At 73.5% G+C, this 56252-nt stretch carries 53 protein-coding genes and 2 riboswitches (2 of these 55 only partly in view); of the genes, 19 read left to right on the forward strand and 34 right to left on the reverse strand.

What is annotated here, in order from left to right; translation table 11 throughout:
• Positions 1-1159: the 3' portion of a DUF58 domain-containing protein gene (locus tag AC07BS_RS18265; RefSeq protein WP_478933159.1), read on the forward strand. 185 nt of this gene lie to the left of the window's left edge; only the last 1159 of its 1344 coding nucleotides appear in the window; its start codon lies off the left edge, out of view; it ends in the stop codon at positions 1157-1159.
• Positions 1156-3498 carry a transglutaminase TgpA family protein gene (locus tag AC07BS_RS18270; protein WP_478933161.1) on the forward strand — a complete coding sequence of 781 codons (2343 nt, stop codon included), beginning with the start codon at positions 1156-1158 and terminating at the stop codon, positions 3496-3498. The genes AC07BS_RS18265 and AC07BS_RS18270 overlap by 4 nt, the downstream gene beginning before the upstream one ends.
• 102 nt (positions 3499-3600) lie before the next feature.
• On the opposite strand, the gene AC07BS_RS18275 is transcribed toward AC07BS_RS18270, so the two are convergent.
• The gene (locus tag AC07BS_RS18275; protein ID WP_478648162.1) at positions 3601-3999 is read right to left on the reverse strand and encodes a DUF3040 domain-containing protein; all 399 of its coding nucleotides are present in this window, start codon (positions 3997-3999) and stop codon (positions 3601-3603) included.
• A gap of 238 nt (positions 4000-4237) precedes the next feature.
• A complete protein-coding gene (locus AC07BS_RS18280) occupies positions 4238-4993 on the reverse strand; it encodes a methyltransferase (protein WP_478648160.1) in 756 nt (251 codons plus the stop codon).
• A 193-nt stretch (positions 4994-5186) separates the two neighbouring features.
• On the opposite strand from AC07BS_RS18280, the gene AC07BS_RS18285 reads away from it, so the two are divergent.
• Entirely contained in the window at positions 5187-5798 is a 612-nt protein-coding gene (locus tag AC07BS_RS18285; RefSeq protein ID WP_478648157.1) for a TetR/AcrR family transcriptional regulator, read from the forward strand.
• 325 nt (positions 5799-6123) lie between these two features.
• Positions 6124-7632, forward strand: coding sequence for a phytoene desaturase family protein (locus tag AC07BS_RS18290; protein WP_478933164.1), 1509 nt, complete (start codon positions 6124-6126; stop codon positions 7630-7632).
• Between the two features lie 9 nt (positions 7633-7641).
• On the opposite strand, the gene AC07BS_RS18295 is transcribed toward AC07BS_RS18290, so the two are convergent.
• The 5 genes from AC07BS_RS18295 to AC07BS_RS18315 all read right to left on the reverse strand — a co-directional run bounded on the left by AC07BS_RS18295 (position 7642) and on the right by AC07BS_RS18315 (position 12242).
• On the reverse strand, positions 7642-8676 hold the full coding sequence (locus AC07BS_RS18295; protein ID WP_478933166.1) for a hypothetical protein: 1035 nt from the start codon (positions 8674-8676) through the stop codon (positions 7642-7644).
• A gap of 42 nt (positions 8677-8718) precedes the next feature.
• Positions 8719-9636, reverse strand: a complete 918-nt coding sequence (gene metF / locus AC07BS_RS18300) for a methylenetetrahydrofolate reductase [NAD(P)H] (RefSeq protein ID WP_478648149.1) — start codon at positions 9634-9636, stop codon at positions 8719-8721.
• Between the two features lie 179 nt (positions 9637-9815).
• A complete protein-coding gene (thiE, locus tag AC07BS_RS18305; protein ID WP_478933168.1) occupies positions 9816-10469 on the reverse strand; it encodes a thiamine phosphate synthase in 654 nt (217 codons plus the stop codon).
• An 88-nt stretch (positions 10470-10557) separates the two neighbouring features.
• The gene (locus AC07BS_RS18310) at positions 10558-10923 is read right to left on the reverse strand and encodes an Rv2175c family DNA-binding protein (protein ID WP_478648144.1); all 366 of its coding nucleotides are present in this window, start codon (positions 10921-10923) and stop codon (positions 10558-10560) included.
• Positions 10924-11015: 92 nt separating this feature from the next.
• Positions 11016-12242 carry an NAD(P)/FAD-dependent oxidoreductase gene (locus tag AC07BS_RS18315; protein WP_478933171.1) on the reverse strand — a complete coding sequence of 409 codons (1227 nt, stop codon included), beginning with the start codon at positions 12240-12242 and terminating at the stop codon, positions 11016-11018.
• 152 nt (positions 12243-12394) lie between these two features.
• Positions 12395-12507: riboswitch (TPP riboswitch) on the forward strand.
• Between AC07BS_RS18315 and thiO the strand changes: the two genes are divergently transcribed.
• From thiO to AC07BS_RS18340, 5 genes are all read left to right on the forward strand, one after another.
• Entirely contained in the window at positions 12505-13701 is a 1197-nt protein-coding gene (gene thiO / locus AC07BS_RS18320; RefSeq protein WP_478933173.1) for a glycine oxidase ThiO, read from the forward strand. (Overlaps the previous riboswitch by 3 nt.)
• The gene (thiS, locus tag AC07BS_RS18325) at positions 13698-13922 is read left to right on the forward strand and encodes a sulfur carrier protein ThiS (protein ID WP_478648136.1); all 225 of its coding nucleotides are present in this window, start codon (positions 13698-13700) and stop codon (positions 13920-13922) included. Before thiO ends, thiS begins: the two co-directional genes overlap by 4 nt.
• A gap of 5 nt (positions 13923-13927) precedes the next feature.
• Positions 13928-14731, forward strand: a complete 804-nt coding sequence (locus AC07BS_RS18330) for a thiazole synthase (protein ID WP_478648133.1) — start codon at positions 13928-13930, stop codon at positions 14729-14731.
• A gap of 127 nt (positions 14732-14858) precedes the next feature.
• The gene (gene pknB / locus AC07BS_RS18335; RefSeq protein ID WP_478648131.1) at positions 14859-16892 is read left to right on the forward strand and encodes a Stk1 family PASTA domain-containing Ser/Thr kinase; all 2034 of its coding nucleotides are present in this window, start codon (positions 14859-14861) and stop codon (positions 16890-16892) included.
• Positions 16893-16898: 6 nt separating this feature from the next.
• Entirely contained in the window at positions 16899-17801 is a 903-nt protein-coding gene (locus tag AC07BS_RS18340; protein ID WP_478648128.1) for a deoxyribonuclease IV, read from the forward strand.
• A 30-nt stretch (positions 17802-17831) separates the two neighbouring features.
• On the opposite strand, the gene AC07BS_RS18345 is transcribed toward AC07BS_RS18340, so the two are convergent.
• On the reverse strand, positions 17832-18455 hold the full coding sequence (locus AC07BS_RS18345; RefSeq protein ID WP_478648126.1) for a sulfite oxidase-like oxidoreductase: 624 nt from the start codon (positions 18453-18455) through the stop codon (positions 17832-17834).
• Between the two features lie 183 nt (positions 18456-18638).
• Here AC07BS_RS18345 and bfr point away from each other — a divergent pair, with 183 nt between their 5' ends.
• Entirely contained in the window at positions 18639-19127 is a 489-nt protein-coding gene (gene bfr / locus AC07BS_RS18350) for a bacterioferritin (protein WP_478648123.1), read from the forward strand.
• Between the two features lie 15 nt (positions 19128-19142).
• Here bfr and AC07BS_RS18355 read toward each other — a convergent pair whose 3' ends face one another.
• Together AC07BS_RS18355 and AC07BS_RS18360 are read right to left on the reverse strand one after the other, a co-directional pair.
• Positions 19143-19397 (reverse strand): (2Fe-2S)-binding protein, encoded by a 255-nt coding sequence (locus AC07BS_RS18355; RefSeq protein ID WP_478648121.1) that lies wholly within the window; start codon positions 19395-19397, stop codon positions 19143-19145.
• 156 nt (positions 19398-19553) lie between these two features.
• A complete protein-coding gene (locus AC07BS_RS18360) occupies positions 19554-20903 on the reverse strand; it encodes a class II 3-deoxy-7-phosphoheptulonate synthase (protein ID WP_478648119.1) in 1350 nt (449 codons plus the stop codon).
• Positions 20904-21203: 300 nt separating this feature from the next.
• Here AC07BS_RS18360 and AC07BS_RS18365 point away from each other — a divergent pair, with 300 nt between their 5' ends.
• Positions 21204-23153 carry an anthranilate synthase family protein gene (locus AC07BS_RS18365; RefSeq protein ID WP_478933177.1) on the forward strand — a complete coding sequence of 650 codons (1950 nt, stop codon included), beginning with the start codon at positions 21204-21206 and terminating at the stop codon, positions 23151-23153.
• A gap of 6 nt (positions 23154-23159) precedes the next feature.
• On the opposite strand, the gene AC07BS_RS18370 is transcribed toward AC07BS_RS18365, so the two are convergent.
• From AC07BS_RS18370 to AC07BS_RS18385, 4 genes are read right to left on the reverse strand one after another with little or no spacing between them, the layout of a single operon-like run.
• On the reverse strand, positions 23160-24191 hold the full coding sequence (locus AC07BS_RS18370; RefSeq protein WP_478648114.1) for a 6-phosphofructokinase: 1032 nt from the start codon (positions 24189-24191) through the stop codon (positions 23160-23162).
• A 47-nt stretch (positions 24192-24238) separates the two neighbouring features.
• Positions 24239-24913: a response regulator gene (locus AC07BS_RS18375; protein WP_478648111.1), complete on the reverse strand. Its 675-nt coding sequence runs from the start codon at positions 24911-24913 to the stop codon at positions 24239-24241.
• Positions 24910-26154: a MacS family sensor histidine kinase gene (macS, locus tag AC07BS_RS18380; protein ID WP_478648108.1), complete on the reverse strand. Its 1245-nt coding sequence runs from the start codon at positions 26152-26154 to the stop codon at positions 24910-24912. The genes AC07BS_RS18375 and macS overlap by 4 nt, the downstream gene beginning before the upstream one ends.
• 22 nt (positions 26155-26176) lie before the next feature.
• Positions 26177-26953: a lysophospholipid acyltransferase family protein gene (locus AC07BS_RS18385; RefSeq protein WP_478648105.1), complete on the reverse strand. Its 777-nt coding sequence runs from the start codon at positions 26951-26953 to the stop codon at positions 26177-26179.
• Positions 26954-27077: 124 nt separating this feature from the next.
• Here AC07BS_RS18385 and AC07BS_RS18390 point away from each other — a divergent pair, with 124 nt between their 5' ends.
• Both AC07BS_RS18390 and AC07BS_RS18395 read left to right on the forward strand, forming a co-directional pair.
• Positions 27078-27851 (forward strand): alpha/beta hydrolase, encoded by a 774-nt coding sequence (locus AC07BS_RS18390; protein ID WP_478648102.1) that lies wholly within the window; start codon positions 27078-27080, stop codon positions 27849-27851.
• Positions 27844-28419, forward strand: coding sequence for a hypothetical protein (locus tag AC07BS_RS18395; RefSeq protein ID WP_478648099.1), 576 nt, complete (start codon positions 27844-27846; stop codon positions 28417-28419). The genes AC07BS_RS18390 and AC07BS_RS18395 overlap by 8 nt, the downstream gene beginning before the upstream one ends.
• 135 nt (positions 28420-28554) lie before the next feature.
• On the opposite strand, the gene AC07BS_RS18400 is transcribed toward AC07BS_RS18395, so the two are convergent.
• The 6 genes from AC07BS_RS18400 to AC07BS_RS18425 all read right to left on the reverse strand — a co-directional run bounded on the left by AC07BS_RS18400 (position 28555) and on the right by AC07BS_RS18425 (position 33515).
• Complete coding sequence (locus tag AC07BS_RS18400) at positions 28555-29304, reverse strand: endonuclease/exonuclease/phosphatase family protein (RefSeq protein WP_478933181.1); 750 nt, start codon at positions 29302-29304, stop codon at positions 28555-28557.
• A 67-nt stretch (positions 29305-29371) separates the two neighbouring features.
• On the reverse strand, positions 29372-30313 hold the full coding sequence (locus AC07BS_RS18405; RefSeq protein WP_478648095.1) for an ROK family glucokinase: 942 nt from the start codon (positions 30311-30313) through the stop codon (positions 29372-29374).
• 56 nt (positions 30314-30369) lie between these two features.
• Positions 30370-30840 carry a DUF5304 domain-containing protein gene (locus tag AC07BS_RS18410; RefSeq protein WP_478648094.1) on the reverse strand — a complete coding sequence of 157 codons (471 nt, stop codon included), beginning with the start codon at positions 30838-30840 and terminating at the stop codon, positions 30370-30372.
• A gap of 56 nt (positions 30841-30896) precedes the next feature.
• Positions 30897-32120: an ArsA family ATPase gene (locus tag AC07BS_RS18415; protein ID WP_478933184.1), complete on the reverse strand. Its 1224-nt coding sequence runs from the start codon at positions 32118-32120 to the stop codon at positions 30897-30899.
• 113 nt (positions 32121-32233) lie between these two features.
• Positions 32234-32683 carry an SRPBCC family protein gene (locus tag AC07BS_RS18420; protein ID WP_478933186.1) on the reverse strand — a complete coding sequence of 150 codons (450 nt, stop codon included), beginning with the start codon at positions 32681-32683 and terminating at the stop codon, positions 32234-32236.
• Positions 32684-32753: 70 nt separating this feature from the next.
• Entirely contained in the window at positions 32754-33515 is a 762-nt protein-coding gene (locus AC07BS_RS18425) for a metallophosphoesterase family protein (protein ID WP_478648089.1), read from the reverse strand.
• A gap of 267 nt (positions 33516-33782) precedes the next feature.
• Between AC07BS_RS18425 and AC07BS_RS18430 the strand changes: the two genes are divergently transcribed.
• The gene (locus AC07BS_RS18430; RefSeq protein ID WP_478933189.1) at positions 33783-35579 is read left to right on the forward strand and encodes an AMP-dependent synthetase/ligase; all 1797 of its coding nucleotides are present in this window, start codon (positions 33783-33785) and stop codon (positions 35577-35579) included.
• A gap of 26 nt (positions 35580-35605) precedes the next feature.
• Here the strand turns inward: AC07BS_RS18430 and AC07BS_RS18435 are convergent, their stop codons facing one another.
• Positions 35606-36748 carry a glycosyltransferase family 4 protein gene (locus tag AC07BS_RS18435; protein WP_478648086.1) on the reverse strand — a complete coding sequence of 381 codons (1143 nt, stop codon included), beginning with the start codon at positions 36746-36748 and terminating at the stop codon, positions 35606-35608.
• Between the two features lie 154 nt (positions 36749-36902).
• On the opposite strand from AC07BS_RS18435, the gene AC07BS_RS18440 reads away from it, so the two are divergent.
• Positions 36903-38144 (forward strand): glycosyltransferase 87 family protein, encoded by a 1242-nt coding sequence (locus AC07BS_RS18440; protein WP_478648084.1) that lies wholly within the window; start codon positions 36903-36905, stop codon positions 38142-38144.
• Between the two features lie 12 nt (positions 38145-38156).
• Here AC07BS_RS18440 and AC07BS_RS18445 read toward each other — a convergent pair whose 3' ends face one another.
• From AC07BS_RS18445 to AC07BS_RS18455, 3 genes are all read right to left on the reverse strand, one after another.
• Entirely contained in the window at positions 38157-39386 is a 1230-nt protein-coding gene (locus tag AC07BS_RS18445; RefSeq protein WP_478648082.1) for a hypothetical protein, read from the reverse strand.
• A 37-nt stretch (positions 39387-39423) separates the two neighbouring features.
• Entirely contained in the window at positions 39424-40494 is a 1071-nt protein-coding gene (locus tag AC07BS_RS18450) for a C40 family peptidase (RefSeq protein ID WP_478933192.1), read from the reverse strand.
• 231 nt (positions 40495-40725) lie between these two features.
• Complete coding sequence (locus tag AC07BS_RS18455; RefSeq protein ID WP_478933225.1) at positions 40726-42078, reverse strand: NYN domain-containing protein; 1353 nt, start codon at positions 42076-42078, stop codon at positions 40726-40728.
• Positions 42079-42242: 164 nt separating this feature from the next.
• On the opposite strand from AC07BS_RS18455, the gene AC07BS_RS18460 reads away from it, so the two are divergent.
• Entirely contained in the window at positions 42243-42977 is a 735-nt protein-coding gene (locus tag AC07BS_RS18460) for a rhomboid family intramembrane serine protease (RefSeq protein ID WP_478648078.1), read from the forward strand.
• Positions 42974-43255 (forward strand): Lrp/AsnC family transcriptional regulator, encoded by a 282-nt coding sequence (locus AC07BS_RS18465; RefSeq protein ID WP_478648076.1) that lies wholly within the window; start codon positions 42974-42976, stop codon positions 43253-43255. The genes AC07BS_RS18460 and AC07BS_RS18465 overlap by 4 nt, the downstream gene beginning before the upstream one ends.
• Positions 43256-43262: 7 nt before the next feature.
• On the opposite strand, the gene AC07BS_RS18470 is transcribed toward AC07BS_RS18465, so the two are convergent.
• The 6 genes from AC07BS_RS18470 to ctaE form a co-directional block, all read right to left on the reverse strand.
• Positions 43263-44642: an aminotransferase class V-fold PLP-dependent enzyme gene (locus AC07BS_RS18470; protein WP_478933195.1), complete on the reverse strand. Its 1380-nt coding sequence runs from the start codon at positions 44640-44642 to the stop codon at positions 43263-43265.
• A gap of 158 nt (positions 44643-44800) precedes the next feature.
• Positions 44801-44917: riboswitch (SAM riboswitch) on the reverse strand.
• An 87-nt stretch (positions 44918-45004) separates the two neighbouring features.
• A complete protein-coding gene (gene trpD, locus AC07BS_RS18475; RefSeq protein WP_478648072.1) occupies positions 45005-46069 on the reverse strand; it encodes an anthranilate phosphoribosyltransferase in 1065 nt (354 codons plus the stop codon).
• A gap of 155 nt (positions 46070-46224) precedes the next feature.
• A complete protein-coding gene (gene qcrB / locus AC07BS_RS18480; RefSeq protein ID WP_478648071.1) occupies positions 46225-47847 on the reverse strand; it encodes a cytochrome bc1 complex cytochrome b subunit in 1623 nt (540 codons plus the stop codon).
• The gene (gene qcrA / locus AC07BS_RS18485) at positions 47844-48899 is read right to left on the reverse strand and encodes a cytochrome bc1 complex Rieske iron-sulfur subunit (RefSeq protein ID WP_478648069.1); all 1056 of its coding nucleotides are present in this window, start codon (positions 48897-48899) and stop codon (positions 47844-47846) included. Before qcrA ends, qcrB begins: the two co-directional genes overlap by 4 nt.
• The gene (gene qcrC / locus AC07BS_RS18490; protein ID WP_478648068.1) at positions 48896-49705 is read right to left on the reverse strand and encodes a cytochrome bc1 complex diheme cytochrome c subunit; all 810 of its coding nucleotides are present in this window, start codon (positions 49703-49705) and stop codon (positions 48896-48898) included. The genes qcrA and qcrC overlap by 4 nt, the downstream gene beginning before the upstream one ends.
• A gap of 68 nt (positions 49706-49773) precedes the next feature.
• The gene (gene ctaE / locus AC07BS_RS18495; protein WP_478648066.1) at positions 49774-50394 is read right to left on the reverse strand and encodes an aa3-type cytochrome oxidase subunit III; all 621 of its coding nucleotides are present in this window, start codon (positions 50392-50394) and stop codon (positions 49774-49776) included.
• 215 nt (positions 50395-50609) lie between these two features.
• Here ctaE and AC07BS_RS18500 point away from each other — a divergent pair, with 215 nt between their 5' ends.
• Complete coding sequence (locus AC07BS_RS18500; protein ID WP_478648065.1) at positions 50610-51011, forward strand: hypothetical protein; 402 nt, start codon at positions 50610-50612, stop codon at positions 51009-51011.
• A gap of 35 nt (positions 51012-51046) precedes the next feature.
• Here the strand turns inward: AC07BS_RS18500 and AC07BS_RS18505 are convergent, their stop codons facing one another.
• The 4 genes from AC07BS_RS18505 to ctaC form a co-directional block, all read right to left on the reverse strand.
• Positions 51047-52291: a L,D-transpeptidase gene (locus AC07BS_RS18505; protein WP_478933198.1), complete on the reverse strand. Its 1245-nt coding sequence runs from the start codon at positions 52289-52291 to the stop codon at positions 51047-51049.
• Between the two features lie 129 nt (positions 52292-52420).
• Positions 52421-52819 (reverse strand): cytochrome c oxidase subunit 4, encoded by a 399-nt coding sequence (locus tag AC07BS_RS18510; RefSeq protein ID WP_086573983.1) that lies wholly within the window; start codon positions 52817-52819, stop codon positions 52421-52423.
• Complete coding sequence (ctaD, locus tag AC07BS_RS18515) at positions 52816-54543, reverse strand: aa3-type cytochrome oxidase subunit I (RefSeq protein WP_478933200.1); 1728 nt, start codon at positions 54541-54543, stop codon at positions 52816-52818. The genes AC07BS_RS18510 and ctaD overlap by 4 nt, the downstream gene beginning before the upstream one ends.
• Positions 54540-55511 (reverse strand): aa3-type cytochrome oxidase subunit II, encoded by a 972-nt coding sequence (gene ctaC, locus AC07BS_RS18520; protein WP_478641122.1) that lies wholly within the window; start codon positions 55509-55511, stop codon positions 54540-54542. Before ctaC ends, ctaD begins: the two co-directional genes overlap by 4 nt.
• A gap of 304 nt (positions 55512-55815) precedes the next feature.
• Between ctaC and AC07BS_RS18525 the strand changes: the two genes are divergently transcribed.
• On the forward strand, positions 55816-56252 hold the start of the coding sequence (locus AC07BS_RS18525; protein ID WP_478641123.1) for an aminotransferase class V-fold PLP-dependent enzyme. Its footprint extends 961 nt past the window's final position; 437 of the gene's 1398 nt are visible here — the first part of the coding sequence; its start codon is at positions 55816-55818; its stop codon lies off the right edge, out of view.

A 56252-nucleotide genomic window follows, 5' to 3' on the forward strand; every position in this document is an offset into this window, starting at 1 on the left:
CGTGCTCGTCCTCCACGGCACCCGCCACCGCGTCACCGGCAGCCGGCGGCTGGCGCCCGTCCGGGTGGCGGCGCTGGGCGAGGCCCGGGTGAGCCTGCGCCTGGAGAACGTCTCCCGGCTGCCCACCGGCCTGCTGATGCTCCAGGACCAGGTGCCCTACTCCCTCGGCCCGCGCCCCCGCTTCGTGCTGGACCGGGTGGAGCCCGGCGGCCGCCGCGAGATGTCCTACCGGGTCCGCTCCCCGCTGCGCGGCCGCTATCCGCTGGGCCCGCTCCAGCTGCGGCTGACGGACCCCTTCGGGATGTGCGAGCTGACCCGGGGCTTCCACGCCCAGGACACGCTGACGGTCGTGCCTCGCGTCGACGCCCTGCCGCCGCTGCGGCTGGGCGGCGAGGCCCCCGGCCACGGCGACGGCGGCCTCCGCTCCCTCGCCCTGGCCGGCGAGGACGACGTCATCCCGCGCGAGTACCGCCACGGCGACGACCTCCGCCGGGTGCACTGGCGCTCTACGGCCCGCCACGGCGAGCTCATGGTGCGCCGCGAGGAGCAGCCGCGGCGCGCCCACGGCACGGTCCTGCTGGACACCCGGGCCACGGCCTACGAGGGCGCGGGCCCGGACGCGCCCTTCGAATGGGCCGTCTCGGGGGCCGCCTCCGCCGCGCTGCACCTGCGGGAGCGCGGGTTCGCGGTGCGGCTGCTGACCGACACCGGCGCCTTCCTGCCGGGCCTCGACGCCCCGGGCGGGCCCGCCGGCGCGGCCCACGGGCCGGACGAAGCCCTGGCCGGGCCGCTGCTCGACGCCCTGGCCGTGCTGGAGCACTCCGGGGGCACCGGGCTCTCGGCCGCCTACGACGCGCTGCGCGACGGCGCGGGCCTGCTCATCGCCTTCCTCGGCCGGCTGGACGAGCGGCAGGCGGAGGTGGCCGCCCGGATGCGGCCGCGCGGCGGCACCGCCGTCGCCTTCGTGCTGGACGCCGACGCCTGGGCGGGCCGCCGCCCGGCGCCCGGGGCCGGGCGGTGGCAGCGGCCCCTGCGCGAGGCGGGATGGACGGTGCTGCCGGTCGGCCCCGGGGTGCCGCTGGCCGATCTGTGGCGTCCGGCGAGCGTGCCGGAGGCCCCGCGGGCGACGGCGTCCGGGGCGACGGGAGGCCGGGCGTGAACGGCCGGACGTGGCTCGCCGTCTGCGGCGCGCTGGCGACGCTCGGCGCGGCCTGCGCCACGCTGCCGCTGGTCGACCGGGCCGACTGGCTCCTTCAGGCCGCCCTGCTGCTGGCGGTGCAGACGGCCGTCGGCGTGGTGGCCCGCCGGGCGGCGCCCGCCGGGCCGCTCACCGTCGCGCTCCAGGCGGTGACCGCGATCCTGCTGCTCACCGTGGTCTTCGCGCGGGAGCGGGCCCTCGGCGGGGTGCTCCCGGGGCCCGCGGCCTGCGAGGAGTTCGCCCGGCTGCTGCGCGCGGGCATGGACGACATCGGGCGGTACGCCATCCCGGCCCCCGCCACCCTCGCCATCAGGTTCCTGCTGGTCGGCGGAGTGCTGCTGATCGGCCTGGTGGTGGACGCGCTGGCCGTGACGTACCGCGCCGCGGCCCCGGCCGGCCTGCCGCTGCTCGCCCTGTATTCGATCGGCGCCGGCCTCGCCCGGGGCGGCGGGCAGCACCTGTGGTTCCTGCCGGCCGCGGCCGGCTTCCTGCTGCTGCTCCTGGCCGAGGGCCGCGACCGCCTCACCCGCTGGGGCCGCGTCCACGGCGGGGGACACCCCGCGGGCCCGGACGGCCCGGCCGCCCTCGGCGGCGGCCGCGCCCCCGCCCCACTGCGAACCGGCCACCGCATCGGCGTGCTCGTGCTGGGCGTCGCGCTGCTGGCGCCGGCGGTGCTGCCGTCGATCGACGGCGGGCTGCTGCAACCGCGCGGCAGGGGTGCCGGGGCCGGCGGCTCCGGCGGCACCATCTCGGCCGTCAATCCCCTCGTGTCGCTCCAGAACAGCCTCAACCAGCCGGAGAACCGCGAGGTCCTGCGCTACCGAGCGGCCCCCACCGGCGGCCCGGACCTGTATCTGCGGATCGTCTCCCTCGACCGGTTCGACGGGGCGTCATGGCGCGCCTCCGAGCGGCGCATCACGGGCGTGCCGTCGCCGCTGCTGCCCGCGCCCCAGGGCCTGGCGCCCGAGGTGCGCACGGAGGAGATCGGCCTCTCCGTCGCCGCGGCGCCCGGCTACGCCCAGAACTACCTGCCGATGCCCTACCCCGCCCGGCAGGTCACCCGGCTCACCGGCGCCTGGCGGTACGAGCCGGAGGGCCGCACCCTGGTCGGCGACCACGGCCAGACCACCCGGGGCCTGCGCTACGAGCTCACCGCCCTGCGCGTACAGCCGACGGCCGCCCAGCTCGGCGCGGCGCCCGCGCCCCCGCGGGCGCTGCTGCGCGAGTACACCACGGTCCCGGACAGCGTGCCGCCCGTGGTGGCGCGGACCGCCCGCGAGGTGACGGCCGGGGCCGCGAACGCCTACGAACAGGCGGTGCGGCTCCAGGAGTTCTTCGCCGTGAACGGCGGCTTCCGCTACGACACCGAGGTGCGCTCGGGCAGCGGCGAGGACGCCATGGCCCGCTTCCTGGAGGAGAAGCGCGGCTTCTGTGTGCACTTCTCCTTCTCCATGGCGGCCATGGCACGGACCCTGGGCATCCCCGCCCGGGTCGCGGTCGGCTTCGCCCCGGGCACCCCGCAGCCGGACGGTTCGGTGTCGGTGGGGTCCAAGGACGCCCACGCCTGGCCCGAGCTGTACTTCGAGGGCGCCGGGTGGACCCGGTTCGAGCCCACCCCCAGCCGGGGCTCCCAGCCCGAGTACACCGTGGCCCAGGCGCCCACCGCGCCCGACCCGGCAGCCCCGGCGCCGGTGCCCAGCCGCGGGACCGTCCCCTCGGCGGCGCCCTCGGTGGACGCGGCCTGCCCGCCGGAGCTGCGCAAGCTCCAGGGCTGCCCCGGCACGCCGCCGAGCGCGGCCGCGGCCGCCCCGGGCGAGGACACCTCACCGCTCACCGTCGTGGGCCTGGTGCTGGCCGCCCTCGCCGCGCTGGCGCTGCCCCTGCTGCCGATGCTGCTGCGGAACCGCGCCCGGGCCCGGCGGCTCGGCGGGGCCGGCGGCACCGCCGCGGAGCCGGGGGCGCGCACACTGGCCGCCTGGCGCGAGCTGACCGACTCGGCCTGGGACTACGGCATCCCTCCCGACGACACGCGCACCCCCAGGATGGCCGCCGACCGCATCGTGACGACGGCCGGGCTGACCGCCCCGGCCGCCGAGGCCGCCGGGCGGGTGGCCACGGCGGTCGAGCGGACGCTCTACGCGCCCCGGCCGCGCCCGGCCGACGGCCTGGCCGCCGACGTCGAGCTGGTCCGGGCCGGCCTCCACGCCACGGCCACCCGTGCCACCCGCCTCAGGGCCCGCTTCGCCCCCCGCAGCACGGCCCGCCTGCTCCAGGGACTCCTCAGGCGCCGGACGGGCTGAACAGCCCGTCCGGCGGCTGAGGACACGAAGGACACAAAGGAGAAGGACACAAAAGAGGGGGCCGCGACTACGTCCCGGCCCCCTCTTGGGAAGACTGAAGGCTCAGTGGCCCTGCTCGTCGCGGCGGCGCTGCCAGCGCTGCTCGATGCGGTCCATCATGCCGCGCCGCCGGCCCGCCGGCCGCCGCGGCATGCCGCCCATCGGGCCGGCGTTCCGCTGCACACCGGGCCTGGGCGCCTTGCGCCACCCCGTCACCGCGAGCACGGCACAGCTCAGCATGACGAGGAAGCCCGCCACGCTGATCCAGATGCGCTGGGCGACCATTCCGGCCATGAGGAGCGCGATGCCCACCAGAAAACCCGCGACCGCCTGGTAGACCCGTCGCCGGGTGTACGTGCGCAGGCCGCTGCCCTCGAGCGCTGTCGCGAACTTGGGATCTTCGGCGTACAGCGCTCGCTCCATCTGCTCGAGCATGCGCTGCTCGTGCTCCGAGAGCGGCACGGAGTCCTCCTACTCGTCGGTCGCGGGGGGCGACCGGGGTGCGACCCTTTCAGGATAGGCAGGGAATCGCCCCCGTGAAACCCGCCCCTCTGCGCCAATTCGGCCACCGGCCCCGCCTGTGGCGATCGATGCCGTCGGGACGTACATTCCCTGCCCGCCGATCCGCCATGCCGGACGGTGTCCCCCGATCATACGGGGCGGACGGGCGGATCGGGCGGGCCCTCGGGGATGCCCCCGATCAGCCCCGCTCGGCGAGGACGTGCAGCTGAGTGGCCACCGAGTGGAAGGCGGGGATCTCCGCGACGGCGGTCTCCAGCCTCAGGAGCGCGTCCGCGGCGCCGGGCTCGGCGTCGACCAGCACCCCGGGCACCAGATCGGCGAAGACGCGTACGCCGTGCACCGCGGAGACCTCCAGTCCGGCGTCGGCCACCAGGCCGGAGAGCTGGTCGGCGGTGAACCGGCGGGTGACGGGGTCGCCGGCGCCCCAGTGCCCGGAGGGGTCGGTGAGCGCCTGGTGGGCCTCGGTGAAGTGGCCGGCGAGGGCGCGGGCGAGGACCGCGCCGCCCAGCCCGGCGGCGAGCAGGCTGAGGGTGCCGGAGGGGCGCAGCGCGGCGACGGCGTTGCGCACGCTCTCGGCGGGGTCCTCGACGTACTCGAGCACGCCGTGGCAGAGGACGAGGTCGTAGCCGCCGCGCTCGGCGACGTCGAAGAGGCCGTGGGCGTCGCCCTGGACGCCGCGCACGCGCTCGGCGACGCCGGCCTCGGCGGCGCGCCGCTCCAGGGCGAAGAGCGCGTTGGGGCTGGGGTCGACGACGGTGACGCGGTGGCCGAGCCGGGCCAGCGGCACGGCGAACCTGCCGGAGCCGCCCCCGGTGTCCAGGACCTCCAGGTCCTCCCGGCCGGCGGCCTTGACCCGGCGGTCCAGGGCGTCCCGGAGGACCTCCCAGACCACGGCGGTACGGAGGGAGGCCCGGGGGCGAAGGGGGTCTGACACGGCGGGTGGCTCCTCGGCGGCGGAACGGCTCGTCTCCGGCGCGGTCCGCCGGCGGCCCCAGCCTAATGGGCGTTCCCGCCCGGGGGTTGACCGCCGGGGCGGCGCGCGCGGAGCCGGCGCGGCCGGCAAAGGTGTCGCGGCGGAGGCCGGGTCCGTGCACGCGGGCACCGTGGGTACGGGGAGAATCACCCCCATGGACAGCAGCGGTACACGCCGCCGGAACACCCGGCGGAAGCTCTTCGACGCGGCGGTCACGCTCATCGCCGAGCAGGGCTTCTCCTCCACCACGGTGGACGAGATCGCCGAGCGCGCCGGGGTGGCGAAGGGCACGGTCTACTACAACTTCGCCAGCAAGACCGTCCTCTTCGAGGAGCTGCTGCGGCACGGCATCGAGCTGCTGACGGACTCCCTGCAGGCCGCGGCCGACGAGACCGCCGAGCGCGGCGGCGGCCGGGTCGACGCGCTGGACGCGATGATCCGGGCCGGGCTCGACTTCATCACCCGCCATCCGGCGCTGATGCAGCTGTACGTGGCCGAGCTGTGGCGCACCAACCGGACGTGGCAGTCGACGCTGACGCAGGTCCGGCAGCGGGCGATCGCGGTGATCGAGGCGGTGCTGCGGGAGGCGGTCGCGGAGGGCGAGCTGAGCGAGGAGATCGACGTGCCGCTGACGGCGTCCGCGCTGTTCGGGATGGTGCTGGTGGCGGCGCTGGACTGGCGGTCGTTCCAGCCGGAGCGGTCGATCGACGAGGTCCACGCGGCGCTGTCGCGGCTGCTCCAGGGGCGGGTGGGCGGCGGCCGCTGAGCCGCGCGGAGTCCGTACGCGGACGGGTGCCGCCGTCCCGGTGCGGACCGATCCCCCTCGGCCCGCGCCGGAACGGCGTTCCCCCGTGTCTCCCCCCGAGCCCCGGTGGTGCGTGGGACTCCCGTTCCCCCCGGTCGCGGCGGGTCCGCCGAGCCGTTCCGCCGCCCCGTGTCGGCGGTGCGGCCCCGGCGTCCCCTCCGTGGGCACCACTCTCCCCCGCGGACGGGGCCCGGCCCATCCGCGCGGGTACTCATCCCGGCGCCTAGGTACGCGTACTCAGACCCGGCCGCCGGGCGGTGGGGGCGGTGCCGGATAAGGTCGGCGCATGGCACGGATTGCGGTGATAGGCGCCGGGATGGGCGCGATGGCGGCCGCCGCCCGGCTGGCCGTCGCGGGCCACCGGGTGGCGGTGTACGAGCGGGGCACGACCCATGGCGGTGGCGTCGGGCGGCTGGAGCGGGACGGGTTCGTCTTCGACACCGGGCCGGGGCTGCTGCACCTGCCCGCCGTCTACCGCGACCTGTTCGTCAAGACCGGCAAGGAGTCGCTGGAGGCGAGCCTGGAGCTGGTCCAGGTCGACCCGGCGAGCCGGCACGTCCTCCCCGACGGCACGGACGTGACGCTGCCCAACGCCTCGCGGGCCGGCGTCGTGGCCGCCCTGGACGCGGCGGTCGGCGCGGGCGCGGGCGAGCGCTGGAGCGACCTCGTCAACCGGGGGCGCGACGTCTGGGACGCCACGCGGCGCCCGCTGCTGGAGGAGCCGCTGCGCCCCGAACGGGTCACGGCCCTCGGCCGGGACCCGTACCCGGCGGTGCGCGGGCGCGGGCTCTTCCGGCGTGCCGCGCCCGCCACGCTGGCCGCCGTCGCCCGCCGCGAGTTGAAGGACGCGCGGCTCGCCGCGCTGCTGGAGGGCCACGCCCTGGCCTACGGGCTCGATCCGCGGCACGCGCCCGCGAGCGCGACCGTGCTGCCGTACATGGAGCAGACCTTCGGCAGCTGGTACGTGCGCGGTGGGCTGCGCGCCCTCGCCGACGCCCTGTACGAGCGGTGCCGGGCGCGGCGGGTGGAGTTCTTCTTCGGCGCCGAGGTCGTGGGGCTGGTGGAGGAGGACGGGCGCGCGGCCGGGGTGCGGCTGGCCTCCGGCGAGGTGGCCGGGGCCGACATGGTGGTGGCCGCGGTGCCGCCCGCCCGGCTCGCGGCCGTGGCGCCCGGTGCGGCCGGTGAGGTGTCCGGGCCCTCGGGTCCGCCGCCCGGCCGGTTCGGTGTCTTCCTGGCGGTGTCCGGCGCCCGGCCCGCCGGCACGGTACATCGCACGGTGGTCCACGCGTCCGCCCGCGAGGCCGAGTTGGACGCGGTGTTCGGCGGGCGCGGCGCGGGGACGGACTACGCGCCGACGGTGACGGTGCTGCGGCCGGACGACCCGGCGACGCGCCCGGGCGACGACCACGAGGCCGTGACGCTCACCGCGACGGTCGCCCCGCACGGGCGGGTGGACTGGTCGGCGCCGGGGACGGCCGCCGCGTTCGCCGAGCGGATGGTCCGGGCCGCCGAGGCGGCGGTGCCGGGGCTGCGGGAGCGGCTGCTGTGGCACGAGGTGCGCACGCCGGCCGACACGGAGGCGGAGACGGGCGCCGAGGGCGGCGGTGTGCCGGCGCCGGCCCTGGCCGGCGCGGAGGGCGCGTATCTGCGGCCGGGCAACGCCACGGCGCTGCCCGGTCTGTACCGGGCGGGCGGGTTCGCGCATCCCGGCGGCGGGCTGGCGCACGCCGGGATGTCGGGGGCGATGGTCGCCGGGCTGATCGTGGACGGGGCCGACTGGCGCGGCTCGCAGTAGCCCCGCGGGTCAGTAGCGGTAGTGCTGCTGACCGTCGTAGCCCTGACCGCCCTGATGGCCCTGACCGCCGTGGCCGCCCTGACCGCCCTGGCCGTGCTGCTGCGGCGGGTACGGCCGGCCGCCGCCGGGCGGGATGTCGGTGTCGCGCTGCTGCGGCACCCAGATGCCGCCGGGCGGGGTGTCGAAGTCGTACTGCGGCGTGTACACCCCGGCGCTCTGGCCGCCGTCGCCGTACTGCTGTTGCTGTCCGTACGGCTGCTGCTGCCCGTAGGCGTCGTACTGCTCGTAGGACGGGGGGCGGTTGCCGATGTACGGGTCGGAGTACGAGGCGTACTGGCCGCCCTGGCCGTAGTCGTACTGCCCGGCGTAACCGCCCTGGGCGGGGGCGGTGCCGGGGTTCCGGCCGTCGTAGCCGTCGTACGCGCCGAAGACGTTGTCGTCCGAGCCGCCGTCGGGGTCGTAGCCGGTGTGGTGCGGCTGTTCGGCCGTGGGCTGCTGGGGCACGGCGGGCATGAGCTCGGTGGCGGCGGCGTCCAGGCCCGGGGCGGGCGGGGGCGTGCCGGGGCCGGTGGCCGTCGTGGTGGGCTCCGGGCCGGTGGCGGGGGCCGGCGCCGCGGGGCCGCCCTTGCGGCGGCGTCCGGCGGCGCGACCGCCGCGGCCCTCGGCCGCGGCCTTGTCGGCGCCCGGGGCGTTCGCGGCCTTCGCGGGGGCACCGCCCTTGCGGCTCTTGCGGCCGTTACGGCCCGCCCGGCCCTGCGGGGCGCCGCTCTCCCCGCCCGCGTCGCCGTCCTTGCGGCGCAGGGCCCAGCCCATGGAGAAGCCGCGCCGGAACGAGAGCGTCACAAAGGTCTGGCCGACACCGAAGGCGACGGCGCCGACCACGATGACGGCGACGGACGGCACGAGCACGCCCGCCACCACGCCGAGGAAGCCGGTGAAGGCCAGGAGCCGCCAGCGCAGCCGCGCCTTGTACTGGAGCAGCACCTCGCCGAGCAGCCAGAGCGCGACGACGCCGAACGCGATGTAGAGGACCGTCCAGCCCATTAACGCCCCTCTCGTTCGGCCGCCCGTTCCCGGCCGGCCGTGTCAGGGCCGCTGGTGCAGCCCCAGGTTCTCGTAGATCTCCAACGTGGCCGTCGAGTGGTTCAGGGTGATGAAGTGCAACCCGGGGATCTCCTCGGCCATCAACCGGGCACACAGGTCCGTCGCGTACTCGATTCCGATCGAGCGTACAGCGGCCGCGTCGTCCTTCACCGCGAGGATCCGCTCCGCGAGGTCCGGAGGGAACGCCGCGTTGCTCAGCTGCGCGAATCGTTCGATCTGGCGCACGTTGGTGACCGGCATGATTTCCGGAATGATCGGTGTTTGGCAACCCGCCGCCGCGACCCTGTCGCGCAGCCGCAGATAATCCTCCGGATAGAAGAACATCTGAGTGATCGCGAAATCCGCGCCCGCCCGGCATTTGTCGACGAAGTGCCGGACGTCGGTCTCCCAGTCGGTGGAGCGCGGGTGCATCTCCGGGAACGCCGCGACGCCCACGCAGAAGTCGCCGGACTCCTTGATGAGCCGCACCAGGTCGACCGCGTGGTCGAGGCCCTCCGGGTGACGGGTCCAGGCGCCCATGGGGTCGCCGGGCGGGTCGCCGCGCAGGGCCAGCATGTTGCGGATGCCCACATCGGCGTACTGGCCGATGACGTTGCGCAGCTCGGCCACGGAGTGGTTGACCGCGGTGAGGTGGGCGACCGGGGTCAGCGTGGTGTCGGTGGCGATGCGCTCGGTCGCGCGGACGGTGCCCTCGCGGGAGGAGCCGCCGGCGCCGTAGGTGACGGAGACGAAGGTGGGTCCGACGGCTTCGATGCGCCGGATCGCGTTCCACAGGGTCCGCTCGCCCTTTTCGGTCCTCGGGGCAGCGAATTCGAACGAATACGAACGCTCGCCGGAGGCGAGCAGCTCACGCACCGTGCGCGCGTGGTCCGTCCTGGTGGAGGCAGTACCAAGGGCCATACCGGCAAGTTAACCAGCGGGTCCGTGCACCCCCAAGCGGATCAACGAATTGTCCGGTTCGCCGGTCAACTGTCCGCCGATCGTCCCACTCCTCGGACAGCGGGCGTCTCATCCGCCGCCGGGAACTCCGTCCGGAACACCGTCCGGAACGCCGTCCGGAACACCGTCCGGCCGGGCGCTCAGAGGGCGTGGGCGCGGATCCGCTTCGCCAGCCGGGCCGCGGCCGCGCCCGGGTCGTCGGCCTCGGTGATGGCGCGCACCACCACGATCCGCCGGGCGCCGGCGGCCAGCACCTCGTCGAGGTTGTCCTCGTCGATGCCGCCGATGGCGAACCAGGGGCGCTCGGTGCCGAGCGAGGCGGCGTACCGCACCAGGGACAGGCCGGGGGCGTGCCGGCCCGGCTTGGTGGGGGTCGGCCAGCAGGGGCCGGTGCAGAAGTAATCCGTGCCGGGCTCGGCGGCGGCCGCGTCGACCTCGGCCTCGGCGTGGGTGGAGCGGCCGACGAGGACGTCCTGCCCGAGGATCGCCCGCGCGGCGGGCACCGGGAGGTCGCGCTGGCCCAGATGGAGCACGTCGGAGCCGGCGGCGTGCGCGACGTCCGCGCGGTCGTTGACCGCGAACGACTTGCCGTGGCGGCGGGCGGCGTCGGCGAACACCGCGAGGTGCTCCAGCTCCTCCCCCGCCTCCATGCCCTTGTCCCGCAGCTGGACGATGTCCACGCCGGAGGAGAGCACGGCGTCGAGGAACTCCGGGAGGTCGCCCTGGCGCCTGCGCGCGTCGGTGCACAGATACAGCCGGGCGTCGGCGAGACGCTCGCGCGCGGTGACGGACATCGGGTGTTTCTCCCCCCGGTCGGCGGTGCACGGGCCCTCCTCGGACCCGTGCACCGGACTCTCTATCGCTGGACGGCGCTCGGGGCCGTCAGACGGCGAGCGCCTGGGCGCGGCGCTTCACCTCCGTGCCGCGATTCTCGCGCAGCGCCTGCGCGGGGGTCCCCGGCAGGGTCTCGTCGGGGGTGAACAGCCACTCCAGCATCTCCTCGTCGCTGAAGCCGTCGTCCCTCAGCAGCGTCAAGGTACCGGCCAGGCCCTTGACCACCTTGCCCTCGCCGATGAAGTCGGCAGGCACCATGAGCACTCGGTTCTCGCCACGACGCACGGCGATCAGCTGGCCCTCCTTCACCAGCTGTCGTACGCGCGTCACCTCCACATCGAGCTCCTCCGCGATGTCGGGGAGGTTGAGCCAGGCGGGGACGAGTGCATCGATCTTCGTGTCAATCTCGGTCACAGGGACAAGCCTGCCATCCTGGACTGACAGCCGGTAGCCGGGTTGACCCGAGCCGGTCCCCCGACCGGCCCGGAGGTCACCCCACCGGCCCCTCAGAGCACGGCGGATTTCAGCGGCACCGACGCGTCGGCGGCCTTCGCCCGGTCCAGCAACGCCCCCTGCTCGATGAGCCTGCGGCCCTGCGCGAGGTCGCGCGGGCGCCCCACGGCCAGCAGCGCCACCAGCACGCCCGCGCGCAGCCAGCACACCGACCAGGCGGCGCTCTCCGGGTCGCCGCGCCACACCAGCTCGTCGGCGCCCGCGTGGTGCCCGGCGTACTGCACGAAGCGGCCGAACTGCTCGGACCAGAAGTACGGCACCGGGTCGTAGACCGGTCCCTCGGCCGGGCCGTGGACGATGTTCTCGGCGACGGTCCGCGGCCCCTGGAGGGCGTTGTCCCAGTGGTGCACCAGCAGCCGCTCGCCGTAGCGGGCCGAGGGGAACGACGCACAGTCGCCGACCGCGTAGACGTCCGGCAGGGAGGTGCGCAGCCGGTCGTCGGTGACGACGGAACGGTCCTCCGCCAGCTCGATGCCCGAGCCGGCCAGCCAGGTCGTCGCCGGGCGGGCCCCGATGCCGACGACCACCGCGCCGGCGGGCAGCCGGGTGCCGTCGTCCAGGACGACCGCGCCCTCCTCCACGGCCGCCACCTTCGCGCCGGTCACCAGACGGGCGCCGCTGTGCGCGTACCAGCCGGCCATGTGCGCCGCGACCTCGGCCGGCATGGCGCCCGCGAGCGGCCGGTCCGCGGCCTCGACCACGGTCACCCGGCAGCCCGCCTCGCGCGCGGCGGTGGCGAACTCGGCGCCGATCCAGCCGGCCCCGACGGCGACCACGTCGCGCTGCTCGGCCAGCACCGGTCGCAGCCCCTCGGCGTCGTCCACCGTGCGCAGGACGTGCACGCCGGGCACGCCCTCGCTGCCGGGCAGGGTGACGGGCTCGGCACCGGTGGCGACGACCAGGACGTCGTACGGCACCGGGCCCCGGTCGGTGTCCAGCAGGTGCTCGGCGGCGCGCAGCCCGGTGACCTCGCGCCCGAGCTCCAGGTCGATGCCGAGCGAGTCGAAGTCCACCTCGAAGGCGGACCCCTCGGCCTTGCCGAGGAGCACGGCCTTGGACAGCGGGGGGCGGTCGTAGGGCCGGTGGGGCTCGGCGCCCAGCAGGGAGATCGCGCCGTCCCAGCCCTGCTCACGCAGGGCGACGGCGGTCTGCACCCCGGCCATGCCCGCGCCGACGATGACGACGCGCCGGTCACTGGAGGTGTTCGTCTGCTCGCTCACCCGGTCAACTGTAGGACGGCGACCCGGCTCCACCGGGGCAACCGGTGACGAGACCTCTGACACAGCGTCACGATGTTTGCCGCGCGGATCACCGTGAACGACGCGCGGGCCGCCCTTCCGGCCCCTCGGCGGGGCGTACTACTGTGGCCGCTGCAAGCACTCGCGGGAGCCCGGACGCACCGGGCTGAGAGGGAGGCTGGACGGCCTCCGACCGTACGAACCTGATCCGGGTCATGCCGGCGAAGGGAGGGGCTGGAAGCCCATGCACGCGCGGCACACCCATGACGTCCTGGTCATCGGCGGCGGCGTCATCGGCCTGGTCACGGCCTGGCGCGCCGCCCAGCGCGGGCTGCGCGCGGCGGTCGCCGACCCGGCGCCCGGCGGCGGCGCGGCCCAGGTCGCGGCCGGCATGCTGGCCGCCGTCACCGAACTGCACTACGGCGAGGAGACGCTGCTCGCCCTCAACCTCGCCTCCGCGCGCCGCTATCCGGCGTTCACGGCCGAGCTGGAGGAGGCCAGCGGTCTCGACACCGGCTACCGCGCCTGCGGCACGCTCGCCGTCGCCCTCGACGCCGACGACCGGGCCCACCTGCGCGAGCTCCACGAGCTCCAGCTGCGCTGCGGCCTCGACGCGCGGTGGCTGTCCGGGCGCGAGTGCCGCCGGCTGGAGCCGATGCTGGCGCCCGGCGTACGCGGCGGGCTGCGGGTGGACGGCGACCACCAGACCGACCCCCGGCGCCTGGCGCGGGCCCTGCTGACGGCCTGTGAGCGGGCGGGCGTGGTGTTCCACCGCCAGGAGGCGGTCCGGGCGCTGCTCGCCGGCGACCGCGCGACCGGGGCCGAGCTGGCCGACGGCACCCGGGTGGCGGCCGACCGGACGGTGCTGGCCGCGGGCAGTCTCAGCGGCCGGCTGCCGGGCCTGCCCCCGGAGGTGCTGCCACCCGTCCGCCCGGTCAAGGGCCAGGTGCTGCGGCTGCGCGTACCGGACGCCTACCGGCCCTTCCTCTCCCGCACGGTCCGGGCGGTCGTGCGCGGCGGCCCGGTGTACCTGGTGCCGCGCGAGAACGGCGAGCTGGTCGTCGGCGCGACCAGCGAGGAGCTCGGCTGGGACACCACGGTCACCGCCGGCGGCGTCTACGAGCTGCTGCGCGACGCCCACGAGCTGGTGCCGGGCATCACCGAGCTGCCGCTGGTGGAGACCCGTGCCGGGCTGCGCCCCGGCACGCCCGACAACGCCCCGCTGCTCGGCCCCACGGCCCTGCCGGGCCTGCTCGCGGCCACCGGCCACTACCGCAACGGCGTGCTGCTCACCCCGGTCACCGGCGATGTGATGGCCGAGGTGCTCACCACCGGGCACCTGCCCGAGGAGGCCCGCCCGTTCTCCCCCCGACGTTTCACCCCCTCCCCCGTCGCCCCGGCGGCGCGGGAGGCCTCCCCATCCCAGGAGCAGCCCGCATGACCGGCAGCGACGTGACCACCCACACCATCAGCGTCAACGGCGAGCACCGTGCCGTCCCGGCCGGGACGACCCTCGACGGGCTCGTGGCGACCCTCACCCCCGCGCGCGGCGGCGTGGCCGCGGCGGTCAACGAGGCCGTCGTCCCCCGCGGCCAGTGGCCGCTCACCCCGCTCGCCGCCGGCGACCGGGTCGAGGTCCTCACCGCGGTGCAGGGAGGCTGATCACCATGGCGGACGACCTGCTCACCATCGCGGACACCCCGTTCACCTCCCGGCTGATCATGGGCACGGGCGGGGCCCCCAGCCTCGACGTGCTGGAGCGGGCCCTGCTGGCCTCCGGCACGGAGCTGACCACGGTCGCGATGCGCCGCCTCGACGCGACCGTGCGCGGCTCGGTGCTCTCGGTCCTGGAGAAGCACGGCATCCGGGTGCTGCCGAACACGGCGGGCTGTTTCACCGCCGGGGAGGCGGTCCTCACCGCCCGGCTGGCCCGCGAGGCGCTCGGCACCGACTGGGTCAAGCTGGAGGTGATCGCCGACGAGCGCACCCTGCTGCCGGACCCGATCGAGCTGCTGGACGCCGCCGAGATCCTGGTCGACGACGGCTTCACGGTGCTGCCGTACACCAACGACGACCCGGTGCTGGCCCGCAAGCTGGAGGACGTCGGCTGCGCGGCGATCATGCCGCTGGGGGCGCCCATCGGCTCCGGCCTGGGCATCCGCAACCCCCACAACTTCCAGCTCATCACCGAGCGCGCCGGGGTCCCGGTGATCCTGGACGCGGGCGCGGGCACGGCCTCCGACGCGGCGCTCGCCATGGAGCTGGGCTGCGCGGCGGTGATGCTCGCCTCGGCGGTGACGCGCGCCCAGGAGCCGGTGCTGATGGCCGAGGCCATGCGGCACGCGGTGGAGGCCGGGCGGCTGGCCCACCGGGCCGGGCGGATCCCGCGCCGCCACTTCGCCGAGGCCTCCTCGCCCGTGGCGGGCATGGCGGAGCTGGACCCGGAGCGACCGGCCTTCCGGGCGGTCTGAGGCGGCCCTCGGGCCCGCCCCGGCGGGGAACGGCCCGGCGGCGGCCCTGTCACCGTTCGGCAATAGAACGGATGCGCGGGGCGCACGCCGTCCGGGCGGCCCATCGTGGCTCGTAGACTCCTGTGCCGTGGATACGACCCTGCCGGACCCCCTCGTCGATCACCTGCTCGACGGCCGTTACCGCGTCGAGGCGCGGATCGCCGTGGGCGGCATGGCCACGGTCTACCGTGCCCTGGACACCCGGCTCGACCGGGTGCTCGCGCTCAAGGTGATGCACCCCTCGCTGGCCGCCGACGGCGCCTTCGTGGACCGTTTCATCCGCGAGGCCAAGTCGGTCGCCCGGCTCGACCACGCCAATGTGGTGAGCGTCTTCGACCAGGGCACCGACGGCCCGTACGTCTATCTCGCGATGGAGTACGTGGCCGGCTGCACCCTGCGCGACGTGCTGCGCGAGCGGGGAGCCCTGACGCCGCGCGCGGCCCTCGACATCGCCGAGCCGATCCTGGCGGCGCTCGGCGCGGCCCACGTCGCGGGGCTGGTGCACCGCGACATGAAGCCGGAGAACGTGCTCATCGGCGACGACGGCAGGGTCAAGGTCGCCGACTTCGGGCTGGTGCGCGCGGTGGACACCCACACCAGCGCCTCCACGGGCTCGGTCCTGGGCACCGTCTCCTACCTCGCCCCCGAGCAGATCGAGTACGGCACGGCCGACACCCGGGCCGACGTCTACGCCTGCGGCGTGGTGCTCTACGAGATGCTCACCGGCGCCCGGCCGCACACCGGCGGCACCGCGGCCCAGGTGCTCTACCAGCACCTCCACGAGGACGTGCCGCCGCCGTCGGCCGCCGTGCCGGGGCTCGCCCCGGAGCTGGACGCGCTGGTGGCCGCCGCCACCGCCCGCGACCCGGGCCGCCGCCCGGTCGACGCGGTCGAGCTGCTGGCCCTGGCCCGGGAGGTCCGCGCCGCCCTGACCGACGCGCGGCTGGACGCGGCCCCGCCGCACCCCGCGCCCGCCACCGCCCTGGACGGGGCCGACGCCGGGTCCGAGGACCGTACGAGCGTGATCCCCCGGGTGACCGTCGCGCCGGACGCCGGGCCGGCGGGTGCCGAGGAGCGCACCAGCGTCATCCCGCGCGTGGTCGCACCGCCGCGGCCCGCCGACGACGACCTCCACCACACCGCCCGGCTGGAGCCCGTGCCGGCCTCCGTGGCGGCCTCCGCGCCGCCCGGCCGGACGCCCCCGCCGGCGCCGGCCGGACCCGCCCGCCGGCTGCCGCCGCGCCGCTGGATCATCGCCGCGCTGGGCGCCCTGCTGGCCGTCCTGGCCGGCACCGGCGTCTGGTACATCAACTCCGGGCAGTTCACGGCGGTGCCCGGGGTGCTGGACCTGACGCGGGCCGAGGCGGAGCGGAAGCTGGACTCGGCCGGGCTGGCCGTACGGATCGAGCAGACCTTCAGCGAGACCGTCGAGCGCGGCCATGTGGTGGCCACCGACCCCGGCCCGGGCAAGCGGATCCGCAAGACCGGCCGGGTCACCCTCACCGTCTCCCGCGGCCCGCAGAAGGCCGAGGTGCCCAACGTCGCCGGGCTGCCGCTGGACCAGGCGAAGAAGAAGATCGAGGACCAGGGCCTGACGGTCGGGGAGATCGGCAAGCAGTTCAGCGACGAGACGCCCAAGGGCTCGGTGCTGTCCACCGACCCCAGGCCCGGTTCGCAGCTGCGGCCCGACTCGGCGGTGGCGCTCGTCGTCAGCCAGGGCCGGCAGATCGCCGTGCCGGACGTGTCCGGGATGTCGTCCGACGCCGCCACCTCGGCGCTGCGCGACGCGGGCCTCCAGATCAAGGTCGCGGACGACCAGGTCTTCTCCGACCGGCCCAAGGGCGCCGTGGCCCAGCAGTCCCCCGCCAAGGGGGCGCAGGCCGCCGAGGGCGACACCGTGACCGTCACCCTCTCCAAGGGCAAGGAGATGGTCGCGGTCCCGGACGTCACCGGGAAGAGCGAGGCCGAGGCCCGGGCCATGCTGACCGGCGCGGGCCTCGGGGTGAAGGTGGAACGGCCGTTCCTCTTCCCCAAGGACTCCGTCGAGAGCCAGTCCGTCCGGGGCGGCGACCAGGCCGCCAAGGGCGACACCATCGTCATCCGCATGAAGAGCGGCTTCTAGAGGACCATGAGCACCACTGTCACCACCCCCGCCACCGATCTCGTCCCGGGCCGCGCCCGCAACCCCGTCGGCGGCCACATCCCCGTGGCCGGCGGCCTGGCCAGGGTGGGCCTGCCCTACGCCCGGGCGATGGGCGCCGAGGCCGTCCAGGTCTTCGTCGCCAACCCGCGCGGCTGGGCCACACCGGCCGGCGACCCGGCACAGGACGAGGCGTTCCGCGCCGCCTGCGCGGCCGAGGACCTTCCCGTCTTCGTCCACGCCCCGTACCTGATCAACTTCGGCTCGCACACCGGGGCGACGGTCGAGCGGTCCGTCGAGTCCCTGCGGCACTCGCTGCGCCGCGGCCGGGAGATCGGGGCGCGCGGCGTCGTGGTCCACACCGGTTCGGCGACCGGCGGGCGGCCCCGGGCCGAGGCCCTGGCCCAGGTCCACGAGCGGCTGCTGCCGCTGCTGGAGGAGCTCGGCCACGCCGACGACCCGCGGCTGCTGCTGGAGCCGACGGCGGGTCAGGGCGCCTCGCTGTGCTCGCTGGTGGACGACCTCGGCCCGTACTTCGAGGCGCTGGAGCACCATCCGATGCTGGGCGTCTGCCTGGACACCTGCCACGCCTTCGCCGCCGGGCACGACCTGGCCGGGCCCGGCGGGATGAAGCGGGCGCTCGACGAGCTGGTGGACGTGGCCGGCGAGGGCCGGCTGGGACTGATCCACGCCAACGACTCCAAGGACGTCGTCGGCGCGCACAAGGACCGGCACGAGAACATCGGCTCCGGCCACATCGGCGCCGAGCCGTTCGCCGAGCTGTTCGCGCACGCGGCGACGGCCGGCGTGCCACTGACGATCGAGACGCCCGGCGGCCCGGAGGGACACGCCGCGGACGTGGCGCGGCTGAAGGCCCTGCGCGACGGCTGAGGACGGCGGGCCCGGGGGCCCGGGAGCGTCCTACAGCTCCGGGCCCTCGCCCGGCTTCTCCTGGTACGAGTAGCGCTGCTCGCTCCAGGGGTCGCCGATGTTGTGGTAGCCGCGCTCCTCCCAGAAGCCGCGCCGGTCGGTGGTCATGTACTCCACGCCGCGCACCCACTTGGGGCCCTTCCAGGCGTAGAGGTGGGGGACGACCAGGCGTACCGGGAATCCGTGCTCGGCGGTGAGGAGCTCACCGTCCTTGTGCGTGGCGAAGACGGTGTCCGGGGCGGTGAAGTCGGCGAGCCGCAGGTTCGAGCTGTAGCCGTACTCGGCCCACACCATCACATGCGTGACCTCGGGCGCGGGCGGGGCCAGTTCGAGGATCGCCCGGGCCGAGACGCCGCCCCACTCCGCGTCGAGCATGCTGTACTTCGTGACGCAGTGGAGGTCCGCCACCACCGTGGAGTACGGCAGCGCGGAGAACTCGTCGTGCGTCCAGCAGCGCTTGTCGCCGTCCGCGGTGGCCCCGAAGACACGGAATTCCCAGCGGTCCGGCCGGAACCTGGGCACCGGGCCGTAGTGCGTCACCGGCCAGCCGCGCTGGAGCCGCTGCCCCGGGGGCAGCTCCCCTTTGCGGCTTTCGGTGTTTTTCGAGGGCCCCATGGCTCAATGGTGTCAGACCCCCGGGGGTGCTGATGACCAGGGGTGGCACTATCCGGACAAGCCCCACTAAGTGTGAACTTACTGGACGGCCGCATGGGGCGGTGCGAGGATGCGCGCAATCCGCCGTCCTCCCCCACCGGCCCGAACGGCCATGGGTGGTGCCCCCAGGAAGGAGCCGCCGCGATGCAGGGCGACCCCGAGGTCATCGAGTTCCTGAACGAGCAGCTGACCGCCGAGCTGACCGCGATCAATCAGTACTTCCTCCACGCCAAGCTGCAGGAGCACCACGGCTGGACGAAGATCGCGTCACATACGCGCGCCGAGTCCTTCGACGAGATGCGGCACGCGGAGACCCTCACCGACAGGATCATCTTCCTGGAGGGCCTGCCCAACTATCAGCGGCTCTTCCACGTACGGATCGGTCAGACGATCACCGAGATGTTCCAGGCCGACCGCCAGGTCGAGGTCGAGGCCATCGACCGCCTGCGGCGGGGGGTGGAGGTCATGCGTGCCAAGGGCGACATCACCTCGGCCAACATCTTCGAGTCGATCCTCGCGGACGAGGAGGACCACATCGACTACCTCGACACCCAGCTGGAGCTGATCGAGAAGCTGGGCGAACCGCTCTACATCGCGCAGTTCATCGAGCAGGAGAACGGCGGCGGCGACTGATCCGCCGGACAGGCCCTACGCCGCGGCGCCGGCCGCGGCGGCCGGTATGAGCGCCGTGCCGGCGCCGAGCACATCGGCGTCGCCCCGGTCGGCGAGCTCCCGGCGGGGGCACGCGCCCCGGCCGAGCAGGGCCTGGATGCGGCGCACACAGCCGCCGCAGTCGGTGCCGGCCTTGCAGGCGGAGGCGATCTGGCGGGGCGTGCACGCACCCTTGTCCGCGTGCTCACGCACCTGCTGCTCCGTGATGCCGAAGCACGAGCAGACGTACACGCGGTCACCGCCTTGCGCCGGCCGATAGGCCGAGTAGATCAATAAGGTAACCCTTACCTTACCGTTCCCGGCGGCCCGGCCACAACGCGGTGGGGCCCGGATCACAGATCGATCCGGGCCCCACGCGTTCACCGAGGGCGGTCACCGCCCGCGCGGTCACTGGTCGCGGTACATCTCCGCGACCAGGAAGGCCAGGTCCAGGGACTGGCTGCGGTTGAGGCGCGGGTCGCACGCCGTCTCGTAGCGCTGGTGGAGGTCGTCGACGAAGATCTCGTCGCCGCCGCCCACGCACTCGGTGACGTCGTCACCGGTGAGCTCGACGTGGATGCCGCCCGGGTGGGTGCCCAGGCCCTTGTGGACCTCGAAGAAGCCCTTGACCTCGTCCAGGACGTCGTCGAAGCGGCGGGTCTTGTGCCCCGAGGCGGCCTCGAAGGTGTTGCCGTGCATCGGGTCGCACACCCACACCACCTGGGCGCCGGACGCCGTGACCTTCTCCACCAGCGTGGGGAGCTTGTCGCGGATCTTGTCCGCACCCATCCGGGTGATGAAGGTGAGCCGGCCGGGCTCGCGCTCCGGGTCGAGCCGCTCGATGAGGGTCAGCGCGTCCTCGGGCGTCGTCGTCGGGCCGAGCTTCACCCCGATCGGGTTACGGATCTTGGAGGCGAACTCGATGTGCGCGCCGTCCAGCTGCCGGGTGCGCTCACCGATCCAGACCATGTGGCCGGAGACGTCGTACAGCTGCCCGGTCCGCGAGTCCACGCGGGTCAGCGCCGACTCGTAGTCCAGGACCAGCGCCTCGTGGGAGGCGTAGAACTCGACGGTCCTGAACTCCTCCGGGTCCACCCCGCAGGCGTTCATGAAGTTCATCGCCCGGTCGATCTCGCGGGCCAGCTGCTCGTAGCGCTGACCGGACGGCGAGGACCGCACGAAGTCCTGGTTCCAGGCGTGCACCTGGCGCAGGTCGGCGTAGCCACCGGTGGTGAAGGCGCGCACCAGGTTCAGCGTCGAGGCCGAGGCCTGGTACATCCGCTTCAGCCGCTGCGGGTCCGGCGTACGGGCCTCGGCGGTGAAGGCGAAGCCGTTGACGGAGTCGCCGCGGTACGTCGGCAGGGTCACGCCGTCGCGGGTCTCGGTCGGCTTGGAGCGCGGCTTGCTGTACTGGCCGGCGATACGGCCGACCTTCACGACGGGAACGGACCCGGCGTACGTGAGGACCGCGCCCATCTGGAGCAGGGTCTTGAGCTTGTTGCGGATCTGGTCGGCGCCGACGGCGTCGAACGCCTCCGCGCAGTCACCGCCCTGGAGCAGGAACGCCTCTCCCCGCGCGACGGCTCCCAGGCGCTGGCGCAGCTGGTCGCACTCGCCGGCGAAGACGAGGGGCGGATAGGACTCGAGCTCGGCGATCACATCGCGCAGAGCCTCTTGGTCCGGCCAGTCAGGCTGCTGCGCCGCGGGCAGGGAGCGCCAGGTGTTGCCACCGGCGTGGATATCAGCGTTCACGGTCACGCCCTCAACAGTACGGGGTCGGACCCGCCGTCCAGCGTTCGGACCGGACTCTGAGACGAATCCTGAGACAGACATTCGTGAAATCCGGGACGGGCCCCATGGCCGTCGGGTAGGGTGCCCGGCATGTACGTGCTCTGGAATCAAAACCAGAACCAGAACTGGTGGTGGACCGCTCCCCGGGCGGCCCACTGATCGCGCGTACCGTCGATCGTTCGCGAAGGCCGCCCCGAGGGGCGGCCTTCGGCGTTCCCCGGGACGCCACCGCGGGGCCGTTCCTCCCCCAGGAAGGAACACCTCGTCATGACCACCACCGCCGCCGACCTCCTCGCCCGGCTCACGGCCCCGGACCACCCGCCCTTCGCCCTGCTCCACCGCCGCACCCCGGGTCGGGCCGGCGACACCGTCGAGCTGCTGACCGGGCCGGTCTCCGAGGTCGCCCGGCTCGGCGACATCCCGCTGCCGGCCGGCCCCGCGTACACGGAGGGCTCGGCGCACGGCGGCCCCGTCCACGACGCGCTGGCCCTCGTCCCCTTCCGGCAGATCCGCGAGCGCGGCTTCGACGTGCGCGACGACGGCACCCCGCTGCTCGTCCTGCGCCCGGAGGAGACCCACGAGCTGCCGCTCGCCGAGGTCGCCGCGGCCCTGCCGGACCACGAGGTGCGGGTCGAGGGCGGCGCCTTCGACATCGGCGACGAGGAGTACGCGCGGATCGTCGGGCGTGTCGTCGAGGACGAGATCGGCACGGGCGAGGGCGCCAACTTCGTCATCCGCCGCACCTTCGAGGGCGAGATCCACGGCTTCGTCGCCGCCGACGCGCTCGCCCTCTTCCGCCGCCTGCTGGCCGGCGAGCGCGGGGCCTACTGGACCTACGTCGTCCACACCGGCGACCGCGTCCTGGTCGGCGCCAGCCCCGAGGTGCACGTCCGGATGGCCGGCGGCACGGTCGTCATGAACCCCATCAGCGGCACCTACCGCTACCCCGCCGGCGGCCCCACCCCCGAGGGCCTCCTCGGCTTCCTCCACGACCGCAAGGAGGTGGAGGAGCTGTCCATGGTCGTGGACGAGGAGCTGAAGATGATGTGCACCGTCGGCGACATGGGCGGCGTGGTCGTCGGCCCCCGGCTGCGCGAGATGGCCCACCTCGCCCACACCGAGTACGAGCTGCGCGGACGCTCCTCGCTCGATGTGCGCGACGTGCTGCGCGAGACCATGTTCGCGGCCACCGTCACCGGCTCGCCCGTCCAGAACGCCTGCCGCGTCATCGAGCGCCACGAGCCGCGCGGCCGCGGCTACTACGCCGGGGCCCTGGCCCTGATCGGCCGCGACGCCGGCGGCGCGCAGACGCTGGACTCCCCCATCCTCATCCGCACCGCCGACATCGACCGCCGCGGCCGGCTCCGGGTGGGCGTCGGCGCCACCCTCGTCCGCCGCTCCGACCCCCACGGCGAGGTCGCCGAGACCCACGCCAAGGCCGCGGGCGTGCTGGCCGCCCTGGGGGTACGGCCGGCCGCCGTACGCCCCGCGGCCGCCCCGGCCGTACGGCTGGGCGACGACGTACGGGTACGGGCCGCGCTGGACGCCCGGCGGGCGGATCTGGCCCCCTTCTGGCTCCGGATGCGGACCCCCGTGCCCGCCGGCCCGGCCACCGGCCACGCGCTGGTCGTCGACGCCGAGGACACCTTCACGGCGATGCTCGCCCATCTGCTGCGCGCCGCGGGCCTGACGGTGACCGTCCGCCGCCACGACGAGCCGGGCCTGCGGGAGGCGGCCCTGGCCCACACCGGCCCGGTGGTGCTGGGCCCCGGCCCCGGCAACCCCTCCGACCCGGCCGACCCCCGGATGCGCGCGCTCCGCGCCCTGACCGCCGACCTGCTGCGCCGCCATCGGCACGGCCTGCTCGGTGTATGCCTGGGCCACGAGCTGATCGCCGCCGAGCTCGGCCTGGAGATCGTCCGCAAGGCGGTGCCGTTCCAGGGGGCGCAGGAGCGGATCGACTTCTTCGGCCGGGAGGAGACGGTGGGCTTCTACAACACGTTCACCGCGCGGAGCGACGAGGCCGCGGCCGCGGAGCTGGCGATGCACGGCATCGAGGTGAGCCGGGATCCGGCCACCGGGGACGTGCACGCGCTGCGCGGCCGCGGTTTCGCCGGCGTCCAGTTCCACCCGGAGTCGGTGCTGACCCTCAACGGGTCGGCCGTCGTCGCCGAGCTGCTGACCGCCGTCCTCGTCCGGCCCACGCCCTTGTCGTAGGACGGCTCAGCCGAAGAACACCTTGACCTCCTCGTATGTGGCGGCCGGCACCGTCTTGAGCCGTGCCGTCGCCTCGGCCAGCGGGACGCGGACGATGTCCGTGCCCCGCAGCGCCACCATCCGTCCGAAGTCCCCGTCCCGCACCGCGTCGATCGCGTGGAGCCCGAACCGCGTCGCCAGCCACCGGTCGAACGCGCTCGGCGTCCCGCCGCGCTGGACGTGGCCCAGCACGGTGGTGCGGGCCTCCTTGCCGGTGCGGGACTCGATCCGCTTCGCCAGCCACTCCCCCACGCCCGACAGCCGGACGTGGCCGAAGGAGTCGAGCGCGCCGGCGTCCTTGAGCACCAGGTCGCCGTCGCGCGGCATGGCGCCCTCCGCCACGACGACGATCGGCGCGTAGCTGGCGCGGAAGCGCGAGGTGACCCAGCCGCAGACCTCGTCGAGGTCGAAGCGCTGCTCGGGGAGGAGGATGACGTTGGCGCCGCCGGCCAGGCCCGAGTGGAGGGCGATCCAGCCGGCGTGCCGGCCCATGACCTCGACGACGAGGACGCGCATATGGGACTCGGCGGTGGTGTGGAGCCGGTCGATGGCCTCGGTCGCGATGTTGACGGCGGTGTCGAAGCCGAAGGTGTAGTCGGTGGCGGAGAGGTCGTTGTCGATGGTCTTGGGCACGCCCACGCACGGCACGCCGTGCTCCTCCCAGAGCCGGCGGGCGACGCCGAGCGTGTCCTCGCCGCCGATGGCGACGAGGGCGTCGACCTCCCGCTCGGCGAGGGTGCGCCTGATCCGGCGGACGCCGTCCGCCTCCTTGAAGGGGTTGGTGCGGGAGGACCCGAGGATCGTCCCGCCGCGCGGCAGGATGCCGCGCACCGCCGTCACGTCCAGGCCGACGACGGAGCCCTGGAGGGGCCCGCGCCAGCCGTCCTTGAAGCCCGTGAAGTCGTACCCGTAGTCCTGGACGCCCTTGCGGACGATCGCGCGGATGACCGCGTTGAGCCCCGGGCAGTCACCGCCGCCGGTCAGTACTCCGACCCGCATGACACCGTCCCTTCCGCCGAGTCCGTACGCCCGGCCGCGGGAGGCGGTCAGGCGTCGTCGAGGCCTCGCTCTATCGCGTAGCGGACGAGCTCCACCCGGTTGTGCAGCTGGAGCTTGCCCAAGGTGTTCTGCACATGGTTCTGCACCGTGCGGTGGGAAATAACCAGGCGTTCGGCGATCTGCTTGTACGACAGTCCCTTGGCGACGAGGCGGAGCACCTCGGTCTCGCGGTCGGTGAGCCGGGGCGCCTTGGGCTCGTCGGGGGCGGCGGGCGCGGGGTCGGCGGCCAGTCGCCGGTACTCGCCGAGGACGAGGCCGGCCAGGCCGGGGGTGAAGACGGGGTCGCCGGCGGCCGTGCGGCGCACGGCGTCCTGCAGCTCCTCGGCGCCGGCGGACTTCAGCAGGTAGCCGGTGGCGCCGGACTTGACCGCCTCCAGCACGTCGGCGTGCTCACCGCTGGCGGAGAGCACCAGGACGCGCAGCGCGGGCTGCTCGGCGACGAGCTCCTTGCAGACGGCGGCGCCCGGCAGGCCGGGCAGGTTCAGGTCCAGCACCAGCACGTCGGGGGTGGCCGCCCGGGCCCGGCGCACGGCCTGCGGGCCGTCGCCGGCGGTGGCCACCACGTCGAACCCGGCGGCCGCCAGATCGCGGGCGACGGCGTCGCGCCACATCGGGTGGTCGTCGACCACCATCACCCTGACCGGCGGTGTCTGCGTGCTCATCGCTTGTCCTCGCTCCCCCGTGGAACCTTCGGAACCCTCAGTTCGACCTCGGTGCCCTGCCCCGGCACCGAGACCAGGTCGGCGCTGCCGCCCAGGTCGCGCAGGCGGCCGCGGATGGACAGGGCCACCCCCATGCGCCCCTCGCGCTCGGCGTCCGCCAGCCGGCCCTCGGGGATGCCGGGGCCGTCGTCCCGGACGGTGACGATCACCTCCGTGGGTTCGTCCTCCACCAGGATCCAGGCCCGGGCGTCCTCGCCCGCGTGCCGGGCGACGTTGTCCAGGGCCGCGCCGACGGCCGCCGCCAGCTCCGCCGCCGCGGCCGACTCCAGCAGGACGCGGGTGCCGGGCGCCGAGAAGGTGACGGTGGCCCCGGCGTGCGGGGCGAGCAGGGCGCGGACGTCGCAGGGGCCGACCGGCGGTGCCGGGGCGACCGGCGCCGGGCGCACGGCGGCGACCAGCTCGGCGTCCTCGGCCAGCTGCGCGGCGGAGCGCTGCGGGGGCACCAGGCCACCGGCGACCAGCGTGCGCAGGGCGATCTCCTGCTCACCGGCCATCCTGCCCAGCTCGGCCGCCTCGCCGCCGAGGGCCGCGCCGCGGCGCTGCACCATGGCCAGGACCTGGAGGACGCTGTCGTGGATGTCGCGGGCCAGCCGCTCCCGCTCCCGGGTCGCGGCCTCGATCGTCAGGGCCCGGGCGAGGGTGCGCTCACTGGCGCGGGCGACCTCGACGATGTAGCCGACGGCGATGCTGGAGACCCACACCAGGACCACGTTGTGGACGGTGTCACGGGCGGGGCTGCCGCGCTCGACGAGGTTGGCGACGGCCACGATCGTCGAGCCGACCGCCGCCCAGCGCCAGCCGCCCTTGATGGCCAGGCCCAGGACGGCGCCGCCCGCCCAGATGGACGGAAGGGTGGGCGAACCCGCGGCGATGCGCTCGCCGGTGTCCAGGACCGCGGTGAGAAGGATTCCGGCGATCGCCATACCGAGGTCGGCCATCAGGAACGGCTTCGTGCACCGCTCCGCGGAGGTGACGCGGTTCCACGTCAGCGACGTCCACAGGGTGAGTACGCCCATGTAGAGCGCGGCTCCGGCCGGATGGGCGTACTCGTGGTAGTTGATGAGGAAGAGGGTGAGCGCGTAGCCGAGGGTCAGCAGGCGGTAGCCGGTGAGGGCCCGCCACAGCGGCAGCTCCACCGACATCCGTACGGGACGCGGGCGCCGCCCGGTGCGCCGTGCCATCAACCGACCCCCCGCCGGATGCTCACGCCCCGGGCTCTCGATCCGCCTTCTTCTCCGTCGTGTTCTCGAGGCCGGCCGCCTTGGCGGCCTTCTCCTCCTCGGCCTTCCGCTTCGCCTCGTCCGCGATCTGCCGCTTGGCGGCGGTCGCGTAGATGTCGACGTACTCCTGGCCGGAGAGCTTCATGATCTCGTACATGACCTCGTCGGTCACCGAGCGGAGGATGAAGCGGTCGCCGTCCATGCCGTGGTAGCGGCTGAAGTCCAGCGGCTTGCCGATCCGGATGCCGGGCCGCATCAGCTTGGGCACGACCTTGCCGGGCGGCTGGATCTTCTCCGTGTCGATCATCGCGACGGGGATCACCGGGGCGCCGGTGGCCAGCGCGACCCGGGCGAGACCGCCGGGCTTGCCGCGGTAGAGGCGGCCGTCCGGGGAACGGGTGCCCTCGGGGTAGATGCCGAAGAGCTCGCCGCGCTCCAGGACCTCGATGCCGCTCTTGATCGCGGCCTCACCGGCGCCGCGGGCGCCGGAGCGGTCGACCGGGAGCTGGCCGACGCCCTTGAAGAAGGCCGCCGTCAGCTTCCCCTTGACTCCGGGGGAGGTGAAGTACTCCTGCTTGGCGATGAACGTGATCTTGCGATCGAGCACCGCGGGCAGGAAGAAGGAGTCCGAGAAGGACAGATGGTTGCTCGCCAGAATGGCGGGCCCCTCGGCCGGTACGTTCTCCAAGCCCTCCACCCACGGCCGGAAGGCAAGCTTCAGCGACCCGCCGATGGACAGCTTCATTGCGCCGTAGAACAACCGAGAACCTCCTGTGTGTGACGAGGAGACCTTAACCTGCCTACCCGCCGTGCGGCGCTCCGCGTAGGCTGAGGGCCAGAGCCTTCCTTGTCCCGTTGTCCCGTTCCATCGATCGGAGATCCCGGTGCCGCTCCTGCCCGGTGCCGAGCCGTTCCGCCATGAGGGCGGAGAGGTCGGCGTCCTCGTGTGTCACGGCTTCACCGGTTCCCCGCAGTCCGTAAGGCCCTGGGCCGATTATCTCGCGGATCGGGGTCTGACGGTCTCGGTTCCGCTGCTTCCCGGGCACGGCACCCGCTGGCAGGACATGGCGGTCACCGGCTGGCAGGACTGGTACGCGGAGGTCGACCGCGAGCTGTGGCGGCTGCGGGGGACGTGCTCGCGGGTCTTCGTGTGCGGGCTGTCGATGGGTGGTGCGCTGACGCTGCGGCTGGCCGCCAAGCACGGCGCCGCGGTGTCCGGCATCGTGCTGGTCAACCCCGCGAACAAGGTGCACGGCCTGGCCGCCAGGGCGCTCCCCCTGGTGCGCCACCTCGTCCCCTCCACCCAGGGCATCGCCAGCGACATCTGCCGGGCCGACGGGGTGGAGATCGGCTACGACCGGGTGCCACTGCACGCCGCGCACTCCTTCCGGCGCGGTCTCCAGGCGCTGGACACCGAGCTGCCGCAGGTCACCCAGCCGCTGCTGCTGATGCACAGCCCCCGGGACCACGTCGTCCCGCCGGCCGACTCCGCCCGCATCCTGGCCCGGGTCTCCTCCCGGGACGTCACCGAGCGGATCCTGGAGAACAGCTTCCACGTGGCCACGCTGGACCACGACGCCCCGCTGATCTTCGAGCAGACGCACGCCTTCATCGAGCGGCTCTCGGCGAGCGCGCCGGAAGCGTCCCTCCGTGGCTGAGCACGACGCGGACCGCGACCGCGACGACAGCCGCGACCCGCTGGACGAGGACCGTGCCTGGGCCGAGCTGGTCGCGGCCTACGGCGAGCAGCCGGACCCCGAGAAGGGGCACTGGCCCGCGACGGGCGGCCTCGGCGCCGGGAACGCCCCCGGAGACGAGCCCCCCACGGCCCCCGCGGCCCCCAGGACCCCGAAGACGCCCGAGCCCCCGAAGGGCCCCGGCGCCGGGCGGCCGGGCGGCTTCATCGTCTACGCCCCGGGCGTGGGCCCCCGCGACTGGAGCACCCCCGAGCCGGCCGGCGAGGACGTCGAGCCGGACGAGGGCCATTTCGTGCCGCCGGAGCCGCCGCCGCTGCCGACGGGCGATGTGACGTCCCGCTTCGCGTGGATCGCGGTGCTCGGCGGTCCGCTGCTGCTGCTCGTCATGGTGCTGCTGCGGCAGGAGCTGACCTGGTGGATGACCACGCTCGGCGTGGGCGGCTTCCTGGGCGGCTTCGCCACGCTGGTCCTGCGGATGAAGGACGGCGACGACGAGGACGACGACCCGGGCCGAGGTGCGGTGGTCTGACTCCCCGCGCCCCCTCGCACCGCTCGGCGCCGGAGCGCCTCCCGGGCTTCGGGCGGCTGCGCCGGACTCCGTCCGTCGGGTGGGCATCCGGCCCCGGTCGCGGTCCGCCCCGGGGCTCCCGCGGAACCCGCGCCCTCAGGGCGCGGCCGGCACCCGTACCGCCGCCAGCACCGGCAGGTGATCCGTGGCGGCCCGCAGGTCCGCCTCCTCGACCCCCGCCAGCCCCATCGGCACCCCGCACCCCAGCAGCTCGACGCCCTCGGTCGCGAGGACCGCGTCGATCCGCTGCACGGGGTCGCCGAGGCGCGTCGTGTGCTCGCGCCCCCAGGGCGCGACGGCCCAGCCGTCCTGGAGCTCCCCGGCCAGCAGGCCGAACGTCCGCCCGTCGGGCCGGTCGTTGAGGTCGCCGCCCACCACGGCGTGCGGCACGCCCAGGGCCCGTACGTGCTCCAGGAGCAGCCGCCCCTGCGCGTACCGCTCGTCCGCGTCGATGCTCAGATGACAGCTGACGACCCCCAGCCGGGCCCGCCCGAAGCGGAGGACCGCCGTGGCCAGCCCCCGCTGGTGGAGCCCGGGCCGCCGGGGCAGCAGAACGGACTCCGCGCGCTCCACATGGGCGCGCAGCGAGGTGAGGATCATCGGCCCCGAGGCGGTGGCGCCCCCGGTGACGTACACCAGCTCCGACTCACGGGCCAGCCGGGCGGCCGCCTTGCGCCAGCGGAAGAAGCGCGGCGCCTCCTGAACGCAGACGACGTCGGGCGCACAGGCCCGGATGACCCGGGCCAGCGCCGCGACGTCGTCGCGCAGGGAGCGGATGTTGTAGGAGAGGACGCGGACCACGGACGCTTCCGTCCCGGTCGAGGAATCCGGCAGGTCCGCGAGCATCGCCCCTCCGATCGGAGTCGCTTCCTTACGGGTGTCGCTTCCTTACGGGTGTCGCTTCCTTGCGGGTTCAGCCCTGGCGGGCCAGGTCGGCCGCGCCCACCAGGCCGGCCTTGCCGCCCAGCTGCGCGGCGAGGACCTGCGCGTGGGGGCGCCACTGGCCGCCGACCAGCCAGCGGCGGAAGGACTTGCGGATGGGGTCGAGGACCAGGTCGCCCTCGTCCGAGACGCCGCCGCCGACGATGAACGCCGAGGGGTCGAAGAGCGAGGCCAGGTCGGCCAGGCCGGCGCCGGCCCAGCGGGCGAGCTCGCGGAAGGAGTCGATGGCGACCGGGTCGCCCTGGCGGGCGGCGTCGCTGATGTGCTTGCCCTCGATGCCCTCGGGGGTGCCGTCGCCCATGCCCAGCAGGATCTCGGCGTTCTCCGGGGTGGCCTGGGCGCGCTGCTTGGCGTAGCGGACGAGGGCACGGCCGGAGGCGTACTGCTCCCAGCAGCCCTGGCTGCCGCAGCCGCAGAGCAGACCGTCGGGGACGACCCGGATGTGGCCGAACTCGGCGGCGACGCCGAAGCGGCCGCGGCGCAGCTTGTTGCCGATGATGATGCCGCCGCCGAGGCCGGTGCCCAGCGTGATGCAGATGACGTCGTCGTGGCCCTGGCCGGCGCCGAAGCGGTACTCGCCCCAGGCGGCGGCGTTGGCGTCGTTCTCGACGACGACGGGGAGGCCGACGCGCTGCTCGACCTTGTCCTTGAGCGCCTCGTGCCGCCAGTTGATGTTCGGGGCGAAGAGGACGGTGGCCCGCTTGTCGTCCACGTACCCGGCGGCGCCGATGCCGACGGCCTCGACCTCGAAGCCCTCGCTGACCGTGCGCACCGCGTCCGCGATGGCGTCGATGACACCCTCGGGGGTGTCGGGGGTCGGCACCTTGCACGTCGCGAGGATCGAGCCCTCTTCGTCGACCACGCCGGCCGCGATCTTCGTGCCGCCGATGTCGACGCCGATGGTGAGTCCCATGTGTACCTCGGATTTCGCTCGAACCCCGCCGCGACCCACCGTACCCGAGCGGGAGATCAGTCGAGGTCGATGCGCTCGGTTCCGCCGCCGTTCCCCGGCTCGTCACGGCCCTCGCGCCCCTCGCGGGGCGCGTGCGCGGGCTCGTCGCGGGTCCAGCGCGCCTCCTGGCGGTGGACGGCCGCGCGGTAGGCGGCGAGCAGTTCGGAACCGGCGGCGGCGAGATGGTCGAAGACCTCGGGGTTGCGCTCGACGACCGGCTCCACGGCGGCCTTCGCCTGGGTGAGGAGCTGCTGCACGGCGTCCTGGGCTGTGCGGGCCGCGAGCGGCAGCTGGAGCCCCGCGACCTTGTCGGTGACGGCGTCGACGAGCCGGCGCAGCTCCTCGGCGGCGCTGCCGGGCTCCTGGCCCCGGCCGGCCCCGGCGCGGCGGCGGGCCTCCTCGGCGGCGAAGTCCTCGGCGCAGGCCCGCTCCCACGCGTCGGGGTCGGGCGTCCGGCCGTTGCCGGGGCGCTCGTCGGTCTCGCTCATGACGCACTCCTGCGGGTGGATTTTCCTTCGACGTTACCCGAACGCACCGGTGCCGTTCAGGGAGTCCTCGGCCACAGGCCGGGGTCGGGTATGAAGCGGACGCACAGCTCGCCGTCGCGCAGTCCGGCGCCGGCGACGCCGCAGCGGCGCAGCGCGGAGGGCAGCGGCAGGACCCGGCGGAAGGGGCCGACGCCGACGACCAGTTCGTCGCCGCGGCGGACCAGGCCGAGGCCGTCGCGCTCCGCGCCGGGCAGCGGGAGGCGCCAGAGCAGCATGCCGTCGTCGGCCAGCCGGTCCTCGACGGTCCAGGGGTCGCCGGCCGGGCCCGCGGCCTCGGTGGGGGCGCAGCCCGCGGCCAGGACGGCGAGGTCGGCGGTGCCGCGCGGGGCGCGGCCGAGGTGCGGCAGGTCGCGCACGGTGACGCCGTCGGCGAGGAACGCGTCGCTCAGCGCCTTGTGGGCGGTGCGCTGCTCGTCGGCGAGGGCGGCGAGCCAGGGGTCGGCGGAGCCGGTGGGCAGCAGCCGGTTGGCCACGAGGGAGTCGATGCGGCAGCCCTGCAGGGCGAGTCCGGCGCGGGCGGTGCGCAGGGCGTCGGCGGCGAGCGGGCCGGGTTCGGCGACCAGCCGCATGGTGGTGTCCGGGGCCTCGACGACGCGGCGGACGGCGGCCAGCTCGTTCTGCCAGCGCTCGACGGTCTCGTACACCTTCTGCGTGGGCATGGGGACGCCCGCGAGCTGGGCGAGCATGGGCCGCAGGGCGCGCGCGGCCTGACGCTCGGGGGGCACCAGGCGGCGCAGGTAGCGGTCGAGCTGTTCGGGCAGGGCGAGCAGCCGCACGGTCTCGTGCGCCGGGGGCATGTCGACGACGAGCAGGTCCCAGGAGGCGTCGGCGTGGGCGGCGCGCAGGGCGGCCAGGACGGCCAGCGGTTCGGCGCCGGGGAGCTCGGTGAGCTCCTCGGGGTCGAGGGGGGAGGCGCCCAGGAGGTCGAAGAGCGAGGTGCCGCGGTCCTGGAGGTCGCGGGCGAGGGCCCGGAAGTGCTCGCCGGTGCCGATCCGGGCGGCCCACAGCCCGGGGGCCGCCTCGACGGGCGGCGCCCAGGGCGTGGTCGTGTCGCCGCCCTCGGCGGGCAGGGCGGTGCCGAGGACCGCGTCGGGCGCGGGGCCGCGGTCGCAGGTGAGCAGCAGGACGCGGCGCCCGGCGCGGGCGGCGGCCAGCGCCGTGGCCGCCGCCACGGTGGTACGGCCCGCGCCGCCGGGACCGGTGACGAGGACCGTACGCACGGTGGAGCCTCCGGCAATGGGTCAGAGGTGCAGTGGTTCGAAAACGCGGTGGTGCGGGAACCCGGGTGGGGTCGGCGGTGCCGGAGGGCGGGTGCCTGACGGCGGCCGGACGGTCAGGACGCCAGGCCGCTCTCGACGCGCTTCTTGAGCCCGTCGAGGGCGCGGTCGATGATGACCTTCTCCGCCTTGCGCTTGATCATCCCGAGCATGGGGATCTTGACGTCGACGGTCAGCTGGTACGTGACCTCGGTGTGGCGGCCGCCGGCGGCCGGGGCGAGGCTGTAGGAGCCGTCGAGCTGGCGCAGCATCTGCGACTTGTCCAGCGACCACTGGACGACGTTCTCCTCGGGCCAGCTGTAGGCCAGGGTGTGGTCGTCCTTGATGGCGCCGGCGTCGAGGACCAGGCGCACCTTGGCGGCACGGCCCCGCTCGTCCTTCTCCAGGACCTCGGCCCGGGTGACCTCGCCGGTCCACTCCGGGTAACGCTCGAAGTCGGCGATCACCGACATCACCTGGGCCGGCGTGGCCTCGATCGTGATGCTCGAGCTGGTGTGTTCCGCCATCTGCGTGGCTCCTCCGTACCGGTCCGCGTCCTCGTCTTGTCTGCCGGTGAAGGCTACCTCGCGCCGCGCGTCACCACTCCAGCACCCACGGTGTCCCACTGGAGGCGAAGTGGCCGACGTTGACGCATTCGGTCACGCCGACGCGCATCCTGCGCGCCAGCGGCTGGTGGACATGGCCGAAGAGCGCGTACCGGGGGCGGGTGGCGCGGATGGTCTCCAGCAGGGCCGCGCTGCCCCGCTCGAAGCGGCGGGCGACGGTGTCGTAGCAGAGTTCGGGCACGTCGGGCGGGATGTGCGAGCACAGGACGTCGACCTCGCCGAGGGCGGCGAGCTTCGCCGCGTACGTCTCGTCGTCGATCTCGTAGGGGGTGCGCATGGGCGATCGCAGGCCACCGCCGACGAAGCCGAAGACGAGCCCCCCGATCTCGACGCGCTCGCCGTCGAGGACGGTGGTGCCGGGCCTGGCGTACTCGGACCACAGCGGGGGGACGTCCACGTTGCCGTAGGTGGCGTAGGTGGGGGTGGGAAAGGCGGCGAAGAGCTCGGCGTACTGCTTGCGGACCGCGGCCTCGACGGCGTACTCGCGGTCGATGCCGTCCCACAGCGACCGGGACAGGGCGCGGGCCTCGTCGAAGCGGCGGGCGGTGCGCAGCTCGACGATGCGGTCGGCGGCCTCGACACCGAACAGCTCGGGGAAGATGCCGCGCGAGTGGTCGGCGTAGTCGAGGAAGAGGACGAGGTCCCCCAGGCAGATCAGGGCGTCGGCGCCGTCTCCCGCCCGGGCCAGACCCTCGGCGTTGCCGTGTACGTCGCTGACCACATGGACTCGCATACGGATCACCCTAGGCGCTGCCCCGGGCCGCCGGAAGGGCCGCGACCTGCGGTTACTTCCCGGTCACCCGAGCAAGGGGCTAGGGTTCGGTGAGCGGTCCCGTGGCATGTGACGCATGGAACATCTGGGCGCACCCCTCTATTCGAATTCGAGTACTGGTGGGTAACGTCCGGGCAGTCCGATACCCCCTGCCTGATCATGGACCGCAGCCGACGCAGCGCCCCTCGACGACGCGGCGGCGCCGGCGCCCGACGAGGAGCAGCAGTCTTGCGCGAGTTCAGCCTTCCGGCTCTCTACGAGGTCCCAGCGGACGGAAACCTGACGGATCTCATCCGCCGGAACGCCGCGCTTCACCCCGATGTCGTGGTGATAGGCCGCAAGGTCGACGGGCAGTGGCAGGACGTCACGGCCACCGAGTTCCTCGCCGATGTCCGCGCGGTCGCCAAGGGCCTGATGGCCTCCGGCATCCGCCCCGGCGACCGGATCGGCCTGCTGTCGCGCACCCGCTACGAGTGGGCGCTGATGGACTTCGCCATCTGGAGCGCGGGCGGCGTCACCGTCCCCATCTACGAGACCAGCTCGCCCGAGCAGGTCCAGTGGATCCTCGGCGACTCCGGCGCGGTGGCCTGCCTGACCGAGACCGCGGCGCACGAGGCGGCGGTGGAGTCGGTGCGCGACCGGCTCCCGGAGCTGGCCAACATCTGGCAGATCGACCGCGGTGCCGTCGAGCGGCTGCGCGCCGCGGGCGCGTCGCTCACCGACGAGGCCGTGGACGAGCGCAGCGCGCTGGCCACGGCGGACTCCCCCGCGACCATCGTCTACACCTCGGGCACCACGGGCCGCCCCAAGGGCTGTGTGCTGAGCCACCGCAACTTCTTCGCGGAGTGCGGCAACGCCGTCGAGCGGCTCAAGCCGCTGTTCAACACCGGCGAGCACTCGGTGCTGCTGTTCCTGCCCGCGGCCCACGTCTTCGGCCGGCTGGTGGAGGTCGCCGCCATGCTGGCGCCGATCCGCCTGGGCATGGTCAGCGACATCCGCAACCTCACCGACGACCTCCAGAGCTTCCGGCCGTCGCTGATCCTGGGCGTGCCGCGGGTCTTCGAGAAGGTCTACAACGGCGCCCGCGCCAAGGCCCAGGCCGACGGCAAGGGCAAGATCTTCGACCGGGCGGCCGACACCGCCATCGCCTACAGCCGGGCGCTGGACGACCCCGCGGGCCCCTCCTTCGGCCTGCGGATCAAGCACAAGATCTTCGACCGGCTGGTCTACGGCAAGCTGCGGGCGGTGCTCGGCGGCAAGGCCACCCACGCCATCTCCGGCGGCGCCCCGCTGGGCGAGCGGCTCGGCCACTTCTACCGGGGCATCGGCTTCACCGTCCTGGAGGGCTACGGGCTCACCGAGTCGTGCGCCGCGACCGCCTTCAACCCCTGGGACAAGCAGAAGATCGGCACGGTGGGCCAGCCGCTGCCGGGCTCGGTGGTGCGCATCGCCGACGACGGCGAGGTGCTGCTGCACGGCGAGCACCTCTTCTCCGGCTACTGGAACAACGAGGCGGCCACCGCCGAGGCGATGTCGGACGGCTGGTTCCACACCGGCGACCTGGGCACCCTCGACGAGGACGGCTACCTCAGCATCACCGGTCGCAAGAAGGAGATCATCGTCACGGCCGGCGGCAAGAACGTCGCCCCCGCCGTGATCGAGGACCGCATCCGGGCCCACGCGCTGGTCGCCGAGTGCATGGTCGTGGGCGACGGACGGCCGTTCGTGGGCGCGCTGATCACCCTCGACGAGGACTTCCTGCCGCGCTGGCTGGAGCAGCACGGCAAGCCCGCCGGGCTCACGGCCGCCGAGCTGGCGGACGACCCGGAGCTGCTGGCGGACGTGCAGAAGGCCGTCGACGACGGCAACGCGGCGGTCTCCAAGGCCGAGTCGGTGCGCAAGTTCCGCGTCCTGCCCGCGCAGTTCACGGAGGCCTCCGGCCATGTGACGCCGTCGCTGAAGCTGAAGCGGAACGTCGTGGCGAAGGACTTCGCCGGCGAGATCGAGGCGATCTACCACGGGTAGCCGGGGCGCCGCCCCGGCCCCCGGCCCTACAGCAACGCCTTCAGACGCTCCGCCAGCAGGTCCCAGCGCCAGCGCTCCTCGACCCACTCGCGGCCCCGCTCGCCCATGCGGCGGCGCAGTTCGGCGTCGCCCAGCAGCGTGACGATGCGATCGGCCGCGTCCTCGGGTGAGCCGCCGCGCACCACGTAGCCCGTCTCGCCGTCGAGGACGGCGTCGGGCGCTCCCCCGGAGTCGCCGGCGACCACGGGCAGCCCGGTCGCCGAGGCCTCCAGGTAGACGATGCCGAGCCCCTCGACGTCCAGCCCGCCCCGGCGCGTACGGCAGGGCATGGCGAAGACGTCGCCGGCGCCGTAGTGCGCGGGCAGCTCCTCCCACGGCACCGCGCCGGTGAAACGGACCGCGTGCGCCACCCCCGTGGCGGTGGCGAGGCGGCGCAGGTCCTTCTCGTAGGGTCCGCCGCCCACCACGAGCAGCACGGCGTCCGGCTCGGCCGCGAGGACGCGCGGCATGGCCCGGATGAGGGTGTCCTGGCCCTTGCGCGGCACCAGCCGGGAGACGCAGACGACGACCGGGCGGTCGGTGAGACCGAGCCGGGCGCGGACCTCGTCGCCGCCGGAGCCGGGGTGGAAGGTCTTCTCGTCCACGCCGGGCGGCAGTTGCACCATGCGCGCCGCCGCCTCGGCGGTCAGCGCCGAGGCGATGCGCGAGCGGGTGTACTCCCCCAGATAGGTGATCGTGTCGGTGCCCTCGCCGATCCGCCGCAGCAGCTGCCGGGAGGCGGGCAGCTGCGCCCAGCCCGCCTCGTGCCCGTGGGTGGTGGCGACCAGCCGGCGGGCGCCGGCCCGGCGCAGCGCGGGCGCCATCAGCCCCAGGGGGGCGGCGGCGCCGAACCACACCGAGGTGCAGCCGTGCTCGCGCAGCAGCGAGGTGGCGCGCCGGGTCACCCGCGGCGTCGGCAGCAGCATGGTCGTACGGTCGCGGACCACCGGGAACGGCTGCTCGGCGTCGAAGCGGGCCGTCGCCTCCACGCCCTCGCGGCCGTGCTTCCAGGTGGAGGCGTAGACGACGATGCTCGCCGGGTCCAGGCGCAGCGCCATGTTGTGGAGGAACGCCTGGATGCCGCCGGGGCGCGGGGGGAAGTCATTGGTGACGATGAGGGTCTTGTGCATCGCCGCCGACAGTACCGGGTGCGATCGGGCGTCAACCGCGCCGCTTCCCGCCACGTCCGTCGCCCGCGGGGCCCCGGGACCGGCATCATTCCTTTCAGCGACCGACCGTGTACGGCACGTGGTGGCCGGGCCGACCCGAGGGACGAGGTGAACGATGGTGGCGGGCACTGGTCTGCGGCTCTCGATCGTGGTGTGGGCCGCCACCCGGGCCGTTCTGATGATGTGCGTGTTCCGGGTGTGGGACATGCCCGGCTCGGACGTCTCCGTCGACATCGAGGTGATCTACCAGGGCTGGTACGGCGTCCTGCGCACCGGGATCTTCCCCTACGACGACGTGACCTGGCAGTACCCGCCGGCCGCCGCGCTGGCCGTGCTCGCGCCCGGGCTGCTGCCGTTCCTGGACTACGCCCCGGCGTTCTTCGCCCTGTGCCTGCTGGCCGACGCCGCGGTCATGGGCATGCTGCTGTACGCCGTGCGCGGCGGCCGGCGGGGCCCGCTGGGGGTGTGGATCTGGGTGGTGGGCGTCCCGCTGCTCGGCCCGATCGTCTACGCCCGCTACGACGTGATGGTCACGGCGGTGGCGGTGGCGGCCCTGCTGGCCGCGGGCCGGCGGGCCCGGCTGTCGGGGGCCCTGATGGGCTTCGGGGCGCTGCTCAAGGTCTGGCCCGTGCTGCTGCTGATGGGCACGCCGCGCGGTCCCCGCACCCGGTCGGTGTGGACCGCGGCGCTGGTGACGGCGGGCGGCCTGGCGATGTTCTTCACGGCGGCGATGCCGGGGGCGCTGGCCTTCCTCACCTTCCAGCGCGACCGGGGCACCGAGGTGGAGTCCCTGGGCTCGCTGGTCTTCCACCTGGCCCGGCACGCCGGCTGGCACGGCAAGGCGCGGCTGAACTACGGCTCGGTGGAGTTCCTCGGCCGGCACGTCCACGCGGTCAGCGCGCTGGCGCTGGGGCTGAGCGTGCTGGCCTTCGGCTGGCTGGTGCTGTGGCGGATGCGGGCCCGGCGCTTCACCGCGACGACGCCGTACGACGCCGCGTTCGCGTCGGTGCTGCTGTTCACCACGACCAGCCGGGTGATCAGCCCGCAGTACATGGTCTGGCTGATCGGCCTGGCGGCGGTGTGCGTGACGATGCGGACGCCGCGCCAGTGGCTGCCGGTGCTGCTCGTGCTGATCGCGGCGCCCCTGACGCAGCTGGAGTTCCCCATCTGGTTCTCGCACGTGGTCGCCAGCGACAAGCTGGGCGTCGCGACGCTGACGCTGCGGAACGCGCTGCTGGTGGCGGCGACGGTGATCTCCTGCCGGCGGCTGTGGCGGGAGACGGTGACGGAGGGCCGGACGGCCGAGGAGGAGCCGGAGCCGCCGGCCGAGCGCCACTCGGCCCTGGTGCCGGGGTGAGGCGGGGCGAGGTCAGAAGGCCTTCGCCACGTACGACCGCCACCGTTCCGTGAAGGCCTCCGGGTCCACTCCCAGGACGGACTCCATGGCCCCCTCCACGGCCCCCGCGCGCTGCCGCCGCTCCCCCACCGCCCGGTAGAACGCGACGAGCTTCTCCTCCCCCCAGCGCTCCGCGATCATGCGGCAGGCCAGCCACCCCTCCTCGTACGCCCGGGCCAGCCGGCCGGCCTCCCCGGCGAAGCCGAAGTCGGCGTCCTCCGGCAGCCGCTGCGGGCCCCGGCCCGCCGCGACGGCGGTCGCCAGTTCGGGCGCGGCCTGGCGGGCCGTACGGCCCGTGCCCCGGTAGGCGGCCCAGTCGGCGAAGCCCTCGGAGAGCCACAGCGGGGTGGCCGGGGAGGTCGCGGCGCGGGTGGCGACGTGCGCGGTCTCGTGGGTGAGCACCACCCGGCGGCCGGACGCGCCCAGCACCCCGTACGCCTCGGGGTTGACGACGACGCGGTCGGCGGGGGCCGCGCCCGCGCCGCCGGCCTCGCCGGTGGTCACGGCGGCGATGCCCCGGTACTGGGAGGCGGGCGCCCCCAGCAGGTCCGCCATCCGGCTCAGCGACGCCGGCATCTCGACGACGACGCGCCGCGCCCAGGTGCCGCGCCACGCGGCGTCCACGGCCGGCACCGCCCGGTCCGCGAGGTCGGCGAGCGCCCGCATCCGCTCCTGGTCCTGGCCGACGGCGAGCACCAGGCTGCGCCGGCCGCGCACCGCCGTGACCGCGCCCTGCTCCCACAGCTGCCCGCCGCCGGGACGGGCCTCCTGCCCGGCCACGTACCAGCGGCCGTCCCGGCGCACGAGGTTCAGCCGGAGCGGGGCGGTCACGGGCGCGGTGTCGTAGCCGGCGAGGCGGTAGCGCAGCTCCGTCTCGGCGACGAGCCGACCGGTGCCCCGGGCCTCGGTGCGGACGAGGCGGTACTCCCAGGAGGCGAGCGGGACGGCACCGAGGTTGGTGAGGGCCTGCCGCCGCTGGTCGCGGTAGGCGGTGGCGGTGGGGTCGACGGCGGCCAGGAAGGCGTGCTCGTCGCGCTCGCGCACGGCCCGGCCCCAGCGGTCCAGCAGCCGCTGGACCGACCGGTCGCCGCCGTCCGCCCGCTCCGGCACGCCGGCGCCGCACCCGGCGAGGACGTGCAGGGCGAGCGCCACCGCCACCAGGCGGCGCGCCGCCCGCCGCCTCCCGCGCCGCCTGCCCGTCACGCCCGCATCGTACGGGCCGGGGCGCGCCGGGCAGGCCCTAAGGCCGGGTGACGGAGGAGATCGGCATCATGTCGGCCGGGTCGTAGCGCACCCGCGCCCCGGGGTAGGGGGCGTGGACGACCTGTCCGTTGCCCACGTACATGCCCACGTGGCTGGCGTCGTCCCGGTAGATGACCAGGTCGCCGGGGCGGGCCTCGGACAGCGGGACCCGGCGCCCGGCGTTGCGCTGGGCCTGCGAGGTGCGCGGGAGCCCGACCCCGGCCCGCCCGTAGGCCCACTGCATCAGCCCCGAGCAGTCGAAGGCGCCGGGGCCCGTCGCGCCCCAGGCATACGGGGAGCCGACCGCCTGACGCACCGCCATGACGGCGGCCCAGCCCCGGCCGGAACCGGCGGCCAGGGCCTGCGGGCCCGGCGCGGCCGGTACGTGGGCGGCGCCGGCCGGGCGATCGGCGGCGCGGGAGGAACGGGCGTACTCCACCCGGTCGGCCTCGGGCAGGGAGTTGAGCAGCCGGCGCGCGGCGCCCAGCCGTGCCTCCACGGCGTGCTTGTGCCGTTCGACGGCCCGGCGGCTCTCCTCCAGTTCGGCGAGGGTACGGGTGGCCTCCTGCCGCTCCTGGCGCAGGGCGCGCTGGGCGGCCATCAGGGCCCGCAGCTTCTCGGCCTGCCGGCCAGTAATGCGGTCGAGCGTGGCGGCCTTGTCGAGGTAGCCGTCGGGGTCGGAGGAGAGCAGCAGGCCGAGCGCGGGGTCGACGGCGCCGCTGCGGTACTGGGCGGTGGCGATCATGCCGAGGTCGGTGCGCATCCGGTTGACCTTCTCCTGGCCGCGCGCGACCCGGCCGGCGGCCCGTTCCACCCGCTCGCGCAGGGCGTGGGCGCGTTCCCCGGCGGCGTTGTACTTCTCGGTGGCCCGCTCGGCCTGTTCGTAGAGCCGGTCGAGCCGCGCCTTCACCGTTCCCCGGCCCTCCGCCGTCTCGGCGTCACCCCCGGGCCGGGCGGTGGCCGGGGCCGCCGAGAGGGCCGCCGCCGCGGTGGCGACGGCGGCCGACAGGACGGTGACCCGGACGCTCTGGGTGAGACCGGACTGCGCGGGACGGCGGTGGAACGCCACGGGGTGCCGCACTCCCTTCCACTGTGTGCGGACCCTGCCGCCCGGTGGCGGGCGGACGACGGGCGGGCACCGCGCGGCAGACAGTAGCGGCGTGCTCACCTTCCGTTCAAAGAGCCACCCCCGGGCAAATCCGGCACCCTGCCCAAGGCGCAGGTCACCGGCGGGGCGCACGGTCAGCGGCCGGCGGCGTGATTCACCCGTACGGGCGGTGTGACGTGACCCGTCCGGGGCTCAGGTGCGGGCGAGGCGTTTCAGCAGCAGGGCCGACGCCACGGGCCGGGCCCCCACCTTGGCGACGCCGTCCGCGACCTCGCGGTCGGTGGAGACCACCACGACCGGGCGGCCCGGCGGCTCGGCCCGCACCAGCTGGCGGATCAGCTCATCGGCGGTCACCCCGGGCTTGCTGAAGAGCACCCGCACCCCGCGCGGCGGGGCGAGCAGCACCGGCGCCGCGAGCTCGGCGCCGTCGAAGACGCAGGTGACCTCGGCGCCGGTCTGGGCGGCCAGCATCGCCAGGCCGCCGAGCAGGCGCAGCCGCTGCTTGTCGAGCGGCATCGTGGGGTAGCCGGTCTTGGTGACGTTGTAGCCGTCGACGACCAGATGCGCCTGAGGCAGCGCCAGCAGCTGGTCGAGCAGCGCCGGATCGGTCTCCGACAGGGCGCGGGTGGCGATGTCCCGGGGTGTCATGGTGCCCGGCTGCACCGCGTCGACGGTGTCGGCCGGGTGGATGGTGGCGGGCGGCAGCGCCAGTTCGCGGCGCAGGCCCTGGGCGGCGTCCAGCACCGTGTCGAGCAGCAGCCGCAGCCGCATGTCCTCGACGCTGCGCCCCTCGCGCACGGCCCGGCGGCCGGCCTCCAGCGCGGCCTCGGCCTCCGCGAGGCGGGCCTTGACGCGGCGCAGCTCGCCGGCGGCCGCGGCCTTCTCGGCGGTGGCCTCCGCGCGCGCGGACTCCAGCTCGGCCCGCGCCCCGCGCAGCGCCGCCTCGCCGCGGCGGACGTCGCTGATCGCGCTGCGCAGCTTGCGCTGAAGCGATTCGGCCTCCTTGCGGGAGGCCTCGAGTTCGGCGCGGACGCGCTCGGTCTCCGTGCGGGCCTCGTCCCGGGCCTGGGCCAGCGTCTCGCGCAGCCGGCGCAGTTCGCGCTGGGCCTCCTCGCCCGCCCGTTCGGCGGTGGCCCGCTGGGCCTCCTCGCCGGCGGCGGTGACCAGCTTGACCCAGCCGGCGGGGCGCAGCACGAAGGCCATGGCGGCCACGTCCTCCGGGTCGGCCGCGGCGGGCGGCGAGCCGGCGTCGAGCGCCTCGGCCAGCTCCGAGCCGCTCTCGCGCAGCCGGGCGGAGATCCGCTGCCGGAAGGCGGGGTCGCTCTCGACGGCGGCGGCCATGGCGTTCCCGGCGAACTTGGCCCGCCGGGTGGGGGTGAAGCGGGCGTACTGCCTGAGCTGGGCGGGGAGTTCCGCGACGGTCAGCCCGCCGAAGGCCTCGGCGACCAGGCCGATGACGCGCCGCCTGATCCCCTCGGGCAGGGGCCGGTCGAGCACCTCGCTGACGCCGTCGTCGGCCCCGCCGGCGTCACCGGCCGCCTCCACGCCGTCCGTGTGCTCCACCACCGCTTCATCGCTCCCGTTCTTCGGATACCCACGCCCGGTCCACCCTACGGCCTGCCGGTCGCCGACCGCCGGGCCCCGGGGGGCGGGGGACGGACCGGCGAGGCACTCTGTGCCGGTTGCGCCCGGTACGACATGATCTCGCCATGATCAGATTGGCTGGAGCCCTGCGCCGGCCGGGCGCCCCCTGGGTGACCTGGACGCTTCTGGCCGGGTGCGGCCTGGTCTTCCTCGCCGGGCCGGCGTCCGGCCTGAATCCGGCCCATGGCACCGGGCCGGGACTGCTGTCCGCCCAGACGGCCTATTTCGAACGCTGGGGTGTGGTCCCGAACCAGCTGTGGCAGGGCTCGCCCTCGGCTCTGTGCACACTGCTGACCGCGCTGTTCGTGCACGGCAACTGGCTGCATCTGCTGGGCAACATGCTCTTCCTCTTCGTCTTCGGCGCCATGACCGAGGCCCGCATGGGCCGCACCGACTTCGCGCTGTGCTACCTGCTGACCGGCGCCCTGGCCCTGTTCGGCTACGCGGCCGTGCACGCCGGCTCCGGGCGCACCCTCGTGGGGGCGTCCGGCGCCGTCTCCGGGGTCCTGGGCGCGTTCCTCCATCTCTTCCCCAGAGCCCGGGTCACCAGCCTCTTCCCGTTCCTCTTCTTCGTGCCGCTGCGCTTTCCGGCCTGGGCCGTCCTGTTGTTCTGGTTCGGGTTGCAGTGGCTGGCGACGGGCACCGACGCCGGGTCGCCCGGGGTCGCCCATCTGGCCCACGTCCTGGGCTTCTGCCTGGGGTTCGGCTACGCCTGGGTCTGCCGGACGCGTGCGACTACTGTGTCTTCCCGGGGGACACCCCCCGGACCCCCGGCCGGAACAGGAGAAGAACCGACGTGATCACCTCGATCGTGCTCATCAGGACCGACGTGGACCGCATCCCCGAGGTCGCCGAGAAGATCGCCTCGCTGGAGGGCGTCAGCGAGGTCTACTCCGTCACCGGCGCCCACAATCTGATCGCCATGGTGCGGGTGGCCCGGCACGACGACCTCGCGGACGTCATCCCGGGCCGGATCAGCAAGATCCCCGGCGTGGCCTCGACGGAGACCCACATCGCCTTCCGCACCTACTCCCAGCACGACCTGGAGGCCGCCTTCGCGATCGGCCTCGACAGCTGACGGAGCGTCAGGCCGCCGCCTCCGTACGGGCGTCCGGGACGCAGCGGCCGCCCTCCGTGCGGTAGAGCCAGCGCGCCCCGTGCGCCACCAGCTCCCGCACGGCCCCGGTGAACCGCTCGACGTGCTCGTCGGGCGTCCCGGCCCCGAAGCTCACGCGGATCGCGTTGAGCGGCCGGTCCCCGTCCGCCTCCCCGCAGGCGCCGGGCTCGTCCCGCTCGCCGCCCAGCAGCGTCCGGACCAGCGGATGGGCGCAGAAAAGGCCGTCGCGCACCCCGATGCCGTACTCGGCGGACAGGGCCGCCGCGAAGTGCGAGCTGTTCCAGCCCTCCACGACGAAGGAGAGCACGCCCACCCGCGGGGCGTCGTCGCCGAACAGCGACAGCACCCGTACCCCGGGCACCGCGGCCAGCCCCGCGCGCACCCGGGCGAGGAGCTCCCGCTCGCGCTCCACCAGCCGCTCGAAGCCCGCCTCCTGGAGCGCCCGGCAGGCGGAGGCGATGGCGTAGGCGCCGATGACGTTGGGCGACCCGGCCTCGTGCCGGGCCTCGGTCCCGTGCCACTCGACCGCCACCGCGCCGTCCGTCCCGCGCACCACGGAACGGCTGGCGCCGCCGCCCGCCAGGTACGGCTCGGCGTCCCGCAGCCAGTCCGCGCGGCCGGCCAGCACCCCGGAGCCGAACGGCGCGTAGAGCTTGTGCCCGGAGAAGGCGACCCAGTCGACGTCCAGCGCGGCCACGTCCACCGGGTGATGGGGAGCCAGCTGCGCCGCGTCCAGCACGATCCGCGCGCCGTGCGCGTGCGCGGCCGCCGCCAGCTCCCGGACCGGCCACAGCTCACCGGTCACATTGGAGGCACCCGTCACACAGACCAGCGCCGGGCCGTACGGCTCACGGTCGGCGAGCGCCCGCTCCAGCGCCTCGACCGCCTCGCCGGGCGAGCGCGGGGCGCCCAGGACGGTCACGGCCACCTCCGGGCGGCGCGTCCAGGGCAGCAGGGCCGCGTGGTGCTCGGTCTCGAAGACGAACACCCGGCAGCCGGCGGGCAGCACGGCCGCCAGCAGGTTGAGCGAGTCGGTGGTGGACCGGGTGAACAGCACCTGGTCGTCCGGCCGGCAGCCCAGGAAGCCGGCCACCGCGGCCCGGCTGTTCTCGAAGAGGTCGGTGGACAGCTGCGAGAGGTACCCGGCGCCCCGGTGGACGCTGCCGTAGTAGGGCGCGTAGGCGGCGACGTCGTCCCAGACCCGCTGCAACGCCGGGGCGCTGGCGGCGTAGTCGAGGGCGGCGTACGGCACGTCGCCGCCGGTGACGAGCGGGACCCGGACGTCCCGGCCCAGCACGGGCAGCGGTTCGGCGGTGGCGGGCAGGACGGCGGCAGGGCATGCTGACATGGCGAATTCTCCCGGCGGGGATGAGAGGAGGAGGAGACGCGCGCGCCCACCGGCGGACGGGGGCGGCACGGACGTACCGGAGAAGGGGCCGCTGCGGCCCTATCGCATTCGCTGCGTCATGGAAGGAACTCCCTCGGCAACCAGGATCCCTGGCGAGGGATCCGCGCTTGCCGCAGACCTCACTGCCTGCGGCCCGGTCATCACCCGGGGCACCCCGCCACGGAAGGAGGGTTGCCGGACAGCAGGCCGGGGCCGAAGCGCTGTCACTCGTGACCTGCCCAGCATCATGCCACACGATCTTCCACGCGCAAGGGCGCGGTCCGCATCGCGGACCGCGCCCCCGTCACATCCCCCGGAGTCGCTCAGGCGTTGCTGGCCGAGACCCAGCGCTCGAGCACCCGCCGGGCCGCGCCGGAGTCGATCGACTCGGCCGCCCGCGCCAGCTGCGCGCGGATCTGCTCCGCCAGCGGGGCGTCCGCCGGCGACAGCGCGACCAGCGCGGCCGCCGAGTTGAGCAGCACCGCGTCGCGCACCGGCCCGGTCTCCCCCGCGAGCAGCCGCCGGGCGACATCGGCGTTGTACGAGGCGTCGGCGCCCCGCAGGGCCTCCACCGGCACCAGGTCGATCCCCACCTCCCGGGGGTCGAAGGCCTCCTCGCGCACGGCGCCGTCGCGCACGACCCACACCCTCGACGTGGCGGTGGTGGTCAGCTCGTCCAGGCCGTCGTCGCCGCGGAAGACCAGCGCGGACGAGCCGCGCTCGGCGAGCACCCCGGCCAGGATCGGCGCCATCCGCGCGTCCGCGACGCCCGTGGCCTGCGCCCGTACCCGCGCCGGGTTGGTCAGCGGGCCCAGGACGTTGAACGTGGTGCGGATGCCCAGCTCCCGGCGGGCTGGGGCGACATGGCGCAGCGCCGGGTGGAACTTCACGGCGAAGCAGAAGGTGATGCCGGCCTCCTCGGCCACCTCCACCACCCGCTTCGGGGTGAGGTCCAGATTGACCCCCAGCTTCTCCAGCACGTCGGAGGCGCCGCTGGCGGACGAGGCGGCGCGGTTGCCGTGCTTGACCACCTTCGCGCCGGTGCCGGCCACCACGATCGAGGACATGGTGGAGATGTTGACGGTCCGGGCGTTGTCGCCGCCGGTGCCCACGATGTCCACGCTGGGGCCCGGCACCTCGATGAGGTTGGCGTGCGCGTACATCGTGCGGACCAGGCCGGCGATCTCGGCGACCGTCTCGCCCTTGGCGCGCAGCGCCACCGCGAACCCGGCGATCTGGGCGTCGGTGGCCTCGCCGCGCATGATGCGGTCCATGGCCCAGGCGGTCTCGTCGGCGGTCAGGTCCACCCGGTTCAGCAGGGCCTCCAGGACGCCCGGCCAGGACGTGGCCACCGAGCGCTCGCCGCCTGCCGGGGTCGCAACGTTCATGGTCCACACTCCTGGTGGTCGGTCGCCGGTGGACCCGCTGTGCCGGGCCCACTGCTTGTTCCGGTCAAGCCTATCCAGGTCCCGGGACGGCGAAGAGCCCCGTCCGGGAGAGGACGGGGCTCTTGCCGTGGCGATCAGTGATCAGCGGGCGGGGATCAGTGGTGGCCGTGGCCGCTGGTGATCTCCTGGTACTCCTCCGCGGTGGCCTTGGGGATCTGCTTCCCCTCGCCGTAGAAGCCCTGGGAGAGCTTCACGCGGAGCTTCTGGGACGCCGTCACCTTGCGGGCGACGCCGTTCTCGTCCACCTCGGGCTCCAGCTCCAGCGGGCGCGGCTGCTCGTGCGCGGTGAGCGTGTGCAGCTGCTCCTGCGAGAGCGGCTCGTGGACCTCGACGAACTCACCGTGCGGCAGGCGCTTGATGATGCCGGACTCGCGTCCGTGCAGCACCTTGTCCTTGTCGCGGCGCTGGAGGCCCATGCAGATCCGGCGCGTGGCGATGAAGGCGAGCACCGGGCCGACGAAGAAGCCGATCCGGACGAACCAGGTGATGGCGTTGATCGACAGGTGGAAGTGGGTGGCCCACAGGTCGTTTCCACCACCGACCATCATCACCATGTAGGCGGTCAGCCAGGCGACGCCGAACGCGGTGCGCGTCGGGGCGTTGCGCGGGCGGTCCAGCAGGTGGTGCTCCTGCTTGTCGCCGGTGACCCAGGACTCGATGAACGGGTAGACCGCGATGGCCGCGAGGACCAGCGGGAAGATCATCATCGGGATGAACACGCCCAGGACGAACGTGTGGCCCGCGACGTTGATCTCCCAGCCCGGCATCACTCGGATGAGGCCTTCGGCGAAGCCCATGTACCAGTCGGGCTGCGCACCGGTGGACACCTGGTCCGGACGGTACGGGCCGATGGCCCAGATCGGGTTGATCGTCGCGATGGCCGCGATGGCCGCGATCACACCGAAGACCAGGAAGAAGAAGCCTCCGGCCTTGGCCATGTAGACCGGCAGCAGCGGCATGCCGACCACGTTCTTGTTCGTCCGGCCGGGGCCGGGGAACTGCGTGTGCTTGTGGTAGAAGACCAGGATCAGGTGCGCCACCAGCAGGCCGAGCATGATGCCCGGCAGCAGCAGGACGTGGATCGAGAAGAACCGCGGCACGAAGTCCGAGCCGGGGAACTCGCCGCCGAAGAGGAACATCGAGATGTACGTGCCCACGATGGGGAACGACAGGATCGCGCCCTCCATGAAGCGGACACCGGTGCCCGAGAGCAGGTCGTCCGGCAGCGAGTAACCGGTGAAGCCGGTGAACATGCCGAGGACGAACAGCAGGAAGCCGAACAGCCAGTTGATCTCACGCGGCTTGCGGAACGCGCCCGTGAAGAAGACGCGCATCATGTGCACGAACATGCCGGCGAGGAAGATCAGCGCCGCCCAGTGGTGGATCTGCCGGATGAGCAGACCGCCACGGACGTCGAAGCTGATGTCCACGGTCGACTTGAACGCCTCGGACATGTGCATGCCCTGCATGGGCACGTACGAGCCGTGGTAGACGACCTCGTTCATGCTGGGGTGGAAGAACAGCGTCAGATACACACCCGTGAGGATGATGATCACGAAGCTGTAGAGGCAGACCTCGCCCAGCATGAAGGACCAGTGGTCCGGGAAGATCTTCCGCATGTTGACCTTGGCCAGGCTGTAGATGCCCAGCCGGCCGTCGGCCCAGTCGGCGACCCGCTCACCCGCGGGCGCCTTGCGGCGATTGTCGTTGTTGCTCATCCGCGCTCCCAGAAGGCAGGACCGACGGGCTCGGCGAAGTCGCCCATGGCCTCGAGGTAGCCCTTGTCATTGACCTTGATCCGCAGCTGCGGAAGGGCATGACCGGCCGGGCCGAAGATGACTCGACCGCCGTCGGAGAGGTCGAAGGTCGACTGGTGGCACGGGCACAGCACGTGGTGGGTCTGCTGCTCGTAGAGGCTGATCGGGCAGCCGACGTGCGTGCAGATCTTGGAGAACGCGACGATGCCGTCCGCCGACCAGTCGAGCTCGCGCTTGTCCTTGATGTTCTCCGGCTGCAGCCGGATGATCATCAGGGCCGCCTTGGCGATCTCCTGCTGGAAGTCGTGGTCCTCCTCCTTCATGCCCTCGGGCATGGCGAAGGTGAGGGAGCCGACCGCGATGTCCTCGGGACGCAGCGGCTGCATCGTGTTCTGGTTGATGAGCATCTTGCCCTCGGACCAGGCGGTCTTGCGGAGCTTGGTGCCCGGCAGCGGACCGAGGTCGCGCAGCAGGACCACGCCGGAGAGCGGCACCAGGGCCAGCGCGCCGAACATGGTGTTGCGCAGCAGCTTGCGGCGGCCGAACGTCGACTCCTCCGCACCGGCGGCGAAGTCGGCCATGACCTTGGCCTTGACCTCGGGCGAGGCCTCGATCGGGTGACGCTCGTCCGCGTGCTCGACGTCGGACATCAGGGTGCGGGCCCAGTGGACCGCGCCCGCGCCGATGCAGAACAGCGCCACGCCGAGGGTGAGCCCCAGCGAGAAGTTCAGAGCGCTGATGTGACCGATCGGGAAGACGTAGATGCTCTTGTCGACCGGCAGGGTCACGTACGAGGCGATGAAGCCCACCGTGGCCAGCATGGACAGCAGGAACAGGAACGCGACCACGCGCTCGGAGCGCTTGGCGGCCTGCTCGTCGATGTCCTGGATACGGGGCTCGTGCGGCGGGATCCCCGGGTCGGCGAACGGGTCGCCGGAGGTCGCTGCAACACCCTTGTGCGCGTCGCCCTGCGTGCTCGGCAGGGTCTCTTCTGGAATGTCTTGGCTACTCATGACTTCTTGGCCTTGGCGGTGTGGGCGGCGACCCAGATGGCGACGGCGACCAGCGCGCCCAGACCGAAGATCCACGCGAACAGACCCTCACTGACCGGGCCCAGCCCGCCCAGCTCGAGGCCGCCCGGGCTCTTGGTCTTGTCGCTGTTGACCGTGTCGAGGTACGCGATGATGTCCTTCTTGTTCTTCTCCGACATCGTGGTGTCGGGGAAGGAAGGCATGTTCTGCGGGCCCGTCTGCATGGCCTCGTAGATGTGCTTCGGGTCGACGCCCTCGAGCGACGGGGCGTACTTGCCGTTCGAGAGCGCGCCACCCTTGCCGACGAAGTTGTGGCACTGGGCGCAGTTCGTACGGAAGAGCTCCCCGCCCTTGGCGATGTCGGCGCCCTCGGGGCTGTACTGGTTCTTGGTCGGGGCCGCGGGGCCCGCGCCCAGGGAAGCGATGTACGCGGCGAGCTGGTCGATCTCGGCCTGCGAGTAGATGGCCTTCTTGCGGGGCGCCTGGGCGCCCTGCTGCTGCAGCGGCATACGGCCGGTGGCGACCTGGAAGTCGACCGCCGCGGCGCCCACGCCGACCAGGCTCGGGCCGTCGGTGGTGCCCTGACCGCCGGTTCCGTGGCAGCTTGCGCAGCCCACGGAGTACAGCTTCTTGCCCTCCTCGATGGCGAGGGACTGGGCGGTGTCGTCGGCCTTGGCCGACTCGGCCGGCGCGAACGCGGCGTACAGCCCCCCGGTGACCGCCAGCGCGAAGAGTAGGACGACGACCGCCGCCAGCGGATGGCGTCGTCGTGCGGAGAGCTTTTTCACGGATTACCCCGGTGTCAGGATCTTCTGCGTCGATCTGGACTGATTGGTCCGGTGCGGGACGGGACCGATTACTTGATCAAGTAGATCGTGGCGAAGAGGCCGATCCACACCACGTCGACGAAGTGCCAGTAGTAGGACACGACGATGGCCGCTGTGGCCTGGTGGTGGGTGAACCTCTTGGCCGCGTACGTCCTGCCCAGGACCAGCAGGAAGGCGATGAGACCGCCCGTCACGTGCAGGCCGTGGAAGCCGGTCGTCAGGTAGAACACCGAACCGTACGGGTCGGAGGAGAGGGAGAGACCCTCCTCCTTGACCAGATCGGTGTATTCGAAGACCTGGCCGCCGATGAAGATGGCACCCATCACGAAGGTGATCACGAACCACATGCGCAGCTTCTTCACGTCACCGCGCTCGGCGGCGAAGACGCCGAGCTGGCAGGTGAGCGAGGAGAGCACCAGGATCGTGGTGTTGGTGGCCGAGAACGGAAGGTTCAGCGCGGACGCCATTTCCTTCCAGTGCTCGGCACCGGTCACCGATCGCAGGGTGAAGTACATCGCGAAGAGGGCCGCGAAGAACATCAGCTCGGAACTCAGCCAGATGATGGTTCCGACGCTGGTGAGGTTCGGTCGATTGACCGACGGGTGTGCGTGCCCGGTATCTGTTGCTGTTGCTGTCGCCACGACCGACATTATGTCGGTCGCTTATCTCGCGCTCACTCCGGGGGGTGCCGTTCGGTGTGTCAAGACGGTATGCCCAGCTCGTACGGCCCAGTGGGGCGGTCCCCCGAAGGGGGGAAGGGCGCCCTCCGCCGCCTCCCCGGGCCCGTCGGACCCTCCTCGTGGACCATGCTCGCGGAGTAGCATCCGCGCACGACGGCCCACCTGCCCACGAGCATGGAGGAACGATGCAGCCGACCGCCACGGTACTGGTCTACAGCGACGACGCGACCACGCGGGAGCAGGTGCGGCTGGCCGCCGGACGCCGCCCGGCCCCTGACGTACCGGAAGTGCGGTACGTGGAGTGCGCGACGCTGCCCGCCGTTCTGCGGGCCCTGGAGGAGCACCCGGTGGACGTGTGCGTCCTGGACGGCGAGACGGCGCCCGCGGGCGGCATGGGGGTGTGCCGGCAGCTGAAGGACGAGGTGTTCCGCTGCCCGCCGGTGCTGTTGCTCATCGGCCGTCCGCAGGACGCCTGGCTGGCCACCTGGAGCCGGGCGGACGCGGCCGTCACCCATCCGCTGGACCCGGTGGCCTTCTCCGAGGCGCTGGCCGGGCTGCTGCGCGAGCGGCTTGGCGCGGACGCCTGACGGACCGGCGGGCCGCCGGGGACCCGCCGGGAGCGTCAGAGCCGGGGGCGCAGCCGGGCCACGTCGGCCGGGCTCGTGCCCTCCCGCTTGCCGGCCACCAGGGCGCTGCCCTCGCGCCATTGCTTCCAGGGCATGTTCCAGTCGCCGAAGCCGTTGTCGAACGGCGTCATGGTGGCGCCGGCGCTGCCGACGACCTTGACGATGTCACCCACCCGGACGTTGTCGAAGAACCATTTGGCGTTGGCGGTGCTCATGCCCGTGCACCCGTGGCTGACGTTGTCCATGCCCTGGGACCCCTCGGACCAGGGGGCGGCGTGGACGTATTCGCCGCTCCACGTCACCCGGGTGGCCCAGTAGACCGGCAGGTCGTAGGAGTCCTCGCTGCCCTCGGCGATGCCGATGCTGGTGCCGCGCATCCGTACGAAGGATTCCCGGCCCAGGATCACCTTGACCCCGTTGCGGGTGGCGTAGCCGGGCTTTCCGGTGGTCACCGGGATGGTGCGCAGGGTCTCCCCGTTGCGGGTGAAGGTCATGTAGTGGCCCGCGGCGTCGGTGACGGCCTCCACGCGGTCGCCGGTGGTCAGGCGGACCGGCTTGGAGGGGCCGCCGTAGAGGCCGCCGCCGACCTTGATGCCGTCGAGTCCGGCGCGTACGTCGATGGTGGCGTGCGCGGGCCAGTAGTCGGGCGGGCGGTAGTGCAGGGTGCGGTTGTCGACCCAGTGCCAGGCGCCCTGGACGCGGGGCTCGGACTCGACCTTGAGGGTGCGTTCGACGATGGCGCGCGCGGCCGGGTCCTGGACCGGCTCGCTGAGCTCGGCGGTGATGGGCTGTCCGACCCCGTAGGTGCCGTTCTGCGGGCCGAAGGCGACCCTCAGCAGCCGGTCGGCCGGATTGGTGTCGAAGCCGATCGTCCGGCGCCCCTGGGCGCCGTCCTCGTCCTCCGTGCTGACCCGCACGGTGTAGTGGGCGCCGGCGGCCAGCGCGCCGGTGCTGTGCCAGTGCCTGCCGTCGGCCGACAGCTCGCCCTTGACGTAGCGTCCGGCCGCGTCGGTGGCGGTGACGTCGATGATGCGGTCGCCGCCGTCGGCCGCGACCTCCAGGGGCTTGCTCGGGTCCGCCTTGCGGCCGTCCTGGGCTCCGGCGACGCGTACCCCGGCCGCGTCGTAGGGGGGATCGGCCAGCGGGTTGGACGAGCCGCCGCACGCGGAGGCCCCCAGGACCAGGGAGACCAGCAGCAGGGCGCCGGCGGGCACCATACGGCTTCGAGGTGAGTGACCCATGGTCACACCGTAGGAACGATCGGCTCCCACGGCTCCCGGTGGGCCTCCGAACGGGTGGAGTTCCCGGCGGGAACGCGCCGGGCCCCGCACACCGGTGGTGTGCGGGGCCCGGACGGGGTGCGGGGGAACCTACTGGTTCTGGTTCTCGCCGCGGTAGAACTCGAACACCCAGCCGAAGAGGCCGACCAGGATGACCGGGGCGGAGAAGTACATCAGCCACCAGCCGAAGCAGATGCTCATGAAGGCGAGCGCGCCACCGACGGCCAGGGACAGCGGCTGCCAGCTGTGCGGGGCGAAGAAGCCCAGCTCACCGGCGTCGTCGGCGACGTCCGCGTTCTTGTCGTCCTGAGCACCGGCGTCCACCCGGCGTGCGGTGAACGCCAGGTAGTAGCCGACCATGACGCACAGGCCGAAGGCCATGAAGAGGGCGGTCGTACCGGCCGCCTCCTTCGCCCACATGCCGTAGACGATCGCCATGGCGAGGATGAAGACGGAGAGCCAGATGAACATCCGGCCTTGGATCTTCACTTGCCGGCCTCCTTGCCACCCGCGAGGGCCTTGTCAGCGGCGAGGTTCTCCTCGATCTCCAGCGCCGCGATCTCCGGGTGGTGGAGGTCGAACGCCGGGGATTCGCTGCGGATGCGCGGCAGCGTGAGGAAGTTGTGGCGGGGCGGCGGGCAGGACGTCGCCCACTCCAGGGAGCGGCCGTAACCCCACGGGTCGTCGACCTCGACCTTCTTGCCGTACTTGGCGGTCTTCCAGACGTTGTAGAAGAACGGCAGGATCGACAGGCCCAGCAGGAACGAGCTGATGGTCGAGATGGTGTTCAGCGTGGTGAAACCGTCGGCGGCGAGGTAGTCCGCGTAACGACGCGGCATGCCCTCGGCACCCAGCCAGTGCTGCACCAGGAACGTGCCGTGGAAGCCCACGAACAGCGTCCAGAAGGTGATCTTGCCCAGACGCTCGTCCAGCATCTTGCCCGTGAACTTCGGCCACCAGAAGTGGAAGCCGGAGAACATCGCGAACACCACGGTGCCGAAGATGACGTAGTGGAAGTGCGCGACCACGAAGTACGAGTCGGAGACGTGGAAGTCCATCGGCGGCGAGGCCAGGATGACGCCGGTCAGACCACCGAAGGTGAAGGTGATCAGGAAGCCGACGGCCCAGAGCATCGGGGTCTCGAAGGACAGCGAGCCCTTCCACATGGTGCCGATCCAGTTGAAGAACTTCACACCGGTCGGGACCGCGATCAGGAAGGTCATGAAGGAGAAGAACGGCAGCAGCACACCACCGGTGACATACATGTGGTGCGCCCACACCGTCACCGACAGACCCGCGATCGAGATCGTCGCCGCGATCAGGCCCCAGTAACCGAACATCGGCTTCCGGGAGAACACCGGAATGACCTCGGAGATGATGCCGAAGAACGGCAGGGCGATGATGTACACCTCGGGGTGACCGAAGAACCAGAAGAGGTGCTGCCACAGCAACGCGCCGCCATTGGCCGCGTCGAAGACATGGGCACCGAACTTACGGTCCGCCTCCAGCGCGAACAGCGCCGCGGCCAGCACCGGGAAGGCCAGCAGGACCAGCACACCGGTCAGCAGCACGTTCCAGGTGAAGATCGGCATACGGAACATCGTCATGCCCGGAGCGCGCATGCAGATGATCGTGGTGATGAAGTTGACCGAACCGAGGATCGTGCCGAAGCCGGAGAAGGCCAGACCCATGATCCACATGTCGGCGCCGACACCCGGCGAGCGGACCGCGTCCGACAGCGGGGAGTAGGCGAACCAACCGAAGTCGGCCGCACCCTGCGGGGTGAGGAAGCCGGCCACCGCGATGAGCGAGCCGAAGAGGTAGAGCCAGTAGGCGAACATGTTCAGCCGCGGGAACGCCACGTCGGGCGCGCCGATCTGCAGCGGCATGATCCAGTTCGCGAATCCGGCGAACAGCGGCGTCGCGAACATCAGCAGCATGATCGTGCCGTGCATCGTGAACGCCTGGTTGAACTGCTCGTTCGACATGATCTGCGTGCCGGGACGGGCCAGCTCGGCGCGCATGAGGAGCGCCATCAGGCCGCCGATGCAGAAGAACGCGAACGACGTGACCAGGTACAGCGTGCCGATGGTCTTGTGGTCAGTGGTGGTGAGCCACTTGATCACCTGACTGCCGGGCTGCTTCTGGCGTACGGGTGGTGCTGCCGTGGCTGTTGCGGCGGCGGCACCCTGGGGTTCGTTGAGGATGCTCACTTGTTCTTGGTCTCCGCGTTCTTCGCGTGATCCGTCATCGCGATACCCGCCGGCTGGTAACCGGTCTGGCCCTTGGCCGCCAGCTCCTTCAGGTGCGCCCGGTACCGCTCAGGAGAGACGATCTTGACGTTGAAGAGCATCCGCGAGTGGTCCTGACCGCAGAGCTCGGCGCACTTGCCCAGGTACGTGCCCTCCTTGTTCGGAGTCACGGTGAAGCTGTTGGTGTGCCCCGGGATGACGTCCTGCTTCATCAGGAACGGCACCACCCAGAAGGAGTGGATGACGTCCCGCGAAGTGAGGACGAACTGGACCGTCTCACCCTTGGGCAGCCACAGGGTCGGGCCCGGGTTGTTGGTCTGCGGGTTGCGGTCACCGGGGACGCCGACCTCGTAGACGCCCTCGGCGCCCTGCGGTGCCTTGTTGAGGAACCGGTCCGGGATCGCGTCGAGCTCCTTGTTCTCACGGAGCGGCTTCGCCGGAGTGGCGGTGTTGCCGTCGACGTTCTCCATGTAGTTGAACGCCCAGCTCCACTGGAAGCCCACCACGTTGATGACGTGCTGCGGCTTCTCCGGGTTGGTCAGAAGCTTGTTCTCATCGCGCGCGGTGAAATAGAAGAGCACCGAGACGATGATGATGGGGACCACGGTGTACAGCGCCTCGATGGGCATGTTGTACCGGGTCTGGGTGGGGATCTCCACCTTGGACTTGCTGCGCCGGTGGAAGATGACGCTCCACAGGATCAGGCCCCACACCAGTACGCCCGTGGCGAGCGCTGCCGCCCACGAGCCCTGCCACAAGGAGAGGATCCGCGGCGCCTCTTCCGTGACGGGCGTTGGCATGCCGAGGCGGGGGAAGTCCTTCGATGTGCAACCGGTGGCGGTCGCCAGGACAGCGCCCGCGGCCAGCGCCTGCAGCAGCTTCCGCCGCACCGGGCGCCGCGACGAGCGGTCGGAGCCGTTGGGACTCACGTAGCGCCTTCCCGAGAGTCTCGCCCGTGCGGCCGGCTGCGGCCGTCTCGCTGGTCGGTCGCCGGCCCGCTGCGGGCAGGGGTTTGGATGTTTATGCGGACCAAACCCTACTGGACGCTATTTGGGGCCGCGCGGGGAGGGTGCCCAACGCGCCGGGTCACTCCCCGAACCGGTGGAATCTCGGGCTCCGGGGGCCATCTGGAGGACCGTCAGCGCACCTCGGAGAGGTCCCGCCCGGACGCGCGCCGGAGCCCTCGAAGGCCGGGCCGGACGGCCCCCGGCCAGGGGGGGTTAGCGTTCCTGTGTGCCCTACTTCGACGCGGCCTCCGCCGCCCCCCTGCACCCTGTCGCCCGCCAGGCGCTGCTGGCCGCCCTCGACGACGGCTGGGCCGACCCCGCCCGCCTCCACCGGGAGGGCCGCCGGGCCCGGATGCTGCTGGACGCCGCCCGCGAGGCCACCGCCGACGCGGTCGGCTGCCGCCCCGACGAGCTCGCGTTCACCCCTTCGGGGACACGCGCGCTGCACGACGGGATTGCCGGGGCACTCGCCGGCCGCCGCCGGACGGGCCGCCATCTGGTCGTCTCCGCCGTCGAGCACTCCGCCGTCCTCCACGCGGCCGACACGCTGCGCGCGGCGGGCGGCACCGTCACCGAGGTGGCGGTGGACCGCACGGGCCGCGTGGACCCCGCGGCGTACGCGGCCGCGCTGCGCCCGGACACCGCCCTCGCCGCGCTGCAGTC

It is taken from the genome of Streptomyces sp. NPDC044063, from assembly GCF_056434285.1.

Coding starts and splice junctions, on each gene's coding strand:
- AC07BS_RS18410 (WP_478648094.1), bottom strand. CDS start 30,840: ATGAGCGAGACCGACGAGCGCCCCGGCAACGGCCGGACGCCCGACCCC.
- AC07BS_RS18285 (WP_478648157.1), top strand. CDS start 5,187: ATGGACAGCAGCGGTACACGCCGCCGGAACACCCGGCGGAAGCTCTTC.
- AC07BS_RS18435 (WP_478648086.1), bottom strand. CDS start 36,748: ATGCACAAGACCCTCATCGTCACCAATGACTTCCCCCCGCGCCCCGGC.
- bfr (WP_478648123.1), top strand. CDS start 18,639: ATGCAGGGCGACCCCGAGGTCATCGAGTTCCTGAACGAGCAGCTGACC.
- AC07BS_RS18425 (WP_478648089.1), bottom strand. CDS start 33,515: ATGCGAGTCCATGTGGTCAGCGACGTACACGGCAACGCCGAGGGTCTG.
- AC07BS_RS18505 (WP_478933198.1), bottom strand. CDS start 52,291: ATGGGTCACTCACCTCGAAGCCGTATGGTGCCCGCCGGCGCCCTGCTG.
- AC07BS_RS18290 (WP_478933164.1), top strand. CDS start 6,124: ATGGCACGGATTGCGGTGATAGGCGCCGGGATGGGCGCGATGGCGGCC.
- AC07BS_RS18460 (WP_478648078.1), top strand. CDS start 42,243: ATGATCAGATTGGCTGGAGCCCTGCGCCGGCCGGGCGCCCCCTGGGTG.
- AC07BS_RS18345 (WP_478648126.1), bottom strand. CDS start 18,455: ATGGGGCCCTCGAAAAACACCGAAAGCCGCAAAGGGGAGCTGCCCCCG.
- qcrB (WP_478648071.1), bottom strand. CDS start 47,847: ATGAGCAACAACGACAATCGCCGCAAGGCGCCCGCGGGTGAGCGGGTC.
- AC07BS_RS18330 (WP_478648133.1), top strand. CDS start 13,928: ATGGCGGACGACCTGCTCACCATCGCGGACACCCCGTTCACCTCCCGG.
- AC07BS_RS18375 (WP_478648111.1), bottom strand. CDS start 24,913: ATGAGCACGCAGACACCGCCGGTCAGGGTGATGGTGGTCGACGACCAC.
- AC07BS_RS18500 (WP_478648065.1), top strand. CDS start 50,610: ATGCAGCCGACCGCCACGGTACTGGTCTACAGCGACGACGCGACCACG.
- qcrA (WP_478648069.1), bottom strand. CDS start 48,899: ATGAGTAGCCAAGACATTCCAGAAGAGACCCTGCCGAGCACGCAGGGC.
- AC07BS_RS18370 (WP_478648114.1), bottom strand. CDS start 24,191: ATGCGGGTCGGAGTACTGACCGGCGGCGGTGACTGCCCGGGGCTCAAC.
- ctaE (WP_478648066.1), bottom strand. CDS start 50,394: ATGTCGGTCGTGGCGACAGCAACAGCAACAGATACCGGGCACGCACAC.
- trpD (WP_478648072.1), bottom strand. CDS start 46,069: ATGAACGTTGCGACCCCGGCAGGCGGCGAGCGCTCGGTGGCCACGTCC.
- AC07BS_RS18440 (WP_478648084.1), top strand. CDS start 36,903: ATGGTGGCGGGCACTGGTCTGCGGCTCTCGATCGTGGTGTGGGCCGCC.
- AC07BS_RS18295 (WP_478933166.1), bottom strand. CDS start 8,676: ATGGGCTGGACGGTCCTCTACATCGCGTTCGGCGTCGTCGCGCTCTGG.
- AC07BS_RS18470 (WP_478933195.1), bottom strand. CDS start 44,642: ATGTCAGCATGCCCTGCCGCCGTCCTGCCCGCCACCGCCGAACCGCTG.
- AC07BS_RS18340 (WP_478648128.1), top strand. CDS start 16,899: ATGAGCACCACTGTCACCACCCCCGCCACCGATCTCGTCCCGGGCCGC.
- thiO (WP_478933173.1), top strand. CDS start 12,505: ATGCACGCGCGGCACACCCATGACGTCCTGGTCATCGGCGGCGGCGTC.
- thiE (WP_478933168.1), bottom strand. CDS start 10,469: ATGTCCGTCACCGCGCGCGAGCGTCTCGCCGACGCCCGGCTGTATCTG.
- AC07BS_RS18405 (WP_478648095.1), bottom strand. CDS start 30,313: ATGGGACTCACCATCGGCGTCGACATCGGCGGCACGAAGATCGCGGCC.
- thiS (WP_478648136.1), top strand. CDS start 13,698: ATGACCGGCAGCGACGTGACCACCCACACCATCAGCGTCAACGGCGAG.
- macS (WP_478648108.1), bottom strand. CDS start 26,154: ATGGCACGGCGCACCGGGCGGCGCCCGCGTCCCGTACGGATGTCGGTG.
- AC07BS_RS18400 (WP_478933181.1), bottom strand. CDS start 29,304: ATGCTCGCGGACCTGCCGGATTCCTCGACCGGGACGGAAGCGTCCGTG.
- AC07BS_RS18365 (WP_478933177.1), top strand. CDS start 21,204: ATGACCACCACCGCCGCCGACCTCCTCGCCCGGCTCACGGCCCCGGAC.
- metF (WP_478648149.1), bottom strand. CDS start 9,636: ATGGCCCTTGGTACTGCCTCCACCAGGACGGACCACGCGCGCACGGTG.
- AC07BS_RS18420 (WP_478933186.1), bottom strand. CDS start 32,683: ATGGCGGAACACACCAGCTCGAGCATCACGATCGAGGCCACGCCGGCC.